The organism is Marinifilum sp. (assembly GCF_965230805.1).
GTDB lineage: Bacteria > Bacteroidota > Bacteroidia > Bacteroidales > Marinifilaceae > Marinifilum.
Window position 1 is genome coordinate 57,672 of the sequence record NZ_OZ246019.1, and the last position, 57,671, is coordinate 115,342.

The 57,671-nt window shown below is 35.6% G+C and carries 39 protein-coding genes (1 of these 39 only partly in view); 15 read left to right on the forward strand and 24 right to left on the reverse strand.

Going from position 1 to position 57,671, the window contains the following annotated elements:
• The 6 genes from ACO05S_RS00225 to ACO05S_RS00250 all read right to left on the reverse strand — a co-directional run.
• Positions 1–557, reverse strand: the 5' portion of a protein-coding gene (locus ACO05S_RS00225; RefSeq protein WP_421919542.1) for a carboxymuconolactone decarboxylase family protein. 244 nt of this gene lie to the left of the window's left edge; 557 of the gene's 801 nt are visible here — the first part of the coding sequence; its start codon is at positions 555–557; its stop codon lies off the left edge, out of view.
• A 984-nt stretch (positions 558–1,541) separates the two neighbouring features.
• Positions 1,542–2,627: a TIGR04133 family radical SAM/SPASM protein gene (locus tag ACO05S_RS00230; RefSeq protein ID WP_421919543.1), complete on the reverse strand. Its 1,086-nt coding sequence runs from the start codon at positions 2,625–2,627 to the stop codon at positions 1,542–1,544.
• Positions 2,627–3,010 carry a hypothetical protein gene (locus ACO05S_RS00235; RefSeq protein WP_421919544.1) on the reverse strand — a complete coding sequence of 128 codons (384 nt, stop codon included), beginning with the start codon at positions 3,008–3,010 and terminating at the stop codon, positions 2,627–2,629. Before ACO05S_RS00235 ends, ACO05S_RS00230 begins: the two co-directional genes overlap by 1 nt.
• A 378-nt stretch (positions 3,011–3,388) precedes the next feature.
• Positions 3,389–4,705 carry a hypothetical protein gene (locus ACO05S_RS00240; RefSeq protein WP_421919545.1) on the reverse strand — a complete coding sequence of 439 codons (1,317 nt, stop codon included), beginning with the start codon at positions 4,703–4,705 and terminating at the stop codon, positions 3,389–3,391.
• 197 nt (positions 4,706–4,902) lie between these two features.
• Positions 4,903–5,967: a type I restriction endonuclease gene (locus ACO05S_RS00245; protein ID WP_421919546.1), complete on the reverse strand. Its 1,065-nt coding sequence runs from the start codon at positions 5,965–5,967 to the stop codon at positions 4,903–4,905.
• 137 nt (positions 5,968–6,104) lie between these two features.
• Complete coding sequence (locus ACO05S_RS00250) at positions 6,105–7,043, reverse strand: HNH endonuclease (protein WP_421919547.1); 939 nt, start codon at positions 7,041–7,043, stop codon at positions 6,105–6,107.
• Between the two features lie 1,619 nt (positions 7,044–8,662).
• Here ACO05S_RS00250 and ACO05S_RS00255 point away from each other — a divergent pair.
• A complete protein-coding gene (locus ACO05S_RS00255) occupies positions 8,663–9,583 on the forward strand; it encodes a carboxypeptidase-like regulatory domain-containing protein (protein WP_421919548.1) in 921 nt (306 codons plus the stop codon).
• 228 nt (positions 9,584–9,811) lie between these two features.
• On the opposite strand, the gene ovoA is transcribed toward ACO05S_RS00255, so the two are convergent.
• On the reverse strand, positions 9,812–11,947 hold the full coding sequence (gene ovoA / locus ACO05S_RS00260; RefSeq protein WP_421919549.1) for a 5-histidylcysteine sulfoxide synthase: 2,136 nt from the start codon (positions 11,945–11,947) through the stop codon (positions 9,812–9,814).
• A gap of 355 nt (positions 11,948–12,302) precedes the next feature.
• Positions 12,303–13,250 carry a LysR substrate-binding domain-containing protein gene (locus ACO05S_RS00265; RefSeq protein WP_421919550.1) on the reverse strand — a complete coding sequence of 316 codons (948 nt, stop codon included), beginning with the start codon at positions 13,248–13,250 and terminating at the stop codon, positions 12,303–12,305.
• A gap of 451 nt (positions 13,251–13,701) precedes the next feature.
• Here ACO05S_RS00265 and ACO05S_RS00270 point away from each other — a divergent pair, with 451 nt between their 5' ends.
• The 7 genes from ACO05S_RS00270 (at position 13,702) to ACO05S_RS00300 (ending at position 21,515) form a co-directional block, all read left to right on the forward strand.
• Complete coding sequence (locus ACO05S_RS00270; RefSeq protein ID WP_421919551.1) at positions 13,702–14,427, forward strand: 5'-methylthioadenosine/adenosylhomocysteine nucleosidase; 726 nt, start codon at positions 13,702–13,704, stop codon at positions 14,425–14,427.
• The gene (locus ACO05S_RS00275) at positions 14,411–14,890 is read left to right on the forward strand and encodes an S-ribosylhomocysteine lyase (RefSeq protein ID WP_421919552.1); all 480 of its coding nucleotides are present in this window, start codon (positions 14,411–14,413) and stop codon (positions 14,888–14,890) included. The genes ACO05S_RS00270 and ACO05S_RS00275 overlap by 17 nt, the downstream gene beginning before the upstream one ends.
• 126 nt (positions 14,891–15,016) lie before the next feature.
• On the forward strand, positions 15,017–15,466 hold the full coding sequence (locus tag ACO05S_RS00280) for a DUF3592 domain-containing protein (protein WP_421919553.1): 450 nt from the start codon (positions 15,017–15,019) through the stop codon (positions 15,464–15,466).
• Between the two features lie 90 nt (positions 15,467–15,556).
• Positions 15,557–17,530 (forward strand): peptidase U32 family protein, encoded by a 1,974-nt coding sequence (locus ACO05S_RS00285; protein ID WP_421919554.1) that lies wholly within the window; start codon positions 15,557–15,559, stop codon positions 17,528–17,530.
• Positions 17,531–18,011: 481 nt separating this feature from the next.
• Positions 18,012–20,126: a M3 family metallopeptidase gene (locus ACO05S_RS00290; protein ID WP_421919555.1), complete on the forward strand. Its 2,115-nt coding sequence runs from the start codon at positions 18,012–18,014 to the stop codon at positions 20,124–20,126.
• A 249-nt stretch (positions 20,127–20,375) separates the two neighbouring features.
• Positions 20,376–20,900 carry a hypothetical protein gene (locus ACO05S_RS00295; RefSeq protein WP_421919556.1) on the forward strand — a complete coding sequence of 175 codons (525 nt, stop codon included), beginning with the start codon at positions 20,376–20,378 and terminating at the stop codon, positions 20,898–20,900.
• Between the two features lie 12 nt (positions 20,901–20,912).
• Positions 20,913–21,515: a hypothetical protein gene (locus ACO05S_RS00300; protein WP_421919557.1), complete on the forward strand. Its 603-nt coding sequence runs from the start codon at positions 20,913–20,915 to the stop codon at positions 21,513–21,515.
• Positions 21,516–21,718: 203 nt separating this feature from the next.
• On the opposite strand, the gene ACO05S_RS00305 is transcribed toward ACO05S_RS00300, so the two are convergent.
• Positions 21,719–22,309, reverse strand: coding sequence for a TetR/AcrR family transcriptional regulator (locus tag ACO05S_RS00305; protein WP_421919558.1), 591 nt, complete (start codon positions 22,307–22,309; stop codon positions 21,719–21,721).
• Between the two features lie 518 nt (positions 22,310–22,827).
• The gene (locus ACO05S_RS00310; RefSeq protein WP_421919559.1) at positions 22,828–24,873 is read right to left on the reverse strand and encodes a helix-turn-helix domain-containing protein; all 2,046 of its coding nucleotides are present in this window, start codon (positions 24,871–24,873) and stop codon (positions 22,828–22,830) included.
• 257 nt (positions 24,874–25,130) lie between these two features.
• Between ACO05S_RS00310 and ACO05S_RS00315 the strand changes: the two genes are divergently transcribed.
• Both ACO05S_RS00315 and ACO05S_RS00320 read left to right on the forward strand, forming a co-directional pair.
• Positions 25,131–25,715, forward strand: a complete 585-nt coding sequence (locus ACO05S_RS00315) for an ankyrin repeat domain-containing protein (protein WP_421919560.1) — start codon at positions 25,131–25,133, stop codon at positions 25,713–25,715.
• A gap of 57 nt (positions 25,716–25,772) precedes the next feature.
• Entirely contained in the window at positions 25,773–26,855 is a 1,083-nt protein-coding gene (locus ACO05S_RS00320; protein WP_421919561.1) for an acyltransferase family protein, read from the forward strand.
• Positions 26,856–27,239: 384 nt separating this feature from the next.
• Here ACO05S_RS00320 and ACO05S_RS00325 read toward each other — a convergent pair whose 3' ends face one another.
• The 4 genes from ACO05S_RS00325 to ftcD all read right to left on the reverse strand — a co-directional run bounded on the left by ACO05S_RS00325 (position 27,240) and on the right by ftcD (position 33,437).
• Positions 27,240–29,240: a urocanate hydratase gene (locus tag ACO05S_RS00325; RefSeq protein ID WP_421919562.1), complete on the reverse strand. Its 2,001-nt coding sequence runs from the start codon at positions 29,238–29,240 to the stop codon at positions 27,240–27,242.
• 9 nt (positions 29,241–29,249) lie between these two features.
• On the reverse strand, positions 29,250–30,740 hold the full coding sequence (gene hutH, locus ACO05S_RS00330; RefSeq protein ID WP_421919563.1) for a histidine ammonia-lyase: 1,491 nt from the start codon (positions 30,738–30,740) through the stop codon (positions 29,250–29,252).
• Between the two features lie 667 nt (positions 30,741–31,407).
• On the reverse strand, positions 31,408–31,539 hold the full coding sequence (locus ACO05S_RS00335; RefSeq protein ID WP_421919564.1) for a hypothetical protein: 132 nt from the start codon (positions 31,537–31,539) through the stop codon (positions 31,408–31,410).
• Positions 31,540–31,736: 197 nt separating this feature from the next.
• On the reverse strand, positions 31,737–33,437 hold the full coding sequence (gene ftcD, locus ACO05S_RS00340) for a glutamate formimidoyltransferase (protein ID WP_421919565.1): 1,701 nt from the start codon (positions 33,435–33,437) through the stop codon (positions 31,737–31,739).
• A gap of 137 nt (positions 33,438–33,574) precedes the next feature.
• On the opposite strand from ftcD, the gene ACO05S_RS00345 reads away from it, so the two are divergent.
• A complete protein-coding gene (locus tag ACO05S_RS00345) occupies positions 33,575–34,468 on the forward strand; it encodes a LysR family transcriptional regulator (RefSeq protein ID WP_421919566.1) in 894 nt (297 codons plus the stop codon).
• A gap of 59 nt (positions 34,469–34,527) precedes the next feature.
• On the opposite strand, the gene ACO05S_RS00350 is transcribed toward ACO05S_RS00345, so the two are convergent.
• The 4 genes from ACO05S_RS00350 to ACO05S_RS00365 form a co-directional block, all read right to left on the reverse strand.
• Positions 34,528–34,887, reverse strand: a complete 360-nt coding sequence (locus ACO05S_RS00350; protein WP_421919567.1) for a DUF2200 domain-containing protein — start codon at positions 34,885–34,887, stop codon at positions 34,528–34,530.
• Positions 34,888–35,487: 600 nt separating this feature from the next.
• Positions 35,488–36,084 carry a phosphoribosyl-AMP cyclohydrolase gene (locus ACO05S_RS00355; protein ID WP_421919568.1) on the reverse strand — a complete coding sequence of 199 codons (597 nt, stop codon included), beginning with the start codon at positions 36,082–36,084 and terminating at the stop codon, positions 35,488–35,490.
• A 424-nt stretch (positions 36,085–36,508) separates the two neighbouring features.
• A complete protein-coding gene (locus tag ACO05S_RS00360) occupies positions 36,509–37,117 on the reverse strand; it encodes a class I SAM-dependent methyltransferase (RefSeq protein ID WP_421919569.1) in 609 nt (202 codons plus the stop codon).
• 191 nt (positions 37,118–37,308) lie between these two features.
• Entirely contained in the window at positions 37,309–38,091 is a 783-nt protein-coding gene (locus ACO05S_RS00365; protein WP_421919570.1) for a hypothetical protein, read from the reverse strand.
• A 252-nt stretch (positions 38,092–38,343) separates the two neighbouring features.
• Here ACO05S_RS00365 and ACO05S_RS00370 point away from each other — a divergent pair, with 252 nt between their 5' ends.
• Positions 38,344–40,359 carry an alpha amylase C-terminal domain-containing protein gene (locus ACO05S_RS00370; RefSeq protein ID WP_421919571.1) on the forward strand — a complete coding sequence of 672 codons (2,016 nt, stop codon included), beginning with the start codon at positions 38,344–38,346 and terminating at the stop codon, positions 40,357–40,359.
• Between the two features lie 3 nt (positions 40,360–40,362).
• On the forward strand, positions 40,363–42,063 hold the full coding sequence (locus ACO05S_RS00375) for an alpha-amylase family protein (RefSeq protein ID WP_421919572.1): 1,701 nt from the start codon (positions 40,363–40,365) through the stop codon (positions 42,061–42,063).
• A gap of 547 nt (positions 42,064–42,610) precedes the next feature.
• On the opposite strand, the gene ACO05S_RS00380 is transcribed toward ACO05S_RS00375, so the two are convergent.
• A complete protein-coding gene (locus tag ACO05S_RS00380) occupies positions 42,611–43,498 on the reverse strand; it encodes a phosphatidylserine decarboxylase (protein ID WP_421919573.1) in 888 nt (295 codons plus the stop codon).
• Between the two features lie 191 nt (positions 43,499–43,689).
• Here ACO05S_RS00380 and ACO05S_RS00385 point away from each other — a divergent pair, with 191 nt between their 5' ends.
• On the forward strand, positions 43,690–44,568 hold the full coding sequence (locus tag ACO05S_RS00385) for a zinc-dependent peptidase (RefSeq protein ID WP_421919574.1): 879 nt from the start codon (positions 43,690–43,692) through the stop codon (positions 44,566–44,568).
• A gap of 334 nt (positions 44,569–44,902) precedes the next feature.
• Here ACO05S_RS00385 and glgP read toward each other — a convergent pair whose 3' ends face one another.
• The 4 genes from glgP to ACO05S_RS00405 form a co-directional block, all read right to left on the reverse strand.
• Positions 44,903–49,132, reverse strand: coding sequence for an alpha-glucan family phosphorylase (glgP, locus tag ACO05S_RS00390; protein ID WP_421919575.1), 4,230 nt, complete (start codon positions 49,130–49,132; stop codon positions 44,903–44,905).
• Positions 49,133–49,371: 239 nt separating this feature from the next.
• Positions 49,372–50,664, reverse strand: a complete 1,293-nt coding sequence (locus ACO05S_RS00395) for a glycoside hydrolase family 57 protein (RefSeq protein WP_421919576.1) — start codon at positions 50,662–50,664, stop codon at positions 49,372–49,374.
• A gap of 4 nt (positions 50,665–50,668) precedes the next feature.
• Complete coding sequence (locus ACO05S_RS00400) at positions 50,669–51,979, reverse strand: glycosyltransferase family 4 protein (RefSeq protein ID WP_421919577.1); 1,311 nt, start codon at positions 51,977–51,979, stop codon at positions 50,669–50,671.
• Between the two features lie 7 nt (positions 51,980–51,986).
• A complete protein-coding gene (locus ACO05S_RS00405; RefSeq protein WP_421919578.1) occupies positions 51,987–53,921 on the reverse strand; it encodes a glycogen debranching enzyme N-terminal domain-containing protein in 1,935 nt (644 codons plus the stop codon).
• Between the two features lie 966 nt (positions 53,922–54,887).
• Between ACO05S_RS00405 and ACO05S_RS00410 the strand changes: the two genes are divergently transcribed.
• Positions 54,888–55,220: a hypothetical protein gene (locus ACO05S_RS00410; RefSeq protein WP_421919579.1), complete on the forward strand. Its 333-nt coding sequence runs from the start codon at positions 54,888–54,890 to the stop codon at positions 55,218–55,220.
• A gap of 637 nt (positions 55,221–55,857) precedes the next feature.
• Here the strand turns inward: ACO05S_RS00410 and ACO05S_RS00415 are convergent.
• Complete coding sequence (locus ACO05S_RS00415) at positions 55,858–56,775, reverse strand: carboxypeptidase-like regulatory domain-containing protein (protein ID WP_421919580.1); 918 nt, start codon at positions 56,773–56,775, stop codon at positions 55,858–55,860.
• Positions 56,776–57,671 lie beyond the last annotated feature (896 nt).

The following is a 57,671-nucleotide window of genomic DNA, read 5'->3' on the forward strand; positions in this document are numbered from 1 at the left end:
TCACCATAACCATACTCAAGTATGAATTTTACTAATTCTGGTGAAAAATGATTAAAAGCATCTTTCAGTCTATCGACTTGTAAACGGTCAAGTTTTGATAACTCTTCTTCTCCGGTTTTTAAGCGGTCTTTCTTTTCTGTTTCTGTAGGAGATTTTCCAATTGCATCATCAACCCCGTTTTCTTTGCGGTCATGCAATACTTCTTTTAAGGCATTCATACCGTTAATACAACTGGGAAACCCTGAATAACCAGACATTTGCAATATAACTTCTTTAATTTCGTTGATACTACTTCCTGTATTGAGTGCTCCATTAATGTGTACTTTCAATTGAGGTTGAGCTGTGCCCATTGCGGTTAAGGCAGCAACTACTGCAATCTCTTTAGATTTTAAGTCAAGACCGTCTCTAGTATAAATGTCTCCAAAAGCATATTCAATTGTAAATTTTCCTAAATCAGGAGAAATGTCTTTAAGGCTGTTAAACACTTTCACACCTGCTTCTCCGTCAATTTCCTTCAGTTTTTCCCAACCAATTTTGTATCTGTCTGATTGTTTCATTTCTTTCAAATCTGTTTGTTTGTAAACCAAGTGCACAATAACAAAAGTAATATTATTATTTCAATCTGTTTCATCTGTTTACAATTTTTCTCCATTTTTCAAAAGTAAGCCATATGACCAAAATCATCATCATTTGTGTTTAATAATTATTTTTATCATGCTAGTGTGAAGAGTGTTAATAAAACGAATTAAAGTTTTTGAAAATATTTTTCTTTTTACAAGGCAAGGTTTACAGGCATAGCCGTAGCTACGGCGAAAAAGCTTAACGCAGTAGAAAGGAAAATAGGTCAAAAAATTAGTTCGGGGAATTAGCATTCTTTACACTAGTTTCATATCAATTTTTACCCATGATGAAGTTCTTCTATTCTGGTTGCGTTCTAAATTAACGTGAGTTCGACGTAAAATTCATTCACAGTTTGATCTGATTTTGAGTAGAAATTTTCTCAAATTTTCGAAGGAATATCGGGATATTTCAAGAAGATTTGAGGAAATTTATGCCGAAAGCAGGCAAACACATAATGGAAAGTTCTCTTTACGACATCTTCACATTAAAAATTCCTCAAAATAGCCCGCTATTCTTTCCAAATTTTTAATGCAAATCTATCGCAAATATAACTTTCTGTGGATAGAATGTTACGTCGAACTCACGTTAAATCAATACCAAACCGTTAATTATTAGCGAAGCTAAGTTGATTTGTCATGCTATTTCTGAAATACCCCTCTTATTCCTGATCAGGTTCCGATATCTAACAAAGCAAATGCTCCATACAATGATGCAAGACTTATAGAAATGAACTGTTTAATCAATTGGAAGCGATGTTGTTTATTCAAAGTGGAAATTGTTTCGTTTTCATAAGATTTCCTGATTCCACAATATTGCTAGCAAAGGTGAGTTTAAAAAAAGCAATCAATTGTATGACACGCCCCCACCAAACCACTAAGATGCATAAAAAAGCAACACATCATTAAACCATTTAATATCGTCTAACTTTTCTTTAATAGAGTGTCGACATTTGCTTGTTTTTCTATTTTCTTATTATGACACACCAAAACATTTTTCTTATCTCTATGCCAGAGATGAAGTCCATTTCCACCACATTCTTTAAAATCTTTGCACAACTCACATTGTCCAACTTTTGTCCATTCCCTATTTCTGAATACATGAAATTTTTTTTGCCAAGTTTCATAAAAATTGTCGCTGTAAATACTTCCTTGAGCAAAAGATCTATCAATGTTGGGACATGCCGAAATTGAACCATCAATAAGAATTGAGCCAATATTAATCCCTGCCCTACAAAAAAAGAACGAATCCCTTACCTTCAGTTCGTATTTGCCAACATAAGCTTCGCAACTAAATTTCACATCAATGCCATTAGATCTTCGCGATTCTGCAATAAAATCCATTAATTGAACAAATTGTTTATCACTTAAGGATAAATCGGAATGATGTGCAGCTCTGCCAATAGGAATAATTGTAAACAATCTCCACGCCTTAACATTATTAGAAATTAACAATTCCTTGATTTGTTCTAATTCATTAATATTATTTTTATTGACACAAGTTACAACATCAAACTCGATCCGATTAGAGGATACTGCCAATTGAATCGCATTGATTACCTTATCAAAACTATTTTCATCATTTCTCAACCAATTATGAGAATTCCTAAGTCCGTCTAAACTAATTGTTAATGCTCCCATTCCTGCATTTAGCAAGGATATGTGTCTTTGCTTATTATACAAATGGCCATTCGAAACCAATCCCCACCTAAAACCTCGCTTACGCAGATCTTTTCCGCAAATCTCTATGTCCTTTCGCAATAAAGGTTCTCCGCCCGTAAATACAAGCGTAAAATTTTGTGGAATATGTTTTATGGTATCAATGGCTCGAAAAAAATCCTTAATTGGCATATCAGGATACGAACTATTTTTTGAGCAATCACTGCCACAATGCACACAGTTTAGATTGCATCTTGTTGTACACTCCCAAAACAAATAATTCAACTCGTGCCTTTTCGTTTCCGAATCTTTAAATTTCCTGAAAATGTGTTTTTTGATCAATGAATACATTATTTTTCCTCTAAAGCTATATCCAGGTAAACACTATCCTGTGCACCTGTTAATAAAGTATCCCTATCAATATAATGACCGTTTTGAGTAGAATCAATATCCTGAAATTTAAGTTTTAATCCTTCCAGCATTTCCGTATAAAACGAAAATTTGCCTTCTTCATCGGTTAAATCATATTGCATATTGTCAGCAACAGAAACTTTAATCCCTTTTAAAGGTAATCCCGATGCTTTTGACTTTACCTGGCCTTCAATAAATAAATCAAGTCCAAAATCTTGTGGCGTTCCATAACAAGCTTGAAAAACAAACATTGCTGATGTAAAACTTATTCCGCCAACTATCTTTCTAATCCAGTTTCTTTTCTGTTTACAATTTTTCTCCATTTTTCAAAAGTAAGCCGTATGATCAAAATCATCATCATTTGTGTTTAATAATTATTTTTATCATGCTAGTGTGAAGAGTGTTAATAAAACGAATTAAAGTTTTTGAAAATATTTTTCTTTTTACAAGGCAAGGTTTACAGGCATAGCCGTAGCTACGGCGAAAAAGCTTAACGCAGTAGAAAGGAAAATAGGTCAAAAAATTAGTTCGGGGAATTAGCATTCTTTACACTAGTTTCATATCAATTTTTACCTATGATGAAATTCTTATATTCTGGTTGCGTTCTAAATTAACGTGAGTTCGACGTTGAATCAATACCAAACCGTTAATATTAGCGAAGCTAAGTTGATTTGTCATGCTATTTCTAACATAAACTCCTCTTATTCCTGATCAGGTTCCGATATCTCACAAAGCAAATCCTCCATACATTCTTCATTATATCTATCATCAACCACATCATGCACTTCTTCCTTACCCCTTTCTATATAAAGATTTAAGGCATCCCAATCGTAAGGCAAATGCTCCTCCTTCTTTGTAATAAAATCCGAATCAATCTCAAATAAATGACCTACACCAGCCTGCTCAAGCACCTGCCTCATGTAATGATCTTTTTCAAGATCCGAATCCATAAAGTTCTGTAGGTTATCAACTTTCCAATAAGAGATTTCCTCCTTACTTAAACCCGAAATTTCTTCCAGTTTTTCGCCTTCGGGTGTATAATGATGGGTAAGAAATAAAAACGTTCGAAGAATCAACCTGTTTTTATTGATACTGGCAATAAAGTATCCACATTTATGACTCCATATCTTAATCGGAATCAAAATTCTTCCTTTATAAATCTCTACCTGCTTAAAAGTCCTTATAGAATAACTCAAATGCCAAGCAATAATATTATTTGGCATGGGCTTTAATCTTTCAAACAATCTATTATAAGCATGATTTTGAATACAAACCGGCAAGTCCTTTTTCTTACCTGTATATATGCCATTAAGTAGCTTAGCCGATATAAAAAACCAATTTATACTGGCTTCGCTATTCACATATCCCAATTGATACACCTTCCTCTTAGCTCCTTTATTCACAAATTCACTTACTCGTGGCAAATAGGATTGCATCTGGTTCATATAACAGAAACCCGGTGTTGGATAATGCTTTATAGCCGTATTTAACCTTAAAGCATACATGTTTCCTTCATACACGTTTGTTTCGTTATTCAATAAACAATAGAGCAAAGTTACATGCTTAATAAATTCATTGCGATTGCCCAACAATTGCCTCAAAGGGGTAAAGGCAATTAAAAAATACTGCCTACGCTCAAACTCAAATTCGTTAATTGTATGAAGAAACTGAATCCCTACAAGAAATTCATAATTCGTGAATTCCTTTGCATCTTTATTTGGCACTCCAAAGCCTGGCTTATGGTAAAAGTTACGCACGTAAGTTTTAAAAAACCTGTAAGTAATTAAATCATACGAAACCTCCTTATCAAACTCTACAGGCTCGACATAAACCCTACGAGCAAAAATAAGAATCATTTCATCTTTGTTTAACTTTCCAAAAGCATCCAAACAAGATACTTTTGAACACAGCTTCTCAATTATTTTCAGATAATTCTTTCGTAATACTGTATTCTTTATCGGACTATTATTCTTTTTTCTTTGTGGCTGTTTTTTTTTCTTTCTTCTTTTTATTGACATATTGGTACTCCGTAATCAAATCAGGTAATGGGTCTTGGTTTGCATTGCATTAACAACATACTTATCTGGCCATGCAAAACCGGATCATAAGGTTTAGGGTATAAATCAGCTACCACTCCATTCCTTTCTTATGGTTCTTTGTAAAGAAATGCAGTAGATATAAAACAATAGAAGATAAACTCCGAGCAAAGAGTTTTTTATTCTTTATCGTAAAACTCTATCGTATTCAAAAGTTGTTTTTCGAATCTATAAATTTCGTCAACTGTTTCTATTTTTTCTCTTGTTTCCTTTTTATCTTGGTCGAACAAACCGATATATTTAACCCCTCCATTTAAATGAAGTCGGCAAATTGGTTTGCGGTTATTATCGTCTAATAGAATTCCGAAATAAGACTGTGTGTCTCGATGAACAATTCTGTCTTTTCCGATTTTTCTTCTCAGAATAGCAACAACAATTTGATAGCCTTCCATTTCTTCTTCTGTTGTTTCAACTTTGCTTTTCTGCTGTTCTTCAACTTGTTCTTCCGCTTGTTGTTTTTCCTGCTCTTTGTTTAATGCAGAATTTAACCTATCATTAACTCTTTCGCTAATTATTTGGTTAAAAGCTTTATTTACAATGTCGGTAAATTCCTCCAATACTTTCGAAGTTAAACGTCCGTTATAGGTCTTGTTTGCAAATAGCTTAACGAAATCTTGAGAAGGTTCGATAATTTCTTGATCTATCAATGATTTTATTTCACGAGTATATTTTAAATTACTCGCATTATCAACTATTGAGGAAACATCAAATTTTGACTTATGAAACTTTTCAATTTCTTTTACTGTGCTTTCTTTAAGTTTTGTAATATCAAATTCCAAAAATGGTTTTTCGTCCATTTTGTTAGGTTGTTCCAAGTCCGTATAAAATTTGTATTGTATTCCATTTGTTAAAAGAGCGAAACGAGCCTTTGTAACGTGGAAATATCTAAAAAGTTGAGAGTTATGAACATTTAAATTTTGTTTCCAATGCTTACACTCAATGATTAAAATCGGATTTCCACTTTGAAATATGGCATAATCAACTTTTTCTCCTTTTTTAAGTCCTAAATCAGCAGTAAATTCAGGCATAACTTCAATCGGATTGAAAGTGTCGTAGCCCAAAATATTAATGAATGGTAATGTGAAAGCATGTTTTGTAGATTCTTCAGTATCAATTTTATCTTTCAATTGGTCGACTTTTTCCGCAAGTCCTTTAAGTTGGCTGTGAAGTTCCATATCTTTCATTTATATTGTTTTTCTATAGATTTTTTTATAGTTAGTTTATTACCCAAATCATCACACAAATCCGTTGATGTGCTTATTCTTAAGCAAAAGGAAGGCGACAAACTTGCATACGATCTAGTTTTTTATCTTACTAATAATCAATATGTCATTTTTCCATAATGAGCATGTCTGTGACAATTAGGACATAGTCCGATTGAATTCTTTACGGTATCATCTCCATTTTCACTTAACGGAATTACATGATGAACTTCTAAAAATGGTGAATTATCAAGATCTTTATTAAAAGGGGCATGTTTTCCACATTTTTCACAAATACCATTTGCTCGTTCAAGAACTTCTGCCACAACATATGGATTTCTAATAAAAACGGACTGACTTACTAATGTACGCTTTGGTTTTGGATCTGACTTTTTTAACTTTTCCAGCCTTTTTGATTTACTTAACTTTATCGCCTTTTGAATTTCCTCTTTTTCGTAAGCCATTAAATCATTAAGTGTTGGCAATTCTGTTAATTTGTAATTTAAATTATTCATTTGTTCTGAATAATTTACCACAAGATATTCAACTGCACCATTTGAGTGAGCATTTTTCATTTGCGGCATTTGAGATGTCTTGATTGCTTCCTTAATAAAGTCTACATTGCTCGTTCGAAAATAATTAATGTAATTTTCAATTCCTTTAGTTGGCAATAAGCAACCAATGCTATTTTTTGTTTTTGCTAAACAATCAGGAACATTATCAATATTATCAGAATCAATTCTTTTTTTCTTAATATGACCCCGATACTTAATTGAAAAATCGAAATTATTTACAATTGGTCTTAGAGTTTCTCTATCACATAAAATTAAAATTTCATTCTTTTTGATTTGAATACAATATTCGTGTCCTGTATTGAATCGAATAAATTTTCCCTGCTTGTCAAGATTCAGATTCCAATTCTGACTGTCAATAATATCCGCATAATTAATTGCATTACTTAAAAATTCAATGACTTTAATTCTTGCATTTGGTTCGGGCAACAACTTCTCAAAAATTATTTGAGCATCATGGACACTATTTCGATCAATATTTTTCATCAATTATTTTATCTGTTAGGGTTTCTCCTTCACAAGAAAAACATTCATATCTCCCTATTTTTTTTCTGCAGACCATCAAATTTAAGCATCCAAAACCTTAAATCAAACTTATATTCAATTTATTTGCAAAAACAAGCTGATTCGATTTGAAATTATGCAGTTAAATCCTTTTACATCAATACGAAAGAAAAACCAAGAACTTACAAATCATTAAATACAGAACAAAATATCTTTTAATGCGCTTATACTTGCAAATTATTCACAAGCAGTAAAATACATTCATCATCTTAAAACATACACAAACAATAGCATCTAAAACAATACAGGTAAGAACAATAATTTAATAAGTGTGGAAAACAAGCAAAAAGGCTTATCATATTTAAACACTATCTAAATAACAGTACACTCTACAAATCGAAAATTTAGCTCTATCTCAAGCATAGCAAGCAATGCACATTTTATTTTCGAATATTTTTTCAAAAATATTTTTGTAATATTTTGTATTGATAAGTTAATTTTTTACATTCGACATCAGATTAAACTGAAACAATACGATTTAATCAATTGGGTGTAGATACACAGAAGATTGAGAAGTAGGTAATGAGTATTGAAGATGTTCTGGCTTAGCAAATCTGAATGAAGCCAGAAAGATGAAGAACACAAATATTGCATTAATGCATTTTGGGAATAAACCAAAGCACAGAAAGCAGATAAGGAAAACAACCAATGCAATAACACAAAAAACTCATTATCGGAATGATAACAAAGTACTTGTCCCCTAACTGCTTTGTTATGACATCTGCACCGGATTTCGATCAACAGCTTAATTTATTTGCGATTTAAAAGAAAGGAATGTCCGTTTGGATAGACCTATGCTATTCATGAACAATTGCTTAGCTGATTTGGATATAGGTATCAAGGTCTTAGGATGCTTTGCTATGCATTTTAAATGCTTTCCGAAGCATTTGGAATAGTGTAATTTAAGTTTTGGATACTTTCCGAAATGTTTCGGATACTTTCCGAAGCGTTTTGAATTCTTTCCGAAGCGTTTTAGATACTTTCCGGAACGTTTTGGGTAGTACAAATTAACTTTTAGATGCTTCGCTAAGGAAGCAATTTAGATCTTTTGACTTCCATTTGGCAAATGGAAAAAATTATAAACTGATAAATGATTACACTTTATGTAGATACAGAACTAATACCGAAATCACAAATGAACAAGACAATCATGCCTGTTTTATAATATAAAGTAGTTGTAAAGTTGTTTTCAAACTTTTGAGTTTACTCAAGGTGCAAAACAATATCATAGCAATAGCTAGTGTGAAGAGTGTTAATAAAACGAATTAAAGTTTTTGAAAATATTTTTCTTTTTACAAGGCAAGGTTTACAGGCATAGCCGTAGCTACGGCGAAAAAGCTTAACGCAGTAGAAAGGAAAATAGGTCAAAAAATTAGTTCGGGGAATTAGCATTCTTTACACTAGGGCAATATTTTTTAAAAACAATAAACTAAAAAGGATAAAAGAAAGAGAGACATTTTTTGCGAACACTGGCATGATACCAATTTTATTAACATAGGATGAAGGAATGTGAAATTTCAACATCTTTAAATTTCAACAATATGATTCAAGAATACGTATTAAAATTACAAGCTTATCAGCAAACTGCTGATATCTTAAACGAAAACCAGTCTGTTTTTGAAAGTGACGAAATTACTAAATCACAAATCGCATTTTTTAACACAAAAATTGACTCCATATTGGGTATTCAAGCTAATCTGAATCAGCCTACCAAATGGATTACCATCGAAAAAAACGAAGCGTTAAAATCCATTAAAGTAAAATCACATCAGATTATTGTAGCCATAATGCGTTTGGCTAATGCCACCGACGACTTACAACTAATTGAAAAAATCAATCTGGCTAAGAAAAACATTGCCAAATCATCAAATATTTCAATCTTATCCGGCGTATCTGATTTGTGCATTATCATCGAAGCTTATTCTACCCCTTTGCTCGATTATGATATCAGTGCTGAAACGATTACATCCTTTAAACAAAACATCGATTCCATTGAAGATAAACTTGCGCAAAGAAAACAGATCAAAAATCAAAACAAGTATAACAATCAAGCTTTTAATAAATTGATAACAGAAATCTCTTCTTTTTTAAGCAAAAAATTGGATTGGTCTATTGAGAGCTATCGCAAATCAAATCCAGATGTGGTGGAAGCATATTTTAGTCTTCGTAAGGCATCTAAAGTACCTATTAAGCATATCGATTTGCGAGGATTTGTTGTTGATAAGGAAACTGGCGAAAGAATCGCTAATGGAACGGTTCATGTAGTTGAAAACGTTATGCAAACCAAAATCACCAAAAAAGGAAACTTCTCTTTTAAAAATTTCCCCGAAGGCGAATTTACACTGCAAATAGAAAACATCGGCTACCAATCAACAATGCTAACCATTCGCCGATACAACAACCAATATCTTAATTTAAAAGTTGAGATGCAGGCATTACCGGTTCCTCATCCTGCAGAATAAACTTGAGTGGATATTCTATTTTTTCAATTATGAATGTGAGTTCTTCCCTTACCGGGAATCTGCATTAAATATTGAGAGGCGACAGCCAAAGTGGTGCATTTCTTTACCTCTTTGGCTGTTAGCTTATCTATGGAGTATTGCAACCGGCTTTTTATCCTTTTGCCTATCGGGAATTAGATCCAGAGGAACGAATTATGCCAATAGCCAACCCACATGTTTATAAAAACATTATTTCTTTTGCCAAACCGTCATTTGGGCTAGCGTGTGCTGAAATTTGCGAGAAGTTTCTCGAATTACAAAAGGCACATCTTTAGGTTCGCACAACATCTCGAATCGATCGGATAATAAATCTTTTAAACCTTGAAGTGTAGAGTAAGGCTCACCATCCTTTCGGTATCCTCCTAACCAATTCTCAAGTTCGGTAAATTCCTCTAACCAGGTGTATGGCGAGGTCAACACCAATAGTCCGCCCTCATTTATTCTTTCTGCTATCTCTTTTAAGAATTTCTTCGGATCATACAGTCGGTCTATCAGATTTCCTGCAAAAACCAAATCATATCCCGCAAACAGTGGTTTTAGGTTACAAGCATCAGCCTGGTAAAACTCAACTTTATCACGACAGTGATTTAAGTCAAAGTCGGCCAGCTTAAACTCTTGGTACGTATTCAATTGCCCTTCTTCCTGACGGATATAATTCAATTTGCCTGTCTCCTTTAGCTGGGTACCAATACGTATAAATCGAGCAGAAAAATCGAGTCCTGTAACATGATCAAAATACTTAGCCAACTCAAAAGTCATGCGTCCTGTTGCACATCCCAAATCCAAAGCTTTACTTCTTTTAACATCCTTTATATGATTATGGATCAAAGCCATACACGATAATGCATAATTTTCTACACCAAAATATTTTTCACCATACTGAAATTCACAATACTGCGAAACCAACTCATCGGTTTCATAATAATCCGATTTGAGTTCTACCTCCATATCTGATTCTATGTATCGAAATCCTGCATGCTGAAAGAAATGACGACGGAATGCGTAACGAGAATCGCGAATGGCCAGATTTCCTGTCGAAATCCATGATCCTCCTTTTATCAAATTGTGCTTGGCATCAAAGGTTGGGGTCGAAAAATCATCGTAGAAAGGATGCACTTCAAAACCGTCAAAACCAGAAATTGGCATTTCAGTCCATTGCCACACATTGCCAATCACATCGTAAAAACCTTTCGATTCGAATTTGTTTACCGGACACGAGGATGCAAAATGCTCCAAGTTAATATTACCAGGTGCTTTATCCCATTCGGGCTGATCTGGTATTTGCACACTATCGTAAAGTCTGTAATATTCTGCTTCGGTAGGCATTCGTAATTTCTTTCCTGTTATTGCCGATTTCCAATTGCAAAATGCTTTGGCTTCCAAATAGTTCACCTCCACCGGCCAATTCCAGGGCATATCAATCTCCTCGCTCATCAATCGCAACTTCCAAGAATTTTCATCTGCTATCCAAAAAATCGGACTAGTAAACTTTACGTACTTAAGCCAACTCCACCCCTCTTCGGTCCACCATTTTTGTGTCTGATATCCATTATCATCCACGAACTCTTTAAATTCCTGATTTGAAACCAAATACTTCGATGCATTAAAAGAATTAATTTTAGTTTTAAAGCTACCAAATTCGTTATCCCAGCCATACAAAGCATCATCACGCTCTTTGCCAATTTGCACTTTCCCTGTTTCAACCCTAAGCAAATCATTCTCAGGTGCTTCTCCACTCTCCTCGCAAATCTCAAACAAATCGATATTCTGTACCTGATCAATTGGCAATTGCCTGATTAAAACGGAGGAGGTTTCGATATGAATTCTTTGATGCTCAATACCCATTAGGATTACCCAAAATTGCGAATCCCAAACAATTGGCATATTTAAGGGTAACTCCTCTATCAATTTCTCAATCAGCACTTTTACTTGCAAACGATACTCGTGCACCTCTTGCACATTGGGCCAATCATAGTGTTTTTCGTTTAAATCATCCCACGACATTTCGTCAACTCCAACTGCAAACATCGATTCAAACTTCGGATGAATTCTATCCTTAATAATGCCAGCCAAAATCAATTTATTGATAAAAAACACTGCCGTGTGTCCAATGTAAAAAATCAATGGATGACGCAATGGATCTGCCCTCAAGTAAAAGGTATCATCATATTTTAAACTATCGTATAAACGATTATCCAACTCCCAGGTCGCCCTAAAATACTTCAAAACCTCGGCGCGCTTTTCTTCTACTGATCCTTCATTTAAAATTGGTGTTTTTGTTGTAAGCAGTGCATGATCTATTGTTACCTTTTTCTTTTCTTCCATTGTATGTTTAGTTAAGCTTAATAGTTATATGAAATTAAAGAAAAAATCATCTGCAACAAACCCAAGTTTTAAAAGCCATGGCATTTAAGAAAAAATTAACAATAGTGATATACTGTGGCATGCTCATTGATTATAGATATTGCATATTTTCATTCCAAAAACAATTTAAGCCCCCTTATCTCTTGCCCAGTCATGCTCTGACTCTAAGCAAGCTGTAAATGTCAGGCTATGACTCATAAAAACCGTCCTCCCTCATGCTCTGATCCTAATCAAGCTGCAAATGTCAGGCTATGACTCATATAACGTCCTCCCTCATGCTCCAACTATAAGAAAGCTGCAAATCAAGCTATGACTGCTATGCTTCAATAAAATTAGTATCAACAAGCTCCTTGTTCTCTTTGTTCAGCATGTTTTTAGGAATACATTCCTTAATCACACTCACAACTGCATTCAATAGATTCTTTCTTACCTCCGATCTCAACTGAATCAAACTAATTTCTCTCACCTTTTCATTCCCTTTGATATCCTTAAGCATGTCCTCCTGATCCGCAGGAATCATTAAAGTAGCCAATTCAGGCACAAAAGTAATTCCGCCTTTGCAATCAACAATTCTTCGAAGTGCATCAATATTGTTGCTTTCATACACCAAGTCTCCATCTTGTTTTGCAGATACAGAACACATATTGCTTACCTGATCCATAAAACAATTGCCCTCTTTAAGCATCCAAATACTATTGGCATCAATCTGGTCGATGGCAATCTCATCCTCTTCAAAAAATTCATGCTTATCGGATACATACAAATAAAATTTCTCATAGAACATCGACTGCATCTTAAAATTACTTTTCAACTGTATGGGAGTCGAAATAATTCCCCCATGCAAACTTCCATCTTTAATTCCTTGCAGAATTTCCGGGGTTATTAACTCTTTAACCTTAAGCTTTAACTTAGGATAACGCTTTTGCAGTTCATCTGCAAACAAAGGAAGCAGGTATGGCGCCAGAGTCGGAATCATCCCCAAATGCAGTTCTCCTTGAACATCCTCTGACAATTGAAGTGCAAAATCCTCAAGATGCTTTGAATCGGTAAACAACGATTGTGCTTTTTCTAAAAATAACAAGCCATTTGCTGTAGGCTCTACTTTTTTGTTACTTCTATCAAATAGCTTAATGCCCAACTCTTCCTCCAAGGCTTGAATTTGCAAACTAACCGCAGGCTGAGAAACCTCCATATACTTAGCCACTTTGCCATAAGAACCTAGTTTCTGCAAGGCTAAGGCATACTCAAGTTGTTTTAATGTCATTCTATTAGGTGTTATTATCAACAAATCAAATATAATTAATCATTCTTATTCTAACGTGAGTTCGACGTAAAATTCTATCCACAGAAAGTTATATTTGCGATAGATTTGCATTAAAAATTTGGAAAGAATAGCGGGCTATTTTGAGGAATTTTTAATGTGAAGATGTCGTAAAGAGAACTTTCCATTATGTGTTTGCCTGCTTTCGGCATAAATCTCCTCAAATCTTCTTGAAATATCCCGATATTCCTTCGAAAATTTGAGAAAATTTCTACTCAAAATCAGATCAAACTGTGAACGAATTTTACCTCGAACTCACGTTATTCTAATATCAGTTCAAACATACTATCTGGAAAGATTACAAATAAAAATCCTCTTTCCAATCGCATAAAGTAGTATTGTTTTATACCTTTGCACATCTGTAACTTTACACTAAATACTTTTTACTTAATCAATGAAAATAGGAATTATTGGCGCAATGGAAATCGAGGTAGTAAAACTACGATCTCTATTGTCGGATAAAGAAGAACAACACAAAGCAGGATTTGTTTTTTATACAGGAAAACTAAACGATAATGATATTGTACTGCTTCAGTCAGGCATTGGCAAAGTAAATGCTGCCATTGGAGCCGCAATAATGATTGACAACTTTTCCCCTGATTGTGTGATTAATACAGGAGCTGCCGGAGGATTTCCGGGAGAATTAAAAGTTGGTGACATTGTTATCTCTGATGAATTGATTCATCATGATATGGATTGTACGGTTTTCGGATATAAAACCGGTCAGGTACCAGGCATGCCAGCTAGTTTTAAGGCCGATGAACAGCTCATCGAACTGGCAGACAAATGCATTCATAAATTGACCGATTTAAACACCAAAAAAGCAACAATTCTTACTGGCGATCAGTTCATGAATAATCCGCACGCAAGCAAGAAAATAAAAGAGATTTTCCCAACTGCCGAAGCCGTTGAAATGGAAGGTGCAGCAATTGCACAAACCTGCTATCAATTTAATACTCCTTTTGTAGTTATCCGATCTATTTCGGATATTGCAGGACAAGAAAATGCTCTTGAGTATGAAAAATTTGTTGAAACGGCTGCTGTTAATTCGGCCAGCATGATTGTTGAAATGACAAAAGAATTAAAAAATAAAAATATAGATTATGGAAAAGATAGATAGCTTTACAGTTGATCACAATAAATTAAAACGAGGAATTTACGTTTCGAGAAAAGATAGATTTGGTGATGAAACCATTACCACTTTCGACATCAGAACCAAACTAGCCAATCAGGAACCTGCAATGGATATCCCTGCAATGCATACCATGGAACACCTTGGAGCTACCTTTTTAAGAAACAACAAAAAATGGTCCGACAAAACCGTTTACTTTGGCCCTATGGGATGCAGAACTGGTTTCTACATCATTTTCCATGGTGATTTAAAATCGGAAGATGTTATTGAGGTTACCAAAGAAATGTTCGATTTTATGGCCGAATTCGAAGGTGAAATTCCAGGAACCAACAAGGTTGAATGTGGTAACTATGTAAGCCACGATTTAACCGTAGCCAAATGGGAATCGGACAAGTATAGAAAAGAAGTGCTTTCCGATTTGAAAGAAGAGAATTTGAATTATCCGCAATAACATCTGTATTTGATGATAATACGGGTATAATCAAAACAATACAAAAGGAGGCTGTCATGTATCGACAGCCTTTTTTATTGCCCAATTTTCATTAAATTTAAACAAATCCACAGAATCCTTTTATCTATGAAAATTTCGGGCTTTCGCTTCTTTGTTATTACTGTACTCATCTTATTAATTCCCATTTATGGAAACTGGAAATTGTTCCTAAATGGTGAGAAAGCAAAAGGTGTTGTCATTAAAACCAGCAAAGACAGCATGGGTGATTTCTACTCGCTATACTCTATTATTCAATACGAAGTGGAAGGAAAGCAATTTCAAATAAAAGGGATCGAAAATGTAGAATATCCTACAGGCAAAAAATTCACAATCCTTTACCATCCCAAAAATCCAAATGATGCAGTTCTTTATAATTTTAAAGGAGTATATTTTAATCGCCTAACTTCAGTTTCAATTGTTCTTTTTGTGTTATGGGTGGCTTTTTATCTCAGTTTCAGTCCAAAAAGTGAAAAAAGAAAATCGCAACGAGAACGTTTCAAAACCAGTGCTAAGTTTTCTCAGCATAAATTGAACTGACCGCAACCATACGAAGCGGTTTTTTATCTCTAAAACTCGCTAAGCCCAATTATCAATTCTATCTTTGCAGGCAAAACAAATTTTTGAAGAATGACCAAGCCTGAATTATTATTACCTGTTGGAAATCCTGAAATGTTTCATGCTGCCTTAAAAGGTGGTGCCGATGCTGTTTATCTTGGACTGCGACAGTTCAATGCCCGAGGAAGAGCATCGAACTTTACCAGCTCACAGCTATTGGCTCTGATTAAAATTGCACGGAAGAACAACATGAAGGTTTTTCTTACTTTAAATACAGTGATCAAGAATGAGGAATTACCCGACTTGCTGGACACCTTAAACTTGATTCAGAAAACAGGGGTTGATGCCATCATTATTCAGGATTGGGGCGTATATTACTTGGTTAAAAAGCATTTTCCAAAAATTACCATTCATGCCAGTACTCAAATGGCTCATCACAATTCCTTGGGAGCAATTTACTGCAAAAGCAAAGCTTTCGAACGCGTAGTAATGGCAAGAGAGTTAACACTTACCGAATTAAAGGATATTCGAAAGAAATGCGATATCGAATTGGAAATATTCATGCATGGTGCTTTGTGCTACTCCTTCTCGGGCATGTGTTTGTTTAGTAGTTATCTGGGCGGAAGTGGCGCCAATAGAGGATTGTGCGCACAACCTTGCCGAAGATTCTACGAAACAGGGAAGGAAAAAAGATATGTTTTTAGTCTAAAAGACAATCAGGCGGTTGATGTGTTACCGGATTTAATAAAAATGGGTGTTGAATCCATTAAAATTGAAGGAAGATTAAAACCTGCCGAATTTGTTTACAATGTTTCCAGAGCTTACAGAAAAGTTATTGATAGTAATGATTTAAAAGCGGCAAAAGAAATTCTGGCTTATGACATGGGAAGAGAAAAAACTGGATATTTTCTTGCAGGAAATGTAAACAAAGCAATTACCGAAAATACAAACACCGGCATTCTGATTGGCTCTGTTGAAAAGAGAAACAGAAACACTGTAATTTTCACCTCTTCGCATGACATACAAATTGGCAACAGAATCAGATTCAAGCAAAAAAATGGCGAACCTCAAAAGGCAGTTAAGCTTAAAGAGTTTAAAAAACTGAGCAGAGGCACCTATCAACTTGAAATCGGAAATGTTGTTTCTGAAAAAGGTGATCAGGTATATTTGGCTGGCATGATGCAAGAAAAGTTCCCAAACAAATTCCGCGAAGAAGGGAAACCCGTAAAAGCCAATTTACACCGAACAGAAAAAGCCAAAATCCTTAACTCCTTAGGAAAAAAGAACATTCCTCTAAAAGAGCAAATCTATGTTCGAATTGATTCCTTGGCATGGCTGCGTAAAGTAAACTTAAATGAAGTAAACTATCTAATTCTTAACCTCAAAAAATCGGAATGGGAAGAGTTTAAATGGGATGTTCCTTTTCTTCAAAAGAATGCTCCTAAACTAATCATTGAGTTGCCAAAATTCATTCAGGAGAAAGATCTTGACTTTTACAAACAACTATGCAAGAAATCAATGCGAAATGGATATCAAAATTTTATGCTGAGTCATTTATCACAGAAACTTTTACTTCCTAACAAAGCTCGAATCTCTTGCAACGAGAATGTATACCTGTTTAATGATGCAGCCATTGCTCACTTGCGTGATGAAAAAATCAACTTGTTCTGTCATCCACAGGAAAATGATTTGAAGAATTTGTTGAAAAGCCAGGATCGTTTTGGGATTGTACCAGTCTACTTCTACCCCCAGCTGTTCTATTCTCGTATGCCTGTTAAAACAGTAAACGATGAGTTAATTGACGACATGCAGGGAGAATACACAAAAGAGCTTCGCGATGGAATAACCATTGTTTATCCGAAGCACCCGGTAACTTGGATGCAGCAAAAAAACAATTTGCACAATGAGGGGTTCAGAAGATTTTTGATCGATTTAAGTAATGAGAAAGTATCATCGAATACTTTTAAAAGATTATTGAAAAATTTCCAGCTATCAAAACAAGTGCAACCATCTACGAGCTTCAACCTCAAAAAAGGATTGAAATAAATAATTAATTAGCTGAAAACCTTTACAAGGTGTAAAAAGTAGCTCCTTATTTAACGTGAGTTCGACGTAAAATTCTATCCACAGAAAGTTATATTTGGGATAGATTTGCATTAAAAATTTGGAAAGAATAGCGGGCTATTTTGAGGAATTTTTAATGTGAAGATGTCGTAAAGAGAACTTTCCATTATGTGTTTGCCTGCTTTCGGCATAAATTTCCTCAAATCTTCTTGAAATATCCCGATATTCCTTCGGAAATTTGATAAAATTTCTACTCAAAATCAGATCAAACTGTGTACGCATTTTACGTCGAACTCACTTTATTTAAAAAGGAATCATCCATATTTACAAGATCTAAATCAGACTTTGCAATTATCAATTGTATAAAACATGCTGTGAAATCGATAAAAATACATCGCTAAAAGTTAGGTTTTTACTATTTTGGCGATTCAACAATTTTAATATTAATACTAAACCTATTAAAGTGAAAAAGACGTTCTTTTATTTACTTGTTGCAGGAGTTGTTTTTACAGCCTGCGATGAAAAAAAAAGCATGCAAAAAACTGACAATCCGTTTTTTGCTGAGTACAATACTCCTTTCCAAACTCCTCCGTTTGATTTAATTAAATTCGAACATTTCGAACCTGCTTTCATGAAAGGTATGGAAGAAGGTCGTGCCGAGATTGATGCAATTGCAAACAGCAAAGAAACTCCAACTTTCGAGAACACAATTATTGCCTATGAAAAAGCTGGTGCTTTATTGGACAAAGTAGGAAGTGTATTCTATAATCTTAAGGGATCAGAAAACAATGAGTCTATTGCTGCCTTAGCTAAAAAGCTATCTCCACTTACAACCAAATACAGTGCAGATATCAGCTTAAACGAAAATTTATTCAAAAGAATTAAAACAGTTTACGATCAAAAAGATCAGCTTGAACTTTCTATTGAAGAGCAAAGCATGTTGGAAAAAATCTACCAAGGATTTGTTCGTGGTGGAGCCAATCTTCCTGCTGATAAAAAAGACCAGTTGCGTAAAATTGATGAAGAGCTTTCTTCCTTAATTCTACATTTTGGAGAAAATGTTTTGAACGAAACAAATAACTTTGAATTGGTAATAGATAATAAAAAAGATCTTGCCGGACTTCCTGAGGGTGTTATTGGTGCCGCTGCCGAAACAGCAAAAGCTAAAGGAAAAGAAGGAAAATGGGTATTCACTACCCAAAAGCCAAGCATGCTTCCCTTCTTACAATATGCCGAAAATCGTGATCTTCGTAAGCAATTGTACATGGGATATGTAAACCGTGGCAACAACAACAACGAATACGATAATAAAGAGATTGCTAAGAAAATTGTAAACCTTCGTATGCAACGTGCCCAATTATTCGGCTACAACAATCACGCTGAATTTATTCTGGAACAAAACATGGCCAAAACACCTGAAAAAGCATTCGAATTGTTGAACAAACTATGGAGTGCTGCTCTTCCAAATGCCAAGAAAGAAGTAAAGGAAATGCAAAAAATCATCGATCAAGAAGGTGGTAAATTTAAGTTAGCTTCTTGGGATTGGTGGTACTATGCCAACAAGCTTAAGAAAGCAAAATACAACTTGGATGAAGAAGAATTGCGTCCGTATTTCGAAATTAATAACGTTCGCGACGGTGCATTTAAATTGGCTGGTAAATTGTATGGTATCAAATTTATTCCTCGCAACGACATTGCTAAATTCAATCCCGAAAACCAAGTATACGAATTACAAGAAGCTGACGGATCGCACATTGGTATTTTCTATTTGGATTATCACCCACGCGCTTCGAAACGTGGTGGTGCCTGGATGAGCTCCTTCCGCAAGCAAGCTGGTTTCGGAACCGATAAGTCGGTTACACCTATCATCATGAACATCTGTAACTTTACCAAGCCTGTTGGCGATACTCCGGCATTGTTAACGCCAGATGAGGTTCAAACATTGTTCCACGAGTTTGGTCATGCTCTTCATGGATTCTTCTCGAAGTGTAAGTACAAATACTTATCTGGAACTTCTGTAGCTCGCGACTTTGTTGAGCTTCCTTCTCAGGTGATGGAAAACTGGTGCTTCGAACCTGAAATGTTAGCAATTTATGCGAAGCATTACAAAACAGGAGAAGTGATTCCTGCTGAATTGGTAAAGAAAATTCAGAATTCCGGTAAATTCAACCAAGGATTTGCAACTGTTGAATACCTTGCTGCTTCGATGTTGGATATGAAATATCATACTTTATCAGAACCATTAACGGAAGACGTAATGACTTTTGAAAAGAACTATTTAAAAGAATTGGGTTTGATTCCTGAAATCTATTCCAGATATCGTTCTACTTACTTCAACCATATTTTTGCCGGAGGTTACTCAGCAGGTTACTACGCATACATTTGGGCTGGTGTTCTCGATTCAGATGCTTTCCAGGCATTCAAGGAAACCGGCTTATTCAACAAGGAAACGGCAAAGCTATTCCGCGATAATGTACTGGCAAAAGGTGGTACTGAAGATCCAATGGAATTGTATGTACGTTTCAGAGGTGCTGAACCTAGCATTGATCCACTATTGAACAAGAGAGGATTAAAATAAATCAGATGCGATAAGCTAATTCAAATAAAAAAAGACGATTCACAATGTGAATCGTTTTTTTTGTTACCACTGTCAATCCTAAGCCCTCCGTTTACTCAAAATATAACACCTCTCACATATTAATTTACTGCTTTCACTCAATACTTTTGGAATTGAGTCTTAGAATTAAAACTTTTGCTTGTAACATTTTATGACTTGAATGTTGGAATTAAGAAATCACCCTGTATCAACTAAAAAACATTTACAAAAATGAAGACACAAACACAAGCAAGTGATTCCCCAAAAGCTACTCTATCCGCACCGTGGTATACCATTCAAAGAATACTGGCATACACTATCGGACAATCTGCTACAACTATCGTATCAGAACTGGATCCAAAAAATTATCAAATTAAGGTAATCGCCCTAAGCGAGGATATTGCAAAATGTATTGCCAACACAATTAGGTTGACTCATCAAATGGGCAATATTACTGTTAACATTTTGGTATACGACACCGCCGGTAATATATGGGTACCAAATGACAACAACAATGTTGATTTCTTGCTTAACAACCTACGAATTGCTTTAATGAACAATCCTATGGTTTACTCAGTTAGTGAATTTAACTCTTATGCAGCAATCTGTTGTGTGCCGCAAGTGGTACAGTTTTACAACGATGACTTGGGCAATCCTGACGAATTTACCTCAATGCTTGCTGCTGAAGCATTCCGAAGAGTGTTTAAAAAAGATATTATCACTTACACCCTTGGTAAAGAAATTGGTAACATTTAAAACAATTAAAACATGAGTGAATACAATATTTTAACCGTATTAAAGGCTAGTAAATTTCCAAACGAAGGCACCTTCCAAAATCCTTATGGCGGATGGCGATATTGGCATAACGAAGTCTTTATGATTGCTGATGCTCCTGATGGTTTGATCGGAAAACAAGCAACTGATCTTTTAGAACTAAGAGTTCGACCCGGGGATGTTATCAATTGGTTAGATACTCCTATTTCGCAAGGATTAAGAAAGAAAGATGGAACAGATATCGACATGCTTGTTTACGGCATGAGAAAAGGAAGCAATTGGGATCAGGCTCTGGAACCTCTGAAAGGAGAAACAAAAAATATGAGTCATGCCTATATTAACTCAAATTTCGATTGCGATCAGGAACCAACTTTCCAGTGTCTTACCTATCCTAACAACTTATGCTCTTGCAAGGTTAAAGAAGTTTCACAGCAAGTTGAAATCAGATACTACCTAAAAATGGCGAAGTTGGATTTAACCGATCCTGACAATGTTAAGGTATTGGGTTGGTATGAGATCGATCCTAAGATAATTGTAGAACCACTTGATTCAATACAGAACACTAATCGTTCTAAAGAAAATGCAGTGAGCCCTTGACTCTTTCTTCACAAGTAACTTACAATCGATAAGAGACTGTCTCAAACGAGATGGTCTCTTTTGATTTCAGGCGAATGTGAAAAGAACCCTTTTAAGCAATACGATTTCGCTTTTGCTGATCTTCAGTCGTTAAGTTTCGTAAAGCAAGACAGAAAGGTAAGGAAAAACACAAAAAACTTTTTGATGGAAACCATCCTGAATTCTCACTCTTCTTCATATTCCGTTTTATTTACATACATCGTGAGGATTTTATGCTGCATGGTTTCAATTGGATAAGCCTCTGGTTCAAGAACGTAATTCATCGCTATTCCATCGAGCATTGATATTAAGAATCGGGTTTCCATTTCCGGATCATCCGCTCCGTTTAAGCTAAAATACTTATTTAGCACATCCAATTTTAAACTTACAATTTCATCTAACTCCTGTCTATACAATTCCACCACTCCTGCTTGCAATCTTAAAGCATAAAACATTTTAAAAAACTTAAAATGCTTCTCAATTGAATCGAAATAATCATTGATGAAAAATAACAATTCCACCTCTAGCAAATTTCCGTCATCATTCGGATCAAGCCCATCAAATAATAAATGAACGGCTTCTGCCACAATAGTATGAAGCAGATACTCTTTGGTTTCAAAGTAAGAGAATAACATTTCTTCTGAGATTTCTGCAGCTTTTGCTATTTTTACTCCTGTTGTGGCAAAATAACCTTCTTGTACAAAAATCTCCAAGGCGGTACTTATTATTTCCCTCCTTTCCTCAATATCTTTGGGCAATTTATTGGTTGTAGCCATAATAACAATCATTTAAGTGAAAAACATCGGTTTTCATCTAAGTTACAACAGAAATTCACTTTTCTCCAAAAAATAGTAATTCACTAATGATAAATACAATCTAATATTTCATCTTCGTAGCTAGTTTGTTGTTATGACAATGTAGGCACTAGCCCTGCCATCTGTTTGTTTTTCCATACCAATATTCGGGATTCAGATACCAGGGCTAAAGGTCTTGAAAGCTCACTATTTTTGCCTTAGGGATTGTAGTGGATACCCCACAGCGAGGAACGAGCGAGAAGTAGGAACGGAAAGCCCGACCGACGAAGGAGGGAACGCCCAAATAATTTAAACATTAATTTTTCTACTACAAAGGAAGTTTTCCCATGTTAGGGGGTATGGTTCTTATCTTATAAAATTAATCAGCAACTAAACTAACGTGAGTTCGAGGTAAAATTCTATCCACAGAAAGTTATATTTGAGAAAATTTCTACTCAAAATCAGATCAAACTGTGAACGAATTTTACCTCGAACTCACGTTAAATTAAGCCCTGATCTTTTAAGGTTTTTTTTAAGTTTTGATGTCGCTTATGAAAGTTTTCTTTCAGGATATCCATGTATTTCTTAAACTCCTTTGTTTTATTGATTTCGTCGAACAAAGGATCATCTTCCAAAAACAGAACAATCCAATAGGGATATTGATTTTGATGCACAAAAAGATAAAGATGCTTAAACGCCTTTTCTGTATTACCTTCCTGCACATAACAGACTGCCAAACTCAAATCTTTATAAATGGATTGATGTGAATATGCAAATTCCTTATACTTATTAAAGAGAATTTTCGCCTCCTCGTATTTGCCCACTTTAGCATATACATGTGCAATTTTAGCATCCTCTCCCTGATAGATGTCTAAATTAGCATCTTCTTTTGCTTTTATAAATTGGCTGTAATACTTGTAAGCTTCCTCGTAATCACGCTGGGAATAACAGATTTTTCCAATCTCCTGAAGAATATCCAATCGTGATTGATCTTTATTCCAAGCCTCGACCACCAAGCTTTTGGTCTCCTTCCAGTCTTTGTTTTTGGCATACAACACATAGGCTCTTAGATATGCCGAGTACAAATTATTGGGATTATACTCCAAAGACCTATTTATGTAGATTTCTGATTCATCAATAAATCCTGATTGAATTAGTGCATTACTAATATGCAGATAGATAAAACTAGTGCTTACAGAATCGTTGGCTGCAATATTTAATTGAATTCCTTTTAAGGCATATTCCAAATACTTCTGAGTATCGGGCATGTAGTTGGCATAAAAATCAGAAAGATAGTTCAAAACATAGGCCGAATTTGGATTGTACTCCAAAGCTTTTTCAAAATAAGGAACAGCAGCCTGTTTATCGTCTTTGGCAACATAAGATAATGCTTTGGCAATTAAACACTGGTAATCTTTGGAGTCAAACAACATGGCTTTATCTGCATCAGCAATAACTTTATCGGTATGCAACTTCTCAGCTTTAAAAATATCGAGATAGTAATAAGCCATGGATCGAAAAGCATAAGCACGTGCAAATTCACTGTCCAATTCAATGGCTTTATTAAGATGTGGAATCGCTTCGGTTAACAACTCCCTTTTTGCTTGTCGCATTAAATCAAGACCTTTTAGGAACTCATCATAAGCTTCAAGATTTTTGGTAGGTATTATATCCATTCGCTTTTCCTCTTCGGGAGTGATGATGGCCTTTACACTACCAGCTATTTTTTTTGCAACTTCCTTTTGCAATTGAAATATGTCCTTGGCCTGTCTATCGTACTGCTCTGCCCACAAGTGTTTATCGTCACTGGCTTTTATCAACTGAATATTCAACAAGATGTGATCGCCAATTTTCTGACCACTTCCCTCAACAAAATAGCTTACATTTAATTCCTTGGCAATTTCGGGAATTGTGAGATTCGAATTTCGATATTTCTCAACCGAAGTTCTGCTAATCACTCTCACGTCTTTGATTTTTTGCAAATGATTTAAAACCGATTCCATCAATCCATTTACAATGTATACATTAGACGAATCTTTACTGTCGTTTTTAAATGGAAGCACAGCGATTGATTTATCTGCCTTTTCAATCCCAAACTGAATAGGTCTCAGAATAAAATAAATGGATACCATCCCAATCAAAAACGCAATTACAATAATTATTGATCCTTTTCGTGGATTTGATTTTTGAGATATACTTTTTAAATGACCCTGTTTTCCAACTTCTCCCGGAGGATATCCATACAATTCCCTAAAGCACTTTATAAAATAAGATGTACTGCTGAATCCAACCTGGTAAGCAATCTCGGAAACATTAAAATTTCCTTCCAATAACATACAGTTCGCATTATTAAGTCTGATTTGACTGATAAACTGACTAACGGAAAGCTTGCATTTCTTTTTTACTTTTCGCAAGAGGTTGGAACGACTCATTCCTATAGCATCAGCCAATTCTGAAACACCGAAAGATTCGTTGGATAAGTTTTCTTCGACAAGCAACTTAAGCTTTAACAGAAACTCATCCTCTTCAAATAATTGTTTGGCCATTATATTGGGGTAAAATTGTCATCAAAATCCAGAAAAAGATACAAATAATATCGACACCATTCATGGATAGGTTCTCTTGGAATTTGCCTCCCATTCGATGGACAAAAAACAGATCATGCATCATAGTTTATACAAATGCGTCATAATTTACACTGAGTAACAAAAGCTTATATTCTTCGATTTTTAAGTGATATGACCTGCATCACGATTTACCAGACCTTTACATCAGATAAATGTTGAATTAAAAATCAGTAAAAATGAAAGCACATAAATTATTAGCATTTGGAGTGTATATCCTATTTGTATTGGCAGTTTATTCATGCGAAAACAAAAAATCAAAATCATCAGACAGTAAAGCAAATACAGCTGAGAAAGTAAAAGCTCCTAAAACTGATATTCATGCAGCCACATTCATGGGTAAGATAAAATTGGTAGAACAGCACATTGCAGCTGGCACGGATTTAAACAGTAAAGAGCCAATTGGTGGATCAACTCCTTTAATCACGGCATGTTTATTTGGTAAAACCGAACTTGCAAAAGCCTTAATTAATGCTGGCGCAGATTTAAATTTAAAGAACAATGATGGTTCTACAGCCCTTCATGTGGCAGCATTCTTTTGCAGAACAGAAATTGTGAAAGCCCTTATTGAAAAAGGTGCGGATCAAAACTTAAAAAACAAAGCAGGCGCAACAGCTTTAGAAAGCGTTTCGGCTCCTTTCGCACAAGTAAAAGGTGTTTACGAATTCTTTAATAAGGAATTGGGGCCTCTTGGATTAAGACTTGATTTTGTAAGAATTGAAGAAGCAAGACCGGAAGTTGCTGAACTATTATCTTGCAAGTAAATTTTCAAATTGAAAGATTCGGGGGAGCAATTGCGCCCTGAAAAAAAACTACAAATCATGACAACAACAGAAAGAAGATATGATATAGATTGGCTAAGAGTCATCACCATTGGATTGTTATTGATCTATCACATTGCCATTGTATTTCAACCTTGGGCTCCTTTTATTGGCTTTATTAAAAGTGAAACATCCATGGAAAGCATCTGGATTCCCATGTCGATGCTGAATATTTGGAGAATTCCATTGCTGTTTTTCGTTTCGGGAATGGGCGTTAGCTTTGCCATGCGAAAAAGATCAGGAGTACAATTGCTTAGAGAACGCAGCATTCGAATTCTAATTCCATTTCTATTTGGAATGTTTTGTATTGTTCCTCTGCACTTTCTTATTTGGAAGAACTATTACAATCAGGATATTACTTACCAAGCTAACCCTAGTCATTTATGGTTTCTGGGAAATATATTTGTCTATGTTTTGATCTTATTGCCCGTATTCCTTTACATGAACAAGAATCATTTCGCCATAAAGAACTGGCTGAATAAATTGTTTAAAACACCATTGGGATTATTCCTAGCAATAATTCCTTTTGTACTGGAAGCCATATTAATGAATCCGAATCCTTTTGAGATGTATGCCATGACTGTGCACGGATTTATTCTGGGATTAATGGCCTTTTTCTTTGGTTTTGTTTTCATCCTGGCCGGAGAAAGTCTGCGAAGAACATTGATTAAATGGAAATGGTTCTTTCTGCTTATGGCACTAGGTTTATATTCTGTTCGTTTGGTGGTTTTCGAATTGCAGTCGCCAAACTATCTGATGGCAATAGAATCGAACATTTGGATATTTGCAGTATTCGGCTTTGCTTTTCAATATCTTAATAAATCCAGTAAAATTTTGGCCTACCTGAGTGAAGCAGCATATCCGGTTTATATTATTCACATGGTGATGTTGTATGGAGCAGCTTACCTGATATTGCCATTGCAAATGCCGGCAATTCTGAATTTTGTTCTTATTAATGTAATCACATTTGCGGGCTGCTTTGTATTGTATGAGTTTGTGATTAAACGAAGTATTATTTTGCGTCCTTTGTTTGGACTTAAGATAAGCGTTAAAAGAAAGGTAGAATTGGAATTGCAAGCCTAGTGTAAAGAATGCTAATTCCCCGAACTAATTTTTTGACCTATTTTCAAAAACTTTAATTCGTTTTATTAACACTCTTCACACTAGAAAAGGTTTATACACTTACGCATTTTTTGCTACACCCTTGATATCCTCACTCTAAGTGAGGTTATCAATTTAAACCTAATTCTCAGCAATATTGGTAATCTCGCCTAAAGTGAGAATACCAAGTTGAGGTGCGTTGCGTTAGGGATTGTAGTGGATACCCCACAGCGAGGAACGAGCGAGGAGTAGGAACGGAAAGCCCGACCGACGAAGGAGGGAACGCCCAAATGTTAGTAACAAAATGAATAAAAAAAGGCTCAGGAAAATCCCGAGCCTTAATCCGCTATAATAAATTTGCTTGTATTAAAACAAGTTTTCCAATAATGAATCCTCAACCAAGTTTGGAAGCGTAACTTTTAAATCAGGGCGACGCTCCATTTCACGTTTGATTGCGAACATGGCCTCATCGTTTCTTGCCCAGCTTCTTCTTGCGATTCCGTTGTTCACATCGTAGAATAACATACTCTTCAATCGAGCATCGGCTTCTGGAGTTCCATCGAGCAGCATACCAAAACCACCATTGATTACTTCTCCCCAACCTACACCACCACCATTGTGGATGGATACCCAGGTTGCACCTCTAAAGCTATCGCCAATTACATTGTGAATGGCCATATCGGCAGTAAACTTACTACCATCGTAAATGTTCGAAGTCTCTCTAAACGGAGAATCGGTACCACTTACATCATGATGATCGCGACCCAAAACAACTGGGCCAATCTTTCCTTCTGCGATTGCATTGTTGAATGCCTCAGCAATTTTTGATCTACCTTCGGCATCGGCATAAAGAATACGAGCCTGAGATCCAACAACCATTTTGTTTTTCTTCGCATCTTTAATCCAGGTAATGTTATCCTGCATTTGCAATTGAATTTCTTCCGGCGACGATTCCATGATTTCCTGCAATACATTCATTGCAATTTCATCGGTCATGTCCAAATCTTCTGGTTTACCTGATGTACAAACCCAACGGAAAGGACCAAATCCGTAATCGAAACACATAGGGCCTAAAATATCCTGAACGTATGATTTGTATCTGAAATCGATACCATTGTCGGCCATGATATCAGCACCTGCTCTTGAGGCTTCCAAAAGGAATGCATTACCGTAATCGAAGAAATAAGTTCCTTTAGCTGTGTGATTGTTAATAGCAGCCGCATGACGACGCAATGAGGCCTGTACTTTTTCCTTGAATACTTCCGGCTCTTCGCGAATCAATCGGTTCGACTCCTCGAAACTTACATCTACCGGATAGTAACCACCTGTCCATGGAATATGAAGAGAAGTTTGGTCGGAACCAACATGAATAAAGATTTCTTCTTTATCGAAACGTTCCCAAACATCAACTACATTACCAATATAAGCGATAGAAACTACTTCGTTATTAGCTTGTGCTTCTCGAACTCGTGCAACTAAGTCTTCCATATTGTCAACCAAAACATCAACCCATCCTTGTTGGTGACGTTTTGTTGCTGCTTTTGGATTTACCTCTGCTGCAATGGTAATACAACCCGAAATGTTACCCGCTTTAGGCTGAGCACCACTCATTCCGCCCAAACCTGCTGTTAAGAAAATCTTACCCGAAGGTGTTTCTCCTTTTTTCAGCATTTTACGGAAAGCGTTCATTACCGTAATGGTAGTACCGTGAACAATTCCCTGAGGGCCGATGTACATGAATGAACCTGCAGTCATCTGACCATATTGTGATACACCCAATGCATTGAATTTTTCCCAATGATCGGGCTTCGAGTAATTTGGAATTACCATACCGTTGGTAACAATTACACGAGGTGCACCTTTCGACGATGGAAACAAACCCATTGGGTGACCCGAATACATGTGCAAAGTTTGTTCATCGGTCATTGTAGCCAAATATTTCATGCAAAGCAGGTACTGCGCCCAGTTTTGGAAAACCGCACCGTTTCCACCATAGGTAATCAATTCCTCGGGATGTTGAGCTACTGCAGGATCCAAGTTGTTTTGCATCATTAACATGATACCAGCTGCTTGTTGAGATTTTGCCGGATACTCTTCGATTGGACGAGCATACATTTTGTATTCAGGCTTAAAGCGATACATATAAATACGACCAAAATCTAATAATTCCTGAGCAAATTCAGGAGCCAATTCAGCATGCCATTCTACTGGAAAGTAACGCAATGCGTTGCGAATTGCCAATTGCTTTTCTTCTACCGATAAAATGTCTTTTCTTTTAGGAGCTCGGTTGGCATCCTTTGGATATTCTTTTTTTGCAGGCAATTCTGCTGGAATTCCCTGTAATATTTGTTCTTGAAATGTCATCATCTTCATCAATTATTTTACGATAAAAGCTCTGTCTTTCACAAACTCAACCATTGTATTGATATCATCTTTCAATACCCGGTCGTCTTCCAATTTGTCAACTTTAGATCTGATGATATCAAAGTTCTTTTCGATGATATCAGATAACCTGTTTGGTCTTCTGAATTCGATTGCCTGAGCAGCATACATCAACTCGATTGCAAAGATTTTTTCAATATTACCCAAAATTTGGTTGAACTTACGTCCTGAGATAGATCCCATAGAAACATGATCTTCTTGTCCTAATGAAGTGGGAACACTATCAGCTGATGGAGGAAAACACAATGATTTGTTTTCTGTTACCAAAGCCGCAGTGGTGTACTGAGGAATCATGAAACCAGAGTTTAATCCACCACTTGAAGTTAACAATCGTGGCAAACCATATTTTCCTTCCAGTAACAAATAACATCTTCTGTCGGCAATATTACCAAGCTCTGATGCTGCCAATGCACAGTAATCAATTGCCATAGCCAATGGTTGACCGTGGAAGTTACCACCCGAAATGGCTTCTGTCTCGCTCAATACGATTGGATTATCGGTAACTGAATTCATTTCGATTTCGGCCATTTCGTTCACGTGAGCAAAAGCATTTCTTGATGCTCCGTGAACCTGAGGAATACAACGCAATGAATAAGGATCCTGAACGCGCTCACAATTGCTGTGAAGTTCAAGATTTTCTGATTCATCCAACAACATGCGCATTCGCTCGGCAACTTTAATATTCCCCGGGAAGGGACGAATAGCATGCAATGCTGATTTATACGGAGCTGCACTACCCATAAATCCTTCCAGGCTCATTGCTCCGGCAACATCTGCCAAGTCAAGCAAATATTCCATTCTGTGCAGACCTTTAATGGTATGCGCCAAAATAAACTGCGTACCATTAATCAATCCCAAACCTTCTTTAGCCGCAAGACTAATTGGCTCTAGACCATGCTGTGCCAACACCTCTTTGGCAGGATGAATTTCATCGTTCACCCAAAATTCACCTTCACCCAACAATGGCAAGAAAAGGTGCGACAATGGCGCCAAGTCGCCCGATGCACCAACAGAACCTTGTTCAGGAACAACAGGCAAAATATCATTTTCAATAAATAATAGAATGCGTTCGATAACTTCTAAACGAACACCTGAGAACCCTTGCGACAAAGCATGAACTTTACAAATCATCATGATTTTCGACAACTCCTTGTCAATTGGATTACCAACACCTACGGCATGAGTAATGATCAAATTTTCCTGAAGCTTACTGGTTTCTTCCGGAGAAATTTGAGTATCGCAAAGAGGTCCAAATCCCGTGTTTACACCGTAAATTGCTTTATCTGAATTCGCCATAGTCTCAACCTTAGCTCTGCATTCATTTACTTTAGCAATAGCTTCTTCGGTTAAGACAGCTTTTAGCTCTCCACGAGCAATCTGTATTGTTTTATCAACTGTTAGTCGATCTATCCCGTATTTAAACATTGTTTAAGTATTTTATGTCGTTTATTCTAAACCAGTCAGTTTTATTTATTGCAAATGTATAGGCTATTTTAATGCCCAACAAGACTAGTTTTATCAAGATATAATAACCCAGAGTTATCAATTAACGGTTGATAGTGGATAATGAGCAATGGGTAATGAATAAGGAATAATAGAGAATGTGAATTGAGAGTTAAAATTTTAATTGGAAAGTATAATCAGTGCCTAAAATACTTAAAATGCCTTAAGTGCTTCGAGTTTCATCATGCATTGGCATTCTACTAATAATTTAAAAGGCTCAACTTGCTATCCAAAATGGTATAAAGTAATGATTCGATGATTTTGTTTCATTCCATTTAAAACCCAAAAGCTTAACATAGTCTTTGCAAGCAAACATTGGTGTCCACAAAACATTAAAGGAGTGTTTGCCCGCTTGCAATGGGCACAAAACAGTTTTCCTGCGTTGTTTGCAAGCTTGCGAATTATACATTGTGTTTGTTGAAATGATGTTTGCAAGCGTGCATGCCATGCATTATTTTTTTCCTGAACCCTTTGCATGCTTGCAAAAAGTACTTTATTCTTTTTATTATATCCATTGCAAGCGTGCAAACTACGCATTAATTTGTTGAGCTATGCAATGCATGCATGTTTTGCTTGCTTCATCGTTTTTTTATTCGATTTGTTGATTTTCATTCCTGTATTCTTCCTTTCTGTTTAGTTTTTGCAATGATGTAGATGGAGATCCGTGCAGAAAAAAGAAGTTTTGCGATGCATTAAATTGTTCCTGATTTTGAATTAGCATGATTCTATTGATTGCAGAGACTAGCATTTCTGCAATTGCCCAACATTTGCGGCTTGCTTATACCGAGCATGACTGTAAAACCTTGTTACAATTGGTTATAGCCTGGTATTTACAGCTTGCCTATAGTTGGAGCATGACTGAACAAAAAAACCTGCCAGAAAACTGGCAGGTTCAACAACAACATAGTAATTCACTAATTAAATTTTAGCATTCACCATATCAACAATTTCTTTTTCGTAAGCCTCTGCTTTGTCTACAATCGCCTGTCCTTTAGCGATGATATCCTCAGCCCAGGCTTTATCAGTAAGATCGGCAGCATTGATCTTCACATTCATGAATGCACCAATTACACCCGAACGAGCAGCCAAGGCTCCTACTCCGGCATCGGTAACCGAGTTAGGGTTTCCTATTTCGGCCATTGCTTTGCAAACATCCATACAGCCTAAACAAAGCTCCATGGTTTGGAAAGGAACCATAGTTGCAAACTTGGTAGCCTCCTCCATTGCTTCGGCACGAGCAGTTTTTTCTTCTTCGCTTCCTTTTGGCATACGAACTGCATCCATAATTTTGTTGAATGCATTGGTATCTTCATCAACCAAGCAAGTTAGTTTGGTATGATATTCTTTTCCTTTTTCAGCCCAATCCGAGAACTCTTCCCAACGCTCATCCCAACCTGGTTTGTGAGCCGATAGGTTGGCAACCATTGAACCCAATGCAGCACCCATAGCACCCATATAAGCAGAGATTGATCCTCCACCCGGAGCCATAGATTCAGAAGCAGTTTCCTCTACAAATTCAGTCAGGTTCATGTCCACCAATTTCTTCTGCCCCTTTTTGGCTTCGTTCTCTAAAATGTATTCAATGATTTTCTTGTCGGCATCGAATGGGTACAATTCATCTAATCCTAAAGATTTTACGGCAATCTTAATGATTTCACGATCAGCAATACCAGTAGAACGCCCTTGCATGCGCAGGTAATGCTTACCTGCATCCAACATTGCTTTTAAAGGCACAACACCAACCAACTCAGAACCTGTTACACGAATACCGCGCGCCTGAGCCTTAGCACATACCTCATCAAATGCTTTGTGGATTGAAGTTACCGAGATATCAGTCATGTTCATTGAAATCTGAGCCACTCCAAATTCCTCAATAAACCATCCAATTGCCTTGGTAGCTTTCAAAGTACCCGGAATCATAACTGGTTTACCCTTTTCGTCTTTCACAATTTTACCTGTAATCGGATGTCCTTCACGCTTGGTACGACCACGCTCACGAACGTCGAATGCAATGGCATTTGCACGACGTGTAGAAGTGGTATTCAAGTTGAAGTTATAAGCAATTAGGAAATTACGAGCACCAACGGCAGTAACACCACTTTTTGCAACAGAATCAGTAAAAGCAGCAGGACCAAAATCCGGTTTCCACTCTTCTGTTCCGATTCTTTCTTTAACAGCTTCGTACTCCCCTTCGCGACAAACAGCCAGGTTCTTGCGATCGGCCTTACGAGCAGCATGTTCGTAACAGTACACCGGTACGCCAGCCTCTTCACCAATTCGTTGAGCCAATTTGTGGGCATACTCAACTGTTTCTTCCATTGTAATGTTGGCAACAGGAACCAAAGGACAAACATCGGTAGCACCAAAACGAGGGTGAGCACCGGTGTGCTTGCTCATATCAATCAATTCAGCTGCTTTTTTCACAGCACGAAAAGCGGCTTCACAAACCTCGTCAGGAGTACCTACCATGGTAACAACAGTACGGTTGGTAGCTTTTCCCGGATCAACGTCAATCAGGCTAACGCCTTCTACAGATTCAATTTCGTTCGTAATCTGTTTAATGATATTCATGTCGTTCCCTTCAGAAAAATTGGGAACACATTCGATTAATTGCTTCATATTGATTTAGATCTAAATTTGTTGCTTAAATTTTCCTATTTACTTTTGTCGAGTAATCGTAATAGAATTTCTAATTGTGTAAAGTTATCACTAAGTTTGATACCTAACAATACTATTTAATTTAGGGATTCATAACTATGGGTTATCAAACAGAGTTTAGGCATTTCAGATATTTTTTGGCATTGGCCGAGGACCTGCATTTTAGAAAAGCTTCGGAACGATTGTTTATTTCGCAGCCCGGATTGAGCAGACAGATTAAGCAAATGGAGGAAGCATTGGGGGTTAATCTGTTCGAAAGGCACAACAGAAAAGTGAAGTTGACCAAAGCTGGCGAATACATGCAACGAGAGTTGATCAATAACTTTCAGCGTTTGGATGATATCATTTCGCATGCCAAATTGCTAAACGATGGTATGGATGGTAATTTAAAATTGGGTTATGTGGGATCGGCCATGCAAAGGGTAATTCCGGATCTTCTGCTGAAGTTTAAAGAAGTACATCCAAATGTTCTGTTCGATATCAACGAAATGGACAATAACAAACAAATTAAGGCATTGTTGAAACAGGAAATTGATGTTGGTTTTGTGCGAATGGAACGTGTGCCAAGAGGTTTAAACATCTTTCCTCTTTTCGAAGATACTTTCTCACTGGTTTTACCTGCACATCACAAAGTAGATGCAAGCAATTTTAAAGGTTTATCACAATTTAAAGATGAACCTTTCATCCTGTTTGATTCCTCATACAGTCAGTCTTACTACGAAAAAGTAATGCAAATTTTCGATGATGCAGGTTTCTCTCCGCTTATCTCGCACAACACAGTTAATGCAAGTTCAATTTTTAGGCTGATCGAAAACAATTTTGGTGTATCCTTGGTTCCTACCTCATTAAAATTGGGCTTTGATATGAAAATCAAGTTCATCGAATTGGATGAAATTCCACAGCGAACTACCTTAAAATTAATATGGAATTCGGTGAATACAAATCCGCTGCTACAGAACTTCCTGAACATTGCTGAAGAAGTTGATTTTTAAATGCGAAATCACAAATAGCACAAATTAAAAATTGAGTTTAGAAGTATATTTCCGCTCAACTATCGCAAAATCTTCTCCATTTTCCTTCCTTTTGCCAATTCATCCACCAACTTGTCCAAATACCGCACCTGTTTGGTCAAAGGGGTTTCTATTTCCTCGATACGATATCCACAAATTACTCCTTTAATTAAATGCGCATTGGGGTTTAAAGTAGCTCTCTCAAAAAATGTTTTGAAGCTTACTTTTTGCTCAATCAGTTCCTGTAATTTCTTTGCATCAAATCCTGTTAACCATTCAATTACTTGATGCAATTCATCTATCGTTCTACCCTTTTTCTCCACTTTCGTGATATAGTGAGGATATACCGCAGCAAATGTCATTTCTGCAATTCTTTTATCATGTTCCGGTGTTGTTGTCATAGTTTTTACAATTATGGAATAGGTATCTTAACGTGAGTTCGATGTAAAATTCGTTCACAGTTTGATCTGATTTTGAGTAGAAATTTTCTCAAATTTTCGAAGGAATATCGGGATATTTCAAGAAGATTTGAGGAAATTTATGCCGAAAGCAGGCAAACACATAATGGAAAGTTCTCTTTACGACATCTTCACATTAAAAATTCCTCTAAATAGCCCGCTATTCTTTCCAAATTTTTAATGCAAATCTATCCCAAATAGAACTTTCTGTGGATAGAATGTTACGTCGAACTCACGTTATCTTAGTATTTGGCATAATCACACCACAAAAAGCACCCTTAATAATAGGGTATTTTCACCATTTTCTCATCCACGACTTTTGATTTTTTCCCGTAGCAATTCTGTTGCAAGAAGTATAAAGAAGTATACTGCACTGGTTGAAAAAATCTTATAAAATAAAAGCTGAGCAATTTACTCAGCTTTCCATTTTAGTTTTTTATCTAATTATCCTTCTGCCACCTCAATTCATTGCCAATAATAGTAGCAATAGTAAAGATTATTGCAGTAAGGAATAAACGCTATCCTCGATATCGAGTTAATAACTTATTTTGGAGAATATGGAAGGTGTGATCCATGTAAAATAATGCGAAGTTTTCCATTACTATCTTTTGTATAAGCAAAAGTGTATTCAACTTTAACCTCGTCACCTCCTCCGGCAGGGGTGAAAAAATAGTTACCCATAGCAATCGCCATGTTTCCTTCTGTTTTTATACCTGTACTCTCCCATCTTACATTAGTCCAAGGCTTAATTGCAAAACCATGGTCTTCCGGATAGTTTTCGTTATGACCTACAAAATATGAAAGTGCACCTTCTTCGGTAGTTCGGAACTGCTTTTCGGCCGCTAATGTTGGCTTAAACAATACCGTTCCAAGGTTATATCCATATAAATCAGCAATATGTTTTTTTGCTGCGGCCTTATAATCACCTTTTTCGGAATAAACTTTTCCAATCTTAACGATTCCTTCTCCCCAAATTTTTTGAACTTCTAAAACTTCTTGTTCTGATATTGTATGTGCTTTAGATTCCTTTACCATTTCTGATTTCTTTGTTTCATGTTGATCTTTTTTCTCAAGATTGTTGCAAGACACGAAGCATGTTGCGGCTATCACAATGGCTACTAAACTAATTTTTTGTTTCATTTTAATCATTTTTGCTAAGACATTAATAAATTAATAATTGATTTAAATTGTAATTATCTTCTAGCCATTACTGACTAACATAAAAACTAATCCTTGATTCTCAATAATTTACAACTACACCAAATTTATAATTTTTCTTTAATTTTCCAAACAGATTTTGCCTTCAGCGTGAAAAATTAGTAATTAGTTTTTATACAGAAAACATCCCTTTTAAGAGGTTCGTTTGTGATTCTGATTCGAAAAAAGACCATTTCCAAAATGCCAATATCCTGGATATTAATACCAGCATGAATTGCTGCTAAACAAATAATCCATTAAGCCATACTCACAAATCAATATGGATCATCGATTAGGTAGAGCATTCATTTTGAGCAATGTCTACTAAATGAGTGCAAAATTGTGATGGATTATATTTTTAGCTTCTCTAAAGCACATCAACAAAGTAATCCCACCAAAAAAGTCCGGACGACAATTTTCCTTTTCTAATATTCGATTCTTTTAAAATAACAGAAGCTTCCTCTTTTGTGTAGGCGGTCTTAAGCTTATTAATAAAATAGGCTAAAAATCCCCTGCGCAAATCTGTAATTAGAATGACACCATTCGTTTTTACCACTCTATCAATTTCATTTAACATTTGAGTTGGGTGCTCCACAATATGAAGCAAGAAAGAATTTATCACAACATCAAATGAACTGTTTTCAAATTTTAAGTTGTGAGCATTGCCTTTTAAAAGTGTTATTTGATCTTTTAAATTTTCTTCCACTATAATTTTATTGCCAATATCAAGCAGGGGGTCTGCCAAATCAAGCCCAACAATTTTTGCTTTAGGGAAGGCTTTTGCAATTTCTACTGCAACAGCGGCAAATCCACATCCAACATCTAAAATTGTTCCTTCATTAAACCCAATAGTTTTAAGATGGTTTGCCAAACGTTTTCCAACTTTTTTTATATTTCTTCTATTGCGTTTGTAATAACCTTCAGCCCACTCTTTGTCTTCAAAGACTCTTGGGTGAAAAAGTGCAATTTGTTTCATCTGTTTATAATTTTTTGCGTTTGCCAGATGGAAGTCACAAGATCGAAATAAGCATTAGCGTGTGTATTTAATAATTAACGTGAGTTCGACGTAAAATTCTATCCACAAAAAGCTAAAATCAAGAAGTGGATTCAAAATGTAAAAGACTCCTGAACTTAGAATCAATATCATTATTTTACTGATCACAACAATTATTTCACAGTTTTCTTCATAATCCCGATATAAGACCAATTCATATCTCTCAATTTCATCGCTTTATCTAACTTAGCTTGGGTTTCTGCATCAACATTAAACACCTCGTTTCTTCCGTAAGAGTCAAAATAATGCAGGTAACCATCAAACATATCAAAAGTCATGTGAGTCATGCGCACACTACTCCCCGAAGGCATTAATACTCTGGCCAAACTCCAATGACTCAAGGTTTTTGCATCGACCCTTTTCTGGTGAATGGGCAAGAAAAGCTCTTCTTCAGCTTTCTCGTATTCATCTAACTTACCTTCCAAAGCCTCCATAAAGTTCATTCTCATAACGGTTCCCACGTCCATTTTAAATTCATCTTTGGTAGCAGCCACCACTTTCATAAAAATACGTTTACTTAATTCTCTCGATTTAACCGTTTCCTTCAATTCTAGCTTTAAATCCTCATCCGACATTTCAGGATAAGCCTTTTTGGCTGCAGCAAAAGTGTCTCCATTAGCCATAGCCTTAACCGGATCATCATAAATCGTCACTGTTAAATACTGATATCCTTGTTCACTACCTCCCGGTTTTAACGACCAAAGATCCCAACCTAATATCTCTCCATTTTTTAAACGCTGTTCATGAATTTTCTCAAAAAAAGTTTCTGTTTCCCAATAATCATTTTCCATATCATCGGCAACCTTCATAAAATCAAAAACCAGGAACCTCTCCTGCTGTGCCATGCCAACACTGCATAACAAAGCAAACGTAACCAATAGCAATAATTTTTTCATTTCAGCAAGTATTAAGTGAATAACACTCAAGTTACAGCTTTTAACACCTGGAAACAATTCGAATTTGCAAAAGCCATAGAATATCAGCAAAGTAAAAAAAGCAGAATTTCGAACCGTAAGCATTAATTATTTCTATTAAGCATATGAGCTCATTTTAAAAAAACTTGACCTAAATTTTAAATTAACAAAGCATATTAATTGTATCTTTAAAAGTGTTTCGCACCATAAATAAAATCCAAACGTTAAAAATTAATGATGATTTATCAACCAGAAATTGTTAAAGGCGACCCATATCTAAAACCATTTCAAGCAGTTATTGAGAAACGGTTGGCAAAAGTTTCAAGCAAACAGAAAGAATTATCGGAAAGCAAACTCTCTAATTTTGCCAATGGCCACAACTATTATGGCCTTCACGACATAGATGGGAAATGGATTTTTAGAGAGTGGGCTCCTAATGCTACACAAATTTATTTAATTGGTGATTTTAACAATTGGACTGAATCCAACGAATTTGAGTTCGAAAAAATTGAAAATGGTAATTTCGAACTAATCATCGATAAAAATAAGATTCTCAATCAGTCACTTTACAAACTATCTGTTCGTTGGAATGGCGGACAAGGCGAACGAATTCCGGTATGGGCCAACAGAGTGGTTCAGGACGAAGAAACAAAACTATTCTCTGCCCAGGTTTGGCACCCCGAAAATCAATTTAATTGGGAGAACGATCACAAAAGAAGAAAGGTAGAACATCCACTGATTTACGAAGCCCATATTGGCATGGGAACCGAAAAGGAACAGGTTGGCACTTACAGCGAATTCCGCAAAAATGTTCTTCCACGCATTAAAAAGGCGGGCTATAATGTTATTCAGTTAATGGCAATACAAGAGCATCCGTATTACGGATCTTTTGGTTACCACGTTTCCAGTTTATTTGCTGCTTCTTCTCGTTTTGGAAACCCAGAAGAACTGAAGCTTTTAATTGATGAAGCTCACAGCATGGGCATTATGGTAATTATGGATTTGGTGCACTCCCACGCCGTAAAAAATGAATTAGAAGGTTTGGGCTTGTTCGACGGATCGCCACACCAGTTTTTTCATGCCGATGAAAGAAGAGAGCATGTAGCCTGGGATTCTCTTTGCTTCAATTATGGCAAAAATGAAGTTCTACACCTTTTGCTATCTAATATTAAATATTGGTTGGAAGAATATCATTTCGATGGATACCGCTTTGATGGGGTAACCAGTATGTTGTATTACGATCATGGCTTATCGCGTGATTTTACTGGATATGATATGTATTTTGATGGCGGACAGGATGAAGATGCCATTTGCTACTTAAGCCTTGCCAACAAATTAATGAAAGAAATCAATCCAAACTCCATAAGCATAGCCGAAGAAATGAGCGGATATCCAGGTTTGGCAAGTCCTATTCATATGGGTGGCGTGGGGTTCGATTATCGTCTTGCAATGGGTATTCCTGATTATTGGATCAAGCTCATAAAAGAAAAAAACGACGAGGATTGGAATGTAGGAAATATCTTCTACGAACTATCTAATAAAAGATTGGAAGAAAAAACAATTGGTTATACCGAATCGCACGACCAAGCATTGGTTGGTGATAAAACAATTGTATTCCGCCTAATTGATAAGGAAATGTATTGGAGCATGGACAAACAAAGTGAAAGCTTAGTGGTTGATCGTGGAATTGCTCTGCACAAAATAATTCGATTGATGACATTCTGCTGTGCCGGCAATGGCTACCTTAATTTCATGGGCAATGAATTTGGCCATCCCGAATGGATCGATTTTCCAAGAGAAGGCAACAATTGGTCCTACAAACATGCACGCAGACAATGGAGTTTGCTTGACAATTCGGAATTGCGATTTGAACATTTGAATGCATTCGACCAACAGATGATTGCTCTGCAAAACAATTATCATTTTCTTGAAGATTCATTTATAAATTGCTTAGCTGCAAATGAGAATGATCAAGTTTTGGCCATTCAAAGAAAGGATTTGCTTTTTGTATTCAATCTTAATCCAAGTGAATCTTTTACCTATTATGGAATTCCCGTAGAAGCAGGTAAATTCGAAATTGTGCTTACATCAGATTCTTCTAAATTTGGAGGTTTCAATCGTGTAGACGATCAGCAAACCTACTTCTCAAAACCTGATGCGCAATTGTCAAAAAAACATCGGCTTTACTTGTATCTTCCAAGTAGAACTTCCTTGGTTTTGAAGCACATTCCACCTAAAAGTATTTTTTAAATCATGACAAAAGATAAAATTATAATATACCAATTGTTGCCAAGATTATTTGGCAATAAAACAAAAGATCCTGCATTTAATGGATCGAGAACCGAGAATGGTTCAGGCAAGTTCAACGATATTTCTGACATAGCAATTAAAGAAATCAAAAAACTCGGTGTAAATCATATTTGGTATACAGGAATTATCGAACATGCCACTGTTGAAGGATATCCTGAACATGATATTCCCAATGGAAATCCTTTGGTAATAAAAGGGAAGGCTGGATCGCCATATGCCATAAAAGATTACTATGATGTAAATCCGGATTTGGCTGAGAATGTCGCCAATAGAATGGAAGAATTTCAGGACTTGATAGATCGTACTCATGAGAATGGCATGAAAGTAGTTATTGATTTTGTACCCAATCATTTGGCCAGAGAATACAAGTCTGATAAAATGCCCGAAGACAATAAAGATTTTGGTGAAAACGATGATGTAAACATAGCATTCTCACCCAACAACAACTATTACTATTTGCCAAATCAGGAATTAAAATTGCCACAAGAAATTCTTTCTCGTTACCCGGATCAGTGCTATACCGAAAATCCTGCCAAAGCAACTGGTAACGATCAGTTTTCGGCCTATCCAAACAATAGCGATTGGTACGAAACCGTAAAGCTGAATTATGGAGTTGATTATCTGAATGACAATGCAAGTCATTTCGATCCTATTCCTGACACTTGGATAAAGATGAAAGACATACTGCTTTACTGGGCGGAAAAGGGAGTAGATGGATTTCGATGCGATATGGCAGAAATGGTTCCCGTAGACTTTTGGCACTGGGCAATTTCTGCTGTAAAAGACAGATTTCCAAACGTAATCTTTATAGCCGAGGTATATAATCCAGATCTCTACGAAACCTATATCCTCCAAGGCAAATTCGATTACTTGTACGATAAAGTTGGCTTGTACGATACTTTAAAAGCCGTAATCAGAAACGAGCAGCCTGCTCAGAATATATCAAGCTGCTGGAAATCGTTAAATGGACTCGATCAACACATGCTTCGCTTCCTTGAAAATCATGATGAACAGAGAATAGCATCAAGGTTTTTTGCAGGAGAAGCAGTCAAGGCAATTCCCGCCATGTGTGTTTCAACTTACATGCACCAAGGTCCTGCCATGATTTATTTCGGGCAGGAATTAGGGGAGCCTGCCGAAGGAAAATCGGGCTTTAGTGGCGATGATGGAAGAACAACTATATTCGATTATTGGCATGTGCCTTTGCATCAGAAATGGATGAACTCAGGAGCTTTTAACATGGAACTCCTCAGTCCTGATCAAAAAGATCTAAGAAAAGCATACGCTGATATTATAAAACTTGCTCAAGAACCTGCAATCAAAAATGGAGCGTTTTATGATATCATGTGGCAAAACACCAACTCCTGGCATTTTAATTCAGATAAGCTATATGCTTTTTTGCGTTACACTAAAAATCAGAAACTACTAATCATCTGTAATTTTGATTCTCAAACACAATTCCCACATGTGGTAATTCCTTCACATGCACTGGAGCTTATGGATATTCCGAGACCTATTAAACTTTTTTTCAATAATCTTGTGTACAATTACAGCACAAACATCGGCACCGAAGAACTCATTGATCAAGGACTTAAATTGGAAATTATGGCTTACGATTCGATGATTCTGGAGTTGAATTATTAACTCCATTTCTAAATAACGTGAGTTCGACGTAAAATTCGTTCACAGTTTGATCTGATTTTGAGTAGAAATTTTCTCAAATTTTCGAAGGAATATCGGGATATTTCAAGAAGATTTGAGGAAATTTATGCCGAAAGCAGGCAAACACATAATGAAAAGTTCTCTTTACGACATCTTCACATTAAAAATTCCTCAAAATAGCCCGCTATTCTTTCCAAATTTTTAATGCAAATCTATCCCAAATAGAACTTTCTGTGGATAGAATTTTACGTCGAACTCACGTTAAATGAAAAGTCTCGATGTATATCACATTAAAGTTGCAAGTTGTAAAATTAATTTGGCAATTTTATTATACAAAAACAAGCATCGAAAGATGCAGAAGTTAAGGCCTAAGGTTTTCTTTCGAAATGTGGCTCTCAGAAGCAAACCATTAATACCCTCAACCAAGAGAAAACATTAATCGTATTCAAAATTGTTAAGCAGGGATAAGAGAATTAAATATCAATCATTTTGATTCATAATTGGTCTAACACTGTAAAAAAGCAAAAAACTATATTTTATGGGCGATATCTTCGCCCATTTTAATAGCAGTTTCATATCCATTTCTGGTGTTTTCTATTAGGTCATCATCAAATCTCACTTTGCCTTTTTCGAAAAATAAAACTACTGTAGAACCTCCAAAGGCAAAATATCCTTTTTCACTTCCTTTTTTTATAAACGAATCTGCTTTGTAGGTCTGAATGATACTTCCTACCATGGTTGCCCCTACTTCAGAAATTAGAATATCGCCATATTCTTCTGTTTGAAGAACACTGTAAGTTCTCTGATTCTGACAGAAAATCTCTAAGCTTTTCTTTAAAGCCAGTGGAGAAACAGAAAAGTATTTCCCTTTTATTCTCTTAGATTCTGAAATTGAGCCGCTAGCAGGGAAATGATAGCGATGATAATCAGCAGGAGCCAAACGAACAATAGCCATAGCACCGTCGGCATATTTTTCTGCCAGTTTATTATTCTTTAAGAAGCTCGCCACAGAAAACTCTGAGCCCTTAACAAAGAAAGAATCAACTTCTTTAACATTAGGGAATGCCAATATTTTACCATCAGCAGGTGAAATAATACCATCGCCAATTGGCCGCTTCGTTTCCTGTATTTTACGATAAAAGAAATCATTAAAATTACGGTAAGATTTGCTGTCTGTTTCATGATAAATGGAAAGATCAATTCCATTTTTTTTTACAAATCGTTTAATTTGCCCTTTCGACAAGCGACTATTCATAAAACGCCCACCAACTGCCGAAACTACTTTTCTCTTTACAAGTACATGCAAGGAAGCCTTGCCAAAGAAGGAACCATAAAGCCATTTAAGCATACCCTCACCAGGCACCACTTCCTTTTTCACTTCACCACTCTTTCTTTCAATGTAATTGATGTAGTCCATAAAATGCTTTGGATTTTACAAGCTACAAATTTAGCAGTATTTAGATAATTTCCATCAGTTTTCTTTGCTGTTTTCAGCAATTAACCATCGATTATTTGCATTTACCTCAATGCAAATAATGAAATCAAATTCATCATACTTTCTTATCTTTATTCATCATTATTAAGCCAATCTAAAAATACAATTATCGTATGAAATACATCATCATCCTCTCCCTAGGCATTTTAGCTTACCTCTTGTTTAAAAAATTATGGTCCAATAAAGCATGGATATCACCTAAAAAGTCATTCCAGGCAAAGTGGAGAAATATTCTAATTAAAAAAGTAAGTTTTTACAATAGCCTTACGGCTGAAGAAAAAAATCGATTCGAGTATAGAGTGCAGGAGTTTTTATTGAACTGTAGAATTACTGGCATCCATACCAAGATTAATGATATCGACAGGGTTTTGGTAGCCGCCAGTGCCATAATTCCAGTTTTTGAATTCCCAAATTGGAAGTACACCAACCTGTTTGAGGTACTACTCTACCCCAACAGTTTTAACGATAAATTTGAAACCAAAGGAAAGAATGCACGAATATTGGGAATGGTTGGAACCGGTTATATGGAAGGTAAAATGATTCTATCGAAACCAGCTTTACTGCATGGTTTCTCCAACGAATCGGATAAAAAAAACACGGCAATACACGAGTTTGTGCACTTAATCGACAAGATGGATGGAAATATAGATGGGCTTCCCTCTATATTGATGCAAAAACAGTACTCAATCCCCTGGCTTGATTTGATCAGTGGAAAAATTGAAGAGATTTACGAAAACAAATCAGATATCAATCCTTATGGAGCTACAAATAAAGCCGAATTTTTTGCCGTAATTAGTGAGTATTTTTTCGAAAGACCAAAACTTTTAGCAAAAGTACATCCCGAGTTATATAAATTGCTGGAAAAGATTTTTAATCAAAATATGTCGGAAAGAAAGTTGCTTCGTGCCAAGCAAAGCATCGGACGAAATAATCCATGTCCTTGTGGAAGTGGTTTAAAGTTTAAGAAGTGTTGCGGAAAGATTCATTTCTAATGATAATGTGACTTCCATCTAAGCCTACCTTATAAGTTTTATAGCTGTATTTATCATCTATTACTGAATTTGCTAATAGCTCATTTAAAGTAAGATTTGGAGAACTCCAAATTGAAAAAGTGAGTACGCAACTCAGATTTCATGAATAAAAAGCAAATTTGCTCTCAGAAACTCGGAGTAAGCATTGGAGTATGTGTTCAATAATTATTACAATCATGCTCGTTTAACAATTGATATAATACTGGTATTTTTAATGCGATTGCCCAAAGGACTTATCAAAAAAAGCTTGATTCTTTTTAGAACCAAGCTTTTCTTTTATAGCATCATATAATTATTAAATCCATTTCACGTAATTGAAATCCTGACGATGCGGTAAGTTTGGATTACATGCAAACATTCTTAAACCAAAATCAAATACACCCGGATCATTTAAATCAAGATCTAAATGATAGAAGCAAAGTGAATCCACCTTTCTAACTTTCTTCAATCTTTCTGTTCGAATAGGCCCTTCTATTTCGCCATCATTTGATGTACGAATAACCAACTCAACACAAATTTCCTCATCAATAAGCTCTTTCAAATCAAGTGCCACCTCAACATGATAAGCTTCTCCGGAAGCATATTTGTGCTTAGGCGTGCTTGGAGCATCAACCGAAACCACATCTATTTGATCCCACCCTGCAAGAATTCTTTGCTTCCATGCAGCAGTATACTTGGCATCTTCATAGTTTCCATCTCTTAATTTCTTCACTCTATTAAATAAAGGAGTATAAAAGCGTTCTTTATAATCATCCATCATACGTTTGGTGGTATAATCAGGAGCAATTTCCGAAATACAGTTCTTAATGTATTTCACCCAATCAACAGGAATATTCTTTTCGTCGCGCTTGTAGAACAATGGAATAATTTCATTCTCAAACATTGAGTAAATGGTTTGTGCATCAAGCTCATCCTGGAAAGATTGATTTTCGTAAGTACGAGAATCTGTTAATGCCCAACCTGCACCTTCGCGATAACCTTCAAGCCACCAGCCATCAAGTACACTAAAGTTCATCACACCATTCATCACTGCTTTCTCACCAGATGTTCCCGATGCCTCAAGCGGACGGGTTGGTGTATTCATCCAAATATCAACTCCTTTGACAAGACGCTGACCCAATTCCATATCGTAATTTTCAAGGAACAAAATCTTACCTACAAATTCCGGACGTCTTGAAACATCCACAATCAACTTAATTAAATCCTGTCCTGCCTTATCAGCCGGATGAGCTTTACCCGCAAATATAAACTGAACTGGTTTTTCAGGATTGTTCAGGATTTTTGATAAGCGATCCAAATCACTAAACAACAAATGCGCACGTTTGTAAGTAGCGAATCGTCGTGCAAATCCAATTGTTAGTGCATTCTCATCTATCGAATCTAATATCTCAACCAAACTTCTCGGATCTTCATAACGTCTAATCCAGTTCTTTTGGAATCTTTTCTTCGCATAATCGATTAACTTTTTACGCAATTTATTTTTGATATCCCAAACTCTTTCGTCTGACACATCATGAATTCTCTTCCAATAATCTTTATTGGAAAGATCACTTAAGAATCCTTCTTTAAACTCGCTTTCGTAAAGTGTTCTCCACTCCTTCGCAGTCCAGGTAGGATAATGAACACCATTGGTTACATAACCAATGTGCAGCTCTTCAGGGAAATATCCTTGATACAACTCATTAAACATTTCCTGAGAAATTTTTCCGTGAAGCATACTTACACCATTCATTCCAACCGAAGTGTTTGCTGCAAGATTACTCATCGAAAATTTCTCATTATGATCTGTGGGGTGAACACGACCCAAGGCAAGGAATTGTTCCCAGCTAACTTTTAACAGATCTGGTACATAAGACAAATAATGTCTTATCATATCCGGAGCGAAAGTATCATGACCTGCTGGTACCGGAGTATGAGTTGTAAACAATGATGATGCTCGCACAACCTCCATTGCTTCTTCAAACTGATACCCTTCGGATACCAACTTAATCAATCTCTCAATATTTATTAAGGCTGCATGCCCTTCGTTACAGTGATATAAATCAGCATCAACATTTAAAGCATCCAAAGCTTTAATACCGCCCATTCCAAGTAAGATTTCCTGCTTAATACGATTATCCCAATCACCACCATACAATTGATGGGTAAGAACGCGATCTTGCTCCGCATTCATTTCGGTATCGGTATCAAGTAGATAAAGAGAAATTCTACCCACTTCAACACGCCAGATTTTTGCTACAACGGTTCTTCCTTCTAATGAAAATGAAATACTAAGTGGTAATCCAGCACTATCAAGAACTTGGGTGATTGGTAATTGTGAGAACTTCTGAGAGTTGAGCTCTACCAACTGTTCTCCATTTAAGGAAAGACGCTGAGTAAAATATCCAAATCTGTACATAAATCCTATAGCCACCATATCAACCAAAGAATCACTTGCCTCTTTTAAATAATCACCAGCCAAAATACCTAAACCTCCCGAGTAAATCTTTATGTTATCACTCAAACCATACTCCATACTGAAGTAGGCAATTTTTGGACTGCCTTCTTCTGGCTTTTCAGACATATAATCTTTAAAGTCTTGATATACCTTTTTATAGTTTGCAAGAAACTCCTTATCCTCTGCCAACTCTTGCATTCTTGAACCAGGAACTTGTTTCAGCAATACAATTGGATTCTTTTGGCAGTTCACCCAAAGTTTTGGATCAATAGACTCAAACAAATCAATGGCTTTATAATTCCAACACCACCAAAGGTTTCTCGACAATTCTTCCAATCCCAAAAGTTCGTCGGGTAAATTTGATTCAACGATTAGTTTTCTCCAATGAACCTGATTACTTTTCTTTACATGAAGTTCTATCCCCTTATCCATAAATGTATTTGTTTCTTTTTCCATCTTATTCTGAATAGCAATTTCGTACGCTTTGTAGTAATAATCTATAAAATTCTTCCAAAGAGCTTTCTCTGCAATTTGCCTTGCATTTGCTTTAGCTTCCTTAATTTGTTCTTCTGATTTTACAGAAAACAAGCGAATGTAATCTGCAATATTATGCACTAATGCTTCGGTATTTGAATCGCTGCGGCCTATAACCTGAACGCCACCTTTATTGGCCTGATTGATTTGTTGTACCCATCGACCAAAACCTGCCAACGAAGTGGTGATGGTAGGAACACTAAAGGCAACACTTTCCATGGGTGTATACCCCCATGGTTCATAATACGAAGGAAACACCGATAGATCCAATCCCATTAAAAGATCGTAGTATGATTTATTGAAAATACCATCGGCCCCGGTAAGATAGGTTGGCACGAAGATCACCTTGACCTTATCACCACCTTCATTTGTGAATCCAAGGCTTTTGATTTTGTTCAGAATAGCATCGTGATCAACATTTCCTAAATAATGTGTTAAAAATGGGGTCACCAAAGGATGTTTTTCAGAACCATTGTTCAAAGCATCTTGCAAATCTCTTCTGGCGCCTTTCTGATCACCAGGGATTAAGAAAAAGGCAACAATTTCCCTTCTCTGATTCTTGTCTTGATTTATCTCAGATAAAGAATCCAAAAATACATCAAGTCCTTTGTTTTTAAACTCGTATCGACCTCCGGTTCCAACAAAAAGCGTTTCCTTTTGTAGCTCATAACCCAAGAGTGATTCAGCCACTTTCTTTAGCAATGCTCTTGATTCAACCGCTTTCGATTCCAATTGCAGATTTGCAGGAACAAAATCGTCTTCAAATCCATTCGGCATCACCACATCAACTGTTCTATCATGAAACTGCTTACATTCTCTTGCAGTAATTTCGCTTACCGTACTTAAACAATCTGCTGCCAAAGCAGCTTTCTTTTCTAAAGAACATTTAGCCGTAACATTGTACTGACGAGTCTTTTCTATTGAGTTAAACTGATATAAATTATCGTATAATGGCTCATAATTACTTGCCAATACCCTTCCAAGCATTGTTGCATGGGTAGTAAATATTGTTGCAATGTGCGGAGCTTTGTCCTTAATGTATAAACAACCAGTTCCTGTCATCCACTCATGAAACTGGGCAACAGAATGATCTGTTTCTGCTAAATTAGATTTAACAAAACTCTCTATAACCTTCCCGGCAGCATAACCAAACATTGCTGGTTCATGATAGTCCTGATCTCCATAAAGTGATTCCAAACCATACACTTCCCAAAATTTTGCATATACAGCATCTTTTTCATCAAGAAATGGCTTAAAATCTATCAAAATTACAATTGGATTTCCAGGTATTTTCCACCTTCCAAACCTGATGGGTAACCCCTCAAATGTAGCTTGTACCTTCCATTTAGAGAACAAGTTTTCATCCTCTTCAAATTCTTTTTCTCTATGATCTTTTTCACCAAAATCGGGTCCAATATAAATAATATTGTCGCCAAATTTTTCTTTAAGAGACAAGGCTTTGGTTGAAACAACCGTATGAATTCCCCCAACTTTGTTACAAACCTCCCAGCTCACTTCAAAAATAAAATCAGGACTGATTTTAATATTATTCATGCGCAAATATTTAATTAATAATGCTGATTATTCAAATTCAAAGTGAAAGATGAATAAAATCTATCTAATAAGTATAAAATTAATCGTAAGAGAATGTTATTATATTACCTGTAAAGTTTCTTTAAATAAAACGAAACGTTTAGAAAATCAAATTATTCATTCTCCCTTATTGCAATAAGGATACTTTTAGTAATCAATCTTATTTCATTCTTTTGTGTTTTGTTAAATCATTCACAGTCTCAAATTGTACTTTTTAATTCATCCAACTCATTTTTGTATTGAGCTAGTAAAGCATCCTTTTGGGCAAGCTCTTCTTTTAACAATTCACTTTGATCTACAAAATGGCTTTTCATTTCATTAATCCTAAGCTTAAAATCACTTAAAACATTCATATAATTGATAAATGCGTCATAAGGGGAATCATAAGGATTAAAATATGAGTGCACATCGCCATCCGAAAAGAACTTTGTACACATATAATAGAAATGATCACTTGCTTGTAAGTATCTCCAATCTTTCAATAATCTCTCATCCTTTAATGCAAGAACATCATCCCTTAATTCATACAATTTATTAAATGCCTCATCCTGCAAATTATTTCCCAGCCAAGCAGATAAATCTCTTTCCTCATCAGCCCAAGAAATAGGATTTGGAACATGTGCTTGTGCAATAGGTTGATAATTTGAGGCCACTTCAGTTGGTATGGCAAATTGATATTTCGATTTTAGAATCACCTCTTTTGGAAAATTTTCAAGGAAGTCGAAAATACCAGATTCTTTCTTCTGATGTTCTCCAAAAGTTTCATAATCCATAAAGATATTTACAACATCTTCTTTCTCATCCAAGTCGTTTAACCAATCTACAAACTTACTGGTGGTAAGTGGCCATTCCTTCCATCCTTCTGACGAAAACCTAAAAGCTATATCATCACTAAGTTTGTAATTGCGCATTAAAACTTTCAGTTTAGGGTTGATGGCGTTACAGTATAGGTAATTCGGACTCTTCCATCCCAAAACATGCTTTGCACCTTCGGTTAAGATTCCTTTGTAACCCATTTCGGATACCATTTCACCAATTCCATCAGAATACACCAATTCTGTATTTCTGAACGTTGTTGGTCTAACTCCAAACAAATCTTCGATTCTATCACTATGCTCTAGAACTTGGCTCACAAATTCGTCCTTATTCTTTAAGGAGACCAACGAATGAGAATAGGTTTCCGCCAAGAATTCAACATCTCCAGTTTTGGCCAAAGCCTGAAAACTACTTAATACTTCAGGAGCATATTGCTCAAACTGATCAATGGCTATACCTGTTATTGAGAAGGCAAGTTTAAACTTGCCCTTGTTTTCTTTTAACAAATTCAATAATATCTTGTTTGCAGGCAGATAGCATTCATCAGCAATATTTCGCATTATTGATTCGTTGGTATAATCATCGTAATAGTAATGATTGTTGCCGATGTCGAAGAATCTGTATCTTCTTAAACGTAATGGTTGATGTACTTGGAAATATAAACAAATCGATTTCATAGTCTTAGTTTTTCTTAGTTTCAACAAATGATTCAATAGTAGAATTATAAACATCGTATACATTTAAAGCAGCATTAGCCCACTTTAAATTATCGACTTCTTCTTTACCTTTCTCTTTAAACTCATTCGAAAGAGAATTGTAGCGAATGATACCGTAAATTGCATCGGCCATTGCATCAATGTCCCAATAATCAACTTTTACAGCATGTGTTAAGATCTCGGACACTCCAGATTGTTTAGAAATAATTACTGGTACATTAGACTGCATGGCTTCCAAAGGTGATATTCCAAAAGGTTCCGAAACCGAAGGCATTACATACACATCACTTAACTCAAACATCTTAAATACATCATCTCCTTTTAGAAAACCTGTGAAATGAAATATATCGGTGATACCAAGTTGAGCGGCACGTTCTACCATTTTTTCGAGCATATCGCCACTTCCCGCCATTACAAAACGAACATCACTGGTTCTTTTCAACACCTGGTAAGCAGCTTCAACAAAGTATTCAGGACCTTTCTGCATGGTAATTCTACCCAGAAATGTCACAACCTTTTCCTTCACTCCTTTTTTAATTTTCAGCTTTTCTTCAAACGACACAGGTTCAACGGCATTGTAAACCGTTATTACTTTATCGGGATTCTGACCATATTTTTCAATAACAATATTTCTGGTAAGATTACTCACCGCAATAATCTTATCGGCAGCATCCATTCCCATTTTCTCAATCTCAAAAACTTTAGGATTCACACTTCCTCCACTCCTATCAAAATCGGTAGCATGCACATGAATCACCAAAGGTTTACCTGATACTTCCTTTGCTGCTATTCCTGCCGGGTAACACAACCAATCATGAGCATGAATTACATCATGTTCCTGATCCATACTAATGGTTGATGCCACATAAGCATATTTATAGATCTCTTCGATAAGTTCGCTTCCATATTTACCACTAAATTCAAGCTTGCCTTCCTTATCCACTTTAAAAAACTTATTTTTGCCGCACAAATCCTGACTTGAGAATGTGTAATACTCATCCGGATCATTGTATGGTACCAAATGCGAATCAACTTCTAAATAAGTATGCTTTGATTTAAACTTTTCGATATGCGTTTGCACTTGCTTGATGGTTGTATTGTTTGCTCCAACCAGCTCCATTTTACTTTGATCTTCGTCGCCATAAGCTTTCGGAACTACAAATACAATGTCTAAATCTTCAATTTTTGATAATCCTTTGGTTAATCCATAACAAGCTGTACCCAAACCTCCCGAAATATGAGGTGGAAATTCCCATCCAAACATTAGAACTCTCATATACAAACTATTTAAAAGATGATTGGTTTAACATTTTACTCACTCTGATAATTTCTGCTACACTTAAGGCATAAGATGTGGCTTCGTTCGGCTTATGCGGTGGATTTCCATCGTAGATTTCCGAAATGGAACCCAAACCATGCTCATGCAAACAATATTCAAAGCCATTTAGGTAGCGCTGAATTGTTGATTCTCCACCAGCCTTGTAAAGACCTAAATACGCATCAGCAAAATGTCCAAACAACCATGGAAAAACAGATCCAAAATGGAAGGCACAATTTCTATCCCATTCATTTCCTTTAAACACTCCGATATATTCATGATGATTTGGCGAAAGAGTTCTTAATCCTCGCGGCGTTAGTAAATCTCTTTCTATGATATCTAAAATTGATTTTTTCTGTCCTTTTTCGAGACACGAATATGGCAAGGATACTGCAAACATTTGGTTAGGACGAATAGCCCAGCTCTTATGTGTATCGTCTACATAATCGGCGAGGTAATTTCTTTCCTCACTCCAAAATGTTTCTATAAACGACTTATTAATGGTATCAGGATGATCTTTCCAATCCGCAATAAAGTCTTTGTCGTTTGCTTCAACTGCCATTTCCAATGCAAAACATACAGCATTGTACCACAAAGCATTCAATTCAACAACATATCCCATCCGTCTATTTACAAAATCGCCATTGTTCTGAACATTCATCCAGGTCACCCCTTTTCTAATATTCCAAAGCAAGCCATTATCGTGCATTTTTATTGCAAGTCTCGAACCGAATTTATAATAATTAAAAACTTCTTTAATCTTCTTGCTAAACTTTTGCCAAAGTTTGACTTTGTCTGCTCCAAATTCAACATACTTTTGCAATGTCCAAAAGAACCATAAAGGAACATCTACCGAATCCTTACCAGTATATCTTGCACTATCTTTAGAAAAGCGATACAGTATTTTATCGTAGGCGGTATTTAAAACTTCAAGAAAAGTTTTCTCATCATTACGAGCCAAAGTAAGACCTGGCAAAGCCAAGTATGTATTTCTTTCGCTTGTACTAAACCAAGGAAATCCATTAATAATTGACGTTTCTTTTCCTTTACGAGATATAAATTGTTCTGCCGAATTTTCCAAACAGTTCTCAAAGCTATCCCTTACTACTCTTTTCTTTATTTCGCTATTGAATTGTTTCAAGATTAACTTTGGAGAAATTTCTTCGGTTCCTGCTGAAAATACAATTGGCTCATCTTTCTTAATTTCCATCTCGAAATAACCTGGCACATATAGATCTTCGTGGCAATCATAACCTCGCTTTTTTTCCTCTTTGTATTCTACATTATAATACCAATCAGGAACATGAACAAATTCTGATTTTTTTGAGGTTTGCATAAAAAGATAAGGAAAACCATTGTATAGTTTCAATCCTATTCCATTGTCTACAATACTTGCACGTGTGTTGGCTTCTAAATTAGCTTTTGTCAAGGTATGAATACTTCTGAAAGCCAAAAAAGGTTGAAATCTAATTGTCGTTGGCGAATTAGCTTCCACAAGAGTATAGCGAATTAAAACCCTCTGTTCTTTTTCAACCAAAAGGAATTCCTTTTTCAATACAATTCCCCCTACACGGTACGTGATTACCGGAGTTGGATCCATTCCAAACTCTCTCACATATTTGTGTCCCTTTGGGCTATATTCTCCTGGGAATTTATGTATTCCCAAATTGAATGGGGCACCATGCTGAAGCAAAGTCTCATCTACGCTTGATAGCAGGACGTGGTTGTCACCTCCGAAATTTTCAATCGGACAAATCAAAAGGCCGTGATACTTACGGGTGTTACAGTTAATTATAGTTGAACTGGCAAAAGAGCCTGCACGGTTAGTGCGTATAAACTCTTTCTTTAGAGAATACTCAGTGTTTACAAGCCGAGCCTTGTCGAATTTAAGATAGTCCATGCACAAACGATTTTTGGGGTTCATTACAAACGATTAGATAAATTATATTATCATAACATACAATAATTTTTCAATAAAGTTATTAATATTTTTCTGAATGTAAACTTATCAAAGCCCTTATTTAATATTATTTTTTTGTGAAATCATTACAGCACACTTTAATTGCTAACATATTCATTTCTCATCACTTTACATTGCAATCGTTTCAATAGAAAAAAAAAGAATCTTAAATCGTTTTCACATCATTTCCTAATATGAATACAGATAATAAAATCGCCGATTAACCTTGTTAATTATTTCATTACAATAAAGTTAATTCCAATAGAGATATTTTTCTTTAAATCCACATTTATCTTAGTTTTCTTAAACAACGCTTACATGAAATTAACCCAATTACTTTCACCATATTACATATTACAAATCACTTTTCATTTTTCAAATTATTAATCACGGTTATATTTTTTTCAACAGAAAATCAAATAGAATCAACATTATTTTAATTCCGCTCATCAAACAAACTTTTTTAAATGCCTTTTCGAGAATTCAATCAATAGTCTTACTTGAAATATTTGTGCCATTCTCAGAACCAACAAGATAAAATATGTATATTTGAAAAACATATAGTGTAAGGGAACAAAATGTATCTAATAGCTCATGTAGATCAAATCGAAAACTGTACCATTACAAACACTACAATAATTATAGCTATTATGCTTATACCTATTATATTAAGGAATTAGTCTTAAATTATTTTTGAAGATTTAGCATTAATCAAAGCGAAATCCCAAATCATGCGGGTTTTTTATGAAACGAGCATGATTAAGATAATTATAAATAGAAATAAGACTCAAATTCTTTTATGAATTTAAGTCAAGGCAAAAAAATAGAGACATAGTCATATCTAATTCGATTTTTTAAACGAAAAATAAACTTAAATACTACCATTACAAACTAATAAATAATAGAATGATTGGATTCAAACTTAAATTAAATGGAAAAGAAACATCTGCTTTAATACAGCAAGGAGTGCTCTCCATAATCATAACAAAGGTAAAAAACGAAATTGAGGAATCGATTAACCTTAATTTTAACGGCATGGACACAAAAGATCTCAAATATATTGATTGGGATCAATGTAATTTAAAAGAAGGTGATGAACTAATCCTTACAATCAAAAAAATCGAAGAGGTTTCAGCTCCTATTCGCATTAGAGACATCGATCATCAGTTTGATAATAAACAGAAACTAAAAAATTATTATTCCCTGAAGGAATCTTTAGAAAAAGAAGGCTTGATATAATAGCATAAAAATAATACTGGCATAAACTACCCTCAGACCTTAAACTTCTACACGACTGCAAGGAAAACATGAAGAGAATAATTGATTTGCTGCAAAACCTCTTTGGTTACTTTAATAAAGCCCAGAACTTATCGCAGACTAACCAAGAAGAACTATCTAAACCTAGTCCAGAACAAAATTGTTAAGACCTTAAGAAGTAGAGTAATGACAAAACTTTCATTAGAATCATTGAAAATACATATGAAAGATAACTTTTCAAGTTTTGCATTTTGTGCCTCGATTCATTTCGAGACTCAAAACGAAAGTGATTTAGATTCCCAATTCAAGCAATTACCCCTTTTCAAAACTATCTATTTGTGCCCTATTAAACTGAATTCGACATATAATTTTAGGTTCAGACCACCACTAATAAGCATACGATGGTATTTTTTAAGGAAGAATAAAATCAAAAGGCTGAAAATTTATTTTATGACAACAATAACTTTGAATACGCTGTAAAAAATCGAAACCAACCAATTGAACAAGACACTTTTACTTATATTATAATTTGCATGAAATAGAGCCAAGACTATGCCTTGGCTCCCCCTAAAAACAAATAAACTTAGTCAAAGGCTCAACACCACTGACAGGCTGGTTTTTATGCTGGACGAGGAACAGGCAGAGCCTGCATTTCAATTTTAATATGAAGATGTTGGTTGCTGCAACGACGAATACTTACCACAGTAGTTTCGTAGTTGATGTTCTCGACCTTTAAGGTGGACTCACCCTCTGGAAATTTTTTAAATGTAAAGTTTCCTTTTTCGTTAATTTTGGTGTACAAACCACAACCAACCGCACTAACCTTGCCAAATGGAATTGACAAACCACTTTCTTTATCTACGATGTATCCACGAAGATCAATATTATTATGATTTCCTTTTTTCAACATTCTCGACGAAAAATAATCACTTACCATTTGGGGATGCGATTCATTATACCTTTTAATAGACCAATCTAATTTTTCTCTTAAAAACTCATCAATACTTTTAATCAAATCTTCTATTTTATTTCTGTTTTGTTTGTTTTGAGTCTTAATTATTGATCTATCCTCAATCTTATTTATAATGTCTTTAATAATTTTTAGATTGTCCGCTACAAATTCTGGATTTATAGCATAGCTTGCCAAACCTGCTTCGTATTCTTTCGCTAAATTACAGATCCTTCTTGCACTATTCAATCTTATAACTGCCGCTTCACGGCGCACATTGGCACATTGAGATTTTGCCTCATCTATCAATACATGATTATCGTTATCATTGGCATAACATACTAATGCAATCCTTAATTTTTCCATATTTTTAACCAACACACTAAACAACTCATCTTTTTCCTGTGTTAACCATTGTGTAGGTTTATTCATTTGCGAATGAATACTTTTAAATGTTGCGGCATAATTAGTAAACTTCTCAATTTGTGTTTTAATAGATTCATTAGATTCAAACAAAATGCTATTACTGGCCAAAACATCACTAATAAATTGATAACTTTTGATTTTTGCATCTATTCTTTTTGACATAAGCGATTAATTTTCTGCTATCATGACATGGCAAGTTTCAGACATCAACAATTCGCTAAAAAATTCTTTTATCTGGTTAGTCGTAACTTTAATTCTATCAAGAAACAACAACAAGAAATAGATTATTCAGACATGGTTGAAGAGACTCTTTTGCTTAGGATATGCATTAAAAAAACCTTTAAAAGAACCAAGTACAATCACTTAATTGCCAATTAAGGGATTTAGAGCCGAATTTGCATTCTTAATTATGAACTGTATTCTTTCAACAAACAGGTTGATTCTATCAACAATGCAATTCGTGCACTTCAATTATTGTGCAATCCATTAAATTTAAATGTTGACACATTAGACAGTAAAAAAATAAAGGCTATGTGTAGTAGGTTTTAATGGCATAAATTCTTGTCCCCTTGCTAAAATCATGATACTTATTTAAATTTGTTTTGGTACGACATAATAATTCCTATAAAAGATGAATATTATCTCTCGCCTCAAAATCTCCCCTATAAAATTGTTTTAATCAAATGACCTTATTGAGATTAATTATTTAACTAAAAACATGACGAATCTAGGAATAATTTATTTTAAAACAAACTTTATTGTTGATTTTTCCTGAACAATCATCCTACTGTAATGTTTAATTTACAGTTCTAAGCCAGAAAGCATGTACAATTATATCAATTTAAAAAATTTAGTCTTTTATGAAAGATTTTTGTTTCTAGTCAATTTAATTCTCACAATTGCATTAATCAACTTTAAAGGCACTTACATTTTAAGCACTATACCTCATATAGTATTGCAATAATCTTGCACTTAAAACTAAACATTTAGCATAGTCTATTCAAAAACACTACAGCTCAGAAAATTAAAAAATGTTTTCAACTAACAATCAGGTCGTA

Bases quoted from the DNA above. Each gene is read 5' to 3' on its own strand.
- ACO05S_RS00230 (WP_421919543.1), bottom strand. From the start codon at position 2,627: ATGTATTCATTGATCAAAAAACACATTTTCAGGAAATTTAAAGATTCG.
- ACO05S_RS00235 (WP_421919544.1), bottom strand. From the start codon at position 3,010: ATGGAGAAAAATTGTAAACAGAAAAGAAACTGGATTAGAAAGATAGTT.
- ACO05S_RS00240 (WP_421919545.1), bottom strand. From the start codon at position 4,705: ATGTCAATAAAAAGAAGAAAGAAAAAAAAACAGCCACAAAGAAAAAAG.
- ACO05S_RS00245 (WP_421919546.1), bottom strand. From the start codon at position 5,967: ATGAAAGATATGGAACTTCACAGCCAACTTAAAGGACTTGCGGAAAAA.
- ACO05S_RS00250 (WP_421919547.1), bottom strand. From the start codon at position 7,043: ATGAAAAATATTGATCGAAATAGTGTCCATGATGCTCAAATAATTTTT.
- ACO05S_RS00255 (WP_421919548.1), top strand. From the start codon at position 8,663: ATGATTCAAGAATACGTATTAAAATTACAAGCTTATCAGCAAACTGCT.
- ovoA (WP_421919549.1), bottom strand. From the start codon at position 11,947: ATGGAAGAAAAGAAAAAGGTAACAATAGATCATGCACTGCTTACAACA.
- ACO05S_RS00265 (WP_421919550.1), bottom strand. From the start codon at position 13,250: ATGACATTAAAACAACTTGAGTATGCCTTAGCCTTGCAGAAACTAGGT.
- ACO05S_RS00270 (WP_421919551.1), top strand. From the start codon at position 13,702: ATGAAAATAGGAATTATTGGCGCAATGGAAATCGAGGTAGTAAAACTA.
- ACO05S_RS00275 (WP_421919552.1), top strand. From the start codon at position 14,411: ATGGAAAAGATAGATAGCTTTACAGTTGATCACAATAAATTAAAACGA.
- ACO05S_RS00280 (WP_421919553.1), top strand. From the start codon at position 15,017: ATGAAAATTTCGGGCTTTCGCTTCTTTGTTATTACTGTACTCATCTTA.
- ACO05S_RS00285 (WP_421919554.1), top strand. From the start codon at position 15,557: ATGACCAAGCCTGAATTATTATTACCTGTTGGAAATCCTGAAATGTTT.
- ACO05S_RS00295 (WP_421919556.1), top strand. From the start codon at position 20,376: ATGAAGACACAAACACAAGCAAGTGATTCCCCAAAAGCTACTCTATCC.
- ACO05S_RS00300 (WP_421919557.1), top strand. From the start codon at position 20,913: ATGAGTGAATACAATATTTTAACCGTATTAAAGGCTAGTAAATTTCCA.
- ACO05S_RS00305 (WP_421919558.1), bottom strand. From the start codon at position 22,309: ATGGCTACAACCAATAAATTGCCCAAAGATATTGAGGAAAGGAGGGAA.
- ACO05S_RS00310 (WP_421919559.1), bottom strand. From the start codon at position 24,873: ATGGCCAAACAATTATTTGAAGAGGATGAGTTTCTGTTAAAGCTTAAG.
- ACO05S_RS00315 (WP_421919560.1), top strand. From the start codon at position 25,131: ATGAAAGCACATAAATTATTAGCATTTGGAGTGTATATCCTATTTGTA.
- ACO05S_RS00320 (WP_421919561.1), top strand. From the start codon at position 25,773: ATGACAACAACAGAAAGAAGATATGATATAGATTGGCTAAGAGTCATC.
- ACO05S_RS00325 (WP_421919562.1), bottom strand. From the start codon at position 29,240: ATGATGACATTTCAAGAACAAATATTACAGGGAATTCCAGCAGAATTG.
- hutH (WP_421919563.1), bottom strand. From the start codon at position 30,740: ATGTTTAAATACGGGATAGATCGACTAACAGTTGATAAAACAATACAG.
- ACO05S_RS00335 (WP_421919564.1), bottom strand. From the start codon at position 31,539: ATGCTAATTCAAAATCAGGAACAATTTAATGCATCGCAAAACTTCTTT.
- ftcD (WP_421919565.1), bottom strand. From the start codon at position 33,437: ATGAAGCAATTAATCGAATGTGTTCCCAATTTTTCTGAAGGGAACGAC.
- ACO05S_RS00345 (WP_421919566.1), top strand. From the start codon at position 33,575: ATGGGTTATCAAACAGAGTTTAGGCATTTCAGATATTTTTTGGCATTG.
- ACO05S_RS00350 (WP_421919567.1), bottom strand. From the start codon at position 34,887: ATGACAACAACACCGGAACATGATAAAAGAATTGCAGAAATGACATTT.
- ACO05S_RS00355 (WP_421919568.1), bottom strand. From the start codon at position 36,084: ATGAAACAAAAAATTAGTTTAGTAGCCATTGTGATAGCCGCAACATGC.
- ACO05S_RS00360 (WP_421919569.1), bottom strand. From the start codon at position 37,117: ATGAAACAAATTGCACTTTTTCACCCAAGAGTCTTTGAAGACAAAGAG.
- ACO05S_RS00365 (WP_421919570.1), bottom strand. From the start codon at position 38,091: ATGAAAAAATTATTGCTATTGGTTACGTTTGCTTTGTTATGCAGTGTT.
- ACO05S_RS00370 (WP_421919571.1), top strand. From the start codon at position 38,344: ATGATGATTTATCAACCAGAAATTGTTAAAGGCGACCCATATCTAAAA.
- ACO05S_RS00375 (WP_421919572.1), top strand. From the start codon at position 40,363: ATGACAAAAGATAAAATTATAATATACCAATTGTTGCCAAGATTATTT.
- ACO05S_RS00380 (WP_421919573.1), bottom strand. From the start codon at position 43,498: ATGGACTACATCAATTACATTGAAAGAAAGAGTGGTGAAGTGAAAAAG.
- ACO05S_RS00385 (WP_421919574.1), top strand. From the start codon at position 43,690: ATGAAATACATCATCATCCTCTCCCTAGGCATTTTAGCTTACCTCTTG.
- glgP (WP_421919575.1), bottom strand. From the start codon at position 49,132: ATGAATAATATTAAAATCAGTCCTGATTTTATTTTTGAAGTGAGCTGG.
- ACO05S_RS00395 (WP_421919576.1), bottom strand. From the start codon at position 50,664: ATGAAATCGATTTGTTTATATTTCCAAGTACATCAACCATTACGTTTA.
- ACO05S_RS00400 (WP_421919577.1), bottom strand. From the start codon at position 51,979: ATGAGAGTTCTAATGTTTGGATGGGAATTTCCACCTCATATTTCGGGA.
- ACO05S_RS00405 (WP_421919578.1), bottom strand. From the start codon at position 53,921: ATGGACTATCTTAAATTCGACAAGGCTCGGCTTGTAAACACTGAGTAT.
- ACO05S_RS00410 (WP_421919579.1), top strand. From the start codon at position 54,888: ATGATTGGATTCAAACTTAAATTAAATGGAAAAGAAACATCTGCTTTA.
- ACO05S_RS00415 (WP_421919580.1), bottom strand. From the start codon at position 56,775: ATGTCAAAAAGAATAGATGCAAAAATCAAAAGTTATCAATTTATTAGT.